The organism is Pseudomonas sp. Mn2068 (assembly GCF_049319725.1).
GTDB lineage: Bacteria > Pseudomonadota > Gammaproteobacteria > Pseudomonadales > Pseudomonadaceae > Aquipseudomonas > Aquipseudomonas gingeri.
The window spans coordinates 112486-168061 of sequence record NZ_JBMOUG010000015.1 but is presented as its reverse complement, the minus strand read 5'-3'; the positions used below and the strand labels follow the sequence as shown (position 1 = coordinate 168061).

52 protein-coding genes and 1 pseudogene (2 of these 53 running past the window's edge) are annotated in these 55576 nt (G+C 62.8%); 21 read left to right on the top strand and 32 right to left on the bottom strand.

Annotated elements, in window-relative coordinates; translation table 11 throughout:
- From ACL9RJ_RS27130 to aqpZ, 4 genes are all read left to right on the top strand, one after another.
- Window positions 1-474: the 3' portion of an alpha/beta fold hydrolase gene (locus ACL9RJ_RS27130; RefSeq protein ID WP_017124526.1), read on the top strand. The gene continues 330 nt to the left of window position 1, outside the view; the window shows 474 of its 804 coding nt (coding positions 331-804); its start codon lies beyond the left edge, outside the window; its stop codon occupies window positions 472-474.
- Window positions 475-477: 3 nt separating this feature from the next.
- Complete coding sequence (locus ACL9RJ_RS27125) at window positions 478-1044, top strand: peptidylprolyl isomerase (RefSeq protein WP_017124527.1); 567 nt, start codon at window positions 478-480, stop codon at window positions 1042-1044.
- An 85-nt stretch (window positions 1045-1129) separates the two neighbouring features.
- Complete coding sequence (locus tag ACL9RJ_RS27120; protein ID WP_017124528.1) at window positions 1130-2962, top strand: ABC transporter ATP-binding protein; 1833 nt, start codon at window positions 1130-1132, stop codon at window positions 2960-2962.
- A 192-nt stretch (window positions 2963-3154) separates the two neighbouring features.
- A complete protein-coding gene (gene aqpZ, locus ACL9RJ_RS27115) occupies window positions 3155-3853 on the top strand; it encodes an aquaporin Z (RefSeq protein WP_017124529.1) in 699 nt (232 codons plus the stop codon).
- Between the two features lie 17 nt (window positions 3854-3870).
- Here aqpZ and ACL9RJ_RS27110 read toward each other — a convergent pair whose 3' ends face one another.
- The 7 genes from ACL9RJ_RS27110 to aceK all read right to left on the bottom strand — a co-directional run bounded on the left by ACL9RJ_RS27110 (window position 3871) and on the right by aceK (window position 14966).
- Entirely contained in the window at window positions 3871-4995 is a 1125-nt protein-coding gene (locus ACL9RJ_RS27110) for a GNAT family N-acetyltransferase (RefSeq protein ID WP_422765849.1), read from the bottom strand.
- Between the two features lie 323 nt (window positions 4996-5318).
- Window positions 5319-6647, bottom strand: a complete 1329-nt coding sequence (locus tag ACL9RJ_RS27105; RefSeq protein WP_017124530.1) for an OprD family outer membrane porin — start codon at window positions 6645-6647, stop codon at window positions 5319-5321.
- A gap of 253 nt (window positions 6648-6900) precedes the next feature.
- Window positions 6901-7140, bottom strand: coding sequence for an anti-sigma factor family protein (locus ACL9RJ_RS27100; RefSeq protein WP_017124531.1), 240 nt, complete (start codon window positions 7138-7140; stop codon window positions 6901-6903).
- Window positions 7134-7745 (bottom strand): RNA polymerase sigma factor, encoded by a 612-nt coding sequence (locus ACL9RJ_RS27095; RefSeq protein ID WP_017124532.1) that lies wholly within the window; start codon window positions 7743-7745, stop codon window positions 7134-7136. The genes ACL9RJ_RS27100 and ACL9RJ_RS27095 overlap by 7 nt, the downstream gene beginning before the upstream one ends.
- A gap of 168 nt (window positions 7746-7913) precedes the next feature.
- Window positions 7914-9035, bottom strand: coding sequence for a beta-ketoacyl-ACP synthase III (locus ACL9RJ_RS27090; RefSeq protein ID WP_017124533.1), 1122 nt, complete (start codon window positions 9033-9035; stop codon window positions 7914-7916).
- A 191-nt stretch (window positions 9036-9226) separates the two neighbouring features.
- Window positions 9227-13138 carry an ATP-dependent RNA helicase HrpA gene (gene hrpA, locus ACL9RJ_RS27085; RefSeq protein ID WP_017124534.1) on the bottom strand — a complete coding sequence of 1304 codons (3912 nt, stop codon included), beginning with the start codon at window positions 13136-13138 and terminating at the stop codon, window positions 9227-9229.
- 106 nt (window positions 13139-13244) lie between these two features.
- Window positions 13245-14966 (bottom strand): bifunctional isocitrate dehydrogenase kinase/phosphatase, encoded by a 1722-nt coding sequence (aceK, locus tag ACL9RJ_RS27080; protein WP_017124535.1) that lies wholly within the window; start codon window positions 14964-14966, stop codon window positions 13245-13247.
- A 236-nt stretch (window positions 14967-15202) separates the two neighbouring features.
- Between aceK and ACL9RJ_RS27075 the strand changes: the two genes are divergently transcribed.
- A complete protein-coding gene (locus tag ACL9RJ_RS27075; protein WP_017124536.1) occupies window positions 15203-16114 on the top strand; it encodes a DMT family transporter in 912 nt (303 codons plus the stop codon).
- 162 nt (window positions 16115-16276) lie between these two features.
- On the opposite strand, the gene ACL9RJ_RS27070 is transcribed toward ACL9RJ_RS27075, so the two are convergent.
- From ACL9RJ_RS27070 to cysK, 3 genes are all read right to left on the bottom strand, one after another.
- A complete protein-coding gene (locus tag ACL9RJ_RS27070) occupies window positions 16277-17140 on the bottom strand; it encodes a DMT family transporter (protein WP_422765848.1) in 864 nt (287 codons plus the stop codon).
- A gap of 357 nt (window positions 17141-17497) precedes the next feature.
- On the bottom strand, window positions 17498-18436 hold the full coding sequence (locus ACL9RJ_RS27065; RefSeq protein WP_017124538.1) for an aspartyl/asparaginyl beta-hydroxylase domain-containing protein: 939 nt from the start codon (window positions 18434-18436) through the stop codon (window positions 17498-17500).
- A gap of 208 nt (window positions 18437-18644) precedes the next feature.
- On the bottom strand, window positions 18645-19619 hold the full coding sequence (cysK, locus tag ACL9RJ_RS27060; RefSeq protein WP_017124539.1) for a cysteine synthase A: 975 nt from the start codon (window positions 19617-19619) through the stop codon (window positions 18645-18647).
- Window positions 19620-19748: 129 nt separating this feature from the next.
- Here cysK and ACL9RJ_RS27055 point away from each other — a divergent pair, with 129 nt between their 5' ends.
- The 3 genes from ACL9RJ_RS27055 (at window position 19749) to ACL9RJ_RS27045 (ending at window position 23182) form a co-directional block, all read left to right on the top strand.
- A complete protein-coding gene (locus ACL9RJ_RS27055; RefSeq protein ID WP_017124540.1) occupies window positions 19749-20837 on the top strand; it encodes a DUF748 domain-containing protein in 1089 nt (362 codons plus the stop codon).
- A gap of 142 nt (window positions 20838-20979) precedes the next feature.
- Window positions 20980-21825: an AAA family ATPase gene (locus tag ACL9RJ_RS27050; RefSeq protein ID WP_017124541.1), complete on the top strand. Its 846-nt coding sequence runs from the start codon at window positions 20980-20982 to the stop codon at window positions 21823-21825.
- Window positions 21826-22003: 178 nt separating this feature from the next.
- Complete coding sequence (locus ACL9RJ_RS27045; RefSeq protein WP_017124542.1) at window positions 22004-23182, top strand: vWA domain-containing protein; 1179 nt, start codon at window positions 22004-22006, stop codon at window positions 23180-23182.
- A 158-nt stretch (window positions 23183-23340) separates the two neighbouring features.
- Here the strand turns inward: ACL9RJ_RS27045 and ACL9RJ_RS27040 are convergent, their stop codons facing one another.
- The 4 genes from ACL9RJ_RS27040 to ACL9RJ_RS27025 all read right to left on the bottom strand — a co-directional run bounded on the left by ACL9RJ_RS27040 (window position 23341) and on the right by ACL9RJ_RS27025 (window position 27058).
- Window positions 23341-24258, bottom strand: coding sequence for a biotin-dependent carboxyltransferase family protein (locus ACL9RJ_RS27040; RefSeq protein ID WP_017124543.1), 918 nt, complete (start codon window positions 24256-24258; stop codon window positions 23341-23343).
- On the bottom strand, window positions 24255-24959 hold the full coding sequence (locus tag ACL9RJ_RS27035) for a 5-oxoprolinase subunit B family protein (RefSeq protein ID WP_017124544.1): 705 nt from the start codon (window positions 24957-24959) through the stop codon (window positions 24255-24257). The genes ACL9RJ_RS27040 and ACL9RJ_RS27035 overlap by 4 nt, the downstream gene beginning before the upstream one ends.
- Window positions 24956-25708: a 5-oxoprolinase subunit PxpA gene (locus tag ACL9RJ_RS27030; RefSeq protein WP_017124545.1), complete on the bottom strand. Its 753-nt coding sequence runs from the start codon at window positions 25706-25708 to the stop codon at window positions 24956-24958. The genes ACL9RJ_RS27035 and ACL9RJ_RS27030 overlap by 4 nt, the downstream gene beginning before the upstream one ends.
- A gap of 63 nt (window positions 25709-25771) precedes the next feature.
- Window positions 25772-27058, bottom strand: a complete 1287-nt coding sequence (locus ACL9RJ_RS27025) for an MFS transporter (RefSeq protein WP_017124546.1) — start codon at window positions 27056-27058, stop codon at window positions 25772-25774.
- Window positions 27059-27210: 152 nt separating this feature from the next.
- Between ACL9RJ_RS27025 and ACL9RJ_RS27020 the strand changes: the two genes are divergently transcribed.
- Window positions 27211-28128: a LysR family transcriptional regulator gene (locus ACL9RJ_RS27020; protein ID WP_017124547.1), complete on the top strand. Its 918-nt coding sequence runs from the start codon at window positions 27211-27213 to the stop codon at window positions 28126-28128.
- 121 nt (window positions 28129-28249) lie between these two features.
- Here ACL9RJ_RS27020 and ACL9RJ_RS27015 read toward each other — a convergent pair whose 3' ends face one another.
- The 4 genes from ACL9RJ_RS27015 to ltrA form a co-directional block, all read right to left on the bottom strand.
- Window positions 28250-28783 (bottom strand): DUF2937 family protein, encoded by a 534-nt coding sequence (locus tag ACL9RJ_RS27015; protein WP_017124548.1) that lies wholly within the window; start codon window positions 28781-28783, stop codon window positions 28250-28252.
- Window positions 28784-28794: 11 nt separating this feature from the next.
- Window positions 28795-29571, bottom strand: coding sequence for a class II glutamine amidotransferase (locus ACL9RJ_RS27010; protein ID WP_042934646.1), 777 nt, complete (start codon window positions 29569-29571; stop codon window positions 28795-28797).
- A 32-nt stretch (window positions 29572-29603) separates the two neighbouring features.
- The gene (locus ACL9RJ_RS27005) at window positions 29604-30104 is read right to left on the bottom strand and encodes a hypothetical protein (RefSeq protein ID WP_042934647.1); all 501 of its coding nucleotides are present in this window, start codon (window positions 30102-30104) and stop codon (window positions 29604-29606) included.
- Window positions 30105-30212: 108 nt separating this feature from the next.
- Window positions 30213-31898, bottom strand: coding sequence for a group II intron reverse transcriptase/maturase (gene ltrA, locus ACL9RJ_RS27000; protein ID WP_042934648.1), 1686 nt, complete (start codon window positions 31896-31898; stop codon window positions 30213-30215).
- A gap of 1142 nt (window positions 31899-33040) precedes the next feature.
- Here ltrA and ACL9RJ_RS26995 point away from each other — a divergent pair.
- Window positions 33041-35092, top strand: coding sequence for a S9 family peptidase (locus ACL9RJ_RS26995; RefSeq protein WP_178992302.1), 2052 nt, complete (start codon window positions 33041-33043; stop codon window positions 35090-35092).
- A gap of 88 nt (window positions 35093-35180) precedes the next feature.
- Window positions 35181-35654, top strand: a complete 474-nt coding sequence (locus ACL9RJ_RS26990; protein WP_017124553.1) for a cyclic nucleotide-binding domain-containing protein — start codon at window positions 35181-35183, stop codon at window positions 35652-35654.
- Here the strand turns inward: ACL9RJ_RS26990 and ACL9RJ_RS26985 are convergent.
- The gene (locus ACL9RJ_RS26985; RefSeq protein WP_042934670.1) at window positions 35651-35923 is read right to left on the bottom strand and encodes a hypothetical protein; all 273 of its coding nucleotides are present in this window, start codon (window positions 35921-35923) and stop codon (window positions 35651-35653) included. The genes ACL9RJ_RS26990 and ACL9RJ_RS26985 overlap by 4 nt on opposite strands.
- A 162-nt stretch (window positions 35924-36085) precedes the next feature.
- Between ACL9RJ_RS26985 and ACL9RJ_RS26980 the strand changes: the two genes are divergently transcribed.
- Together ACL9RJ_RS26980 and ACL9RJ_RS26975 are read left to right on the top strand one after the other, a co-directional pair.
- Complete coding sequence (locus ACL9RJ_RS26980) at window positions 36086-36772, top strand: spermidine synthase (RefSeq protein WP_178992303.1); 687 nt, start codon at window positions 36086-36088, stop codon at window positions 36770-36772.
- 50 nt (window positions 36773-36822) lie between these two features.
- A complete protein-coding gene (locus ACL9RJ_RS26975; RefSeq protein WP_017124556.1) occupies window positions 36823-37197 on the top strand; it encodes a YajD family HNH nuclease in 375 nt (124 codons plus the stop codon).
- 12 nt (window positions 37198-37209) lie between these two features.
- Here the strand turns inward: ACL9RJ_RS26975 and ACL9RJ_RS26970 are convergent, their stop codons facing one another.
- Window positions 37210-37923 (bottom strand): methyl-accepting chemotaxis protein, encoded by a 714-nt coding sequence (locus ACL9RJ_RS26970; protein WP_422765850.1) that lies wholly within the window; start codon window positions 37921-37923, stop codon window positions 37210-37212.
- Between the two features lie 141 nt (window positions 37924-38064).
- Window positions 38065-39135: pseudogene (locus ACL9RJ_RS26965) on the bottom strand (methyl-accepting chemotaxis protein); the annotation flags it as partial.
- 216 nt (window positions 39136-39351) lie between these two features.
- Here ACL9RJ_RS26965 and ACL9RJ_RS26960 point away from each other — a divergent pair.
- The gene (locus tag ACL9RJ_RS26960; RefSeq protein WP_017124558.1) at window positions 39352-40254 is read left to right on the top strand and encodes an HD-GYP domain-containing protein; all 903 of its coding nucleotides are present in this window, start codon (window positions 39352-39354) and stop codon (window positions 40252-40254) included.
- A gap of 25 nt (window positions 40255-40279) precedes the next feature.
- Here the strand turns inward: ACL9RJ_RS26960 and ACL9RJ_RS26955 are convergent, their stop codons facing one another.
- Window positions 40280-40861: a TetR/AcrR family transcriptional regulator gene (locus ACL9RJ_RS26955; protein ID WP_017124559.1), complete on the bottom strand. Its 582-nt coding sequence runs from the start codon at window positions 40859-40861 to the stop codon at window positions 40280-40282.
- Window positions 40862-40966: 105 nt separating this feature from the next.
- Between ACL9RJ_RS26955 and ACL9RJ_RS26950 the strand changes: the two genes are divergently transcribed.
- The 3 genes from ACL9RJ_RS26950 to ACL9RJ_RS26940 all read left to right on the top strand — a co-directional run bounded on the left by ACL9RJ_RS26950 (window position 40967) and on the right by ACL9RJ_RS26940 (window position 42647).
- Entirely contained in the window at window positions 40967-41674 is a 708-nt protein-coding gene (locus ACL9RJ_RS26950; RefSeq protein WP_017124560.1) for a glutathione S-transferase family protein, read from the top strand.
- Between the two features lie 48 nt (window positions 41675-41722).
- On the top strand, window positions 41723-42190 hold the full coding sequence (locus tag ACL9RJ_RS26945) for an RNA methyltransferase (RefSeq protein ID WP_095107241.1): 468 nt from the start codon (window positions 41723-41725) through the stop codon (window positions 42188-42190).
- A gap of 82 nt (window positions 42191-42272) precedes the next feature.
- Complete coding sequence (locus tag ACL9RJ_RS26940) at window positions 42273-42647, top strand: YgaP family membrane protein (protein WP_017124562.1); 375 nt, start codon at window positions 42273-42275, stop codon at window positions 42645-42647.
- A gap of 21 nt (window positions 42648-42668) precedes the next feature.
- On the opposite strand, the gene ACL9RJ_RS26935 is transcribed toward ACL9RJ_RS26940, so the two are convergent.
- Together ACL9RJ_RS26935 and ACL9RJ_RS26930 are read right to left on the bottom strand one after the other, a co-directional pair.
- Window positions 42669-43907 (bottom strand): hypothetical protein, encoded by a 1239-nt coding sequence (locus tag ACL9RJ_RS26935; RefSeq protein WP_017124563.1) that lies wholly within the window; start codon window positions 43905-43907, stop codon window positions 42669-42671.
- A gap of 25 nt (window positions 43908-43932) precedes the next feature.
- Window positions 43933-44382 carry a YcgN family cysteine cluster protein gene (locus tag ACL9RJ_RS26930; RefSeq protein ID WP_017124564.1) on the bottom strand — a complete coding sequence of 150 codons (450 nt, stop codon included), beginning with the start codon at window positions 44380-44382 and terminating at the stop codon, window positions 43933-43935.
- Window positions 44383-44659: 277 nt separating this feature from the next.
- Here ACL9RJ_RS26930 and ACL9RJ_RS26925 point away from each other — a divergent pair, with 277 nt between their 5' ends.
- Window positions 44660-45253, top strand: a complete 594-nt coding sequence (locus tag ACL9RJ_RS26925; RefSeq protein ID WP_017124565.1) for a nitroreductase family protein — start codon at window positions 44660-44662, stop codon at window positions 45251-45253.
- 138 nt (window positions 45254-45391) lie between these two features.
- Here the strand turns inward: ACL9RJ_RS26925 and ACL9RJ_RS26920 are convergent, their stop codons facing one another.
- The 6 genes from ACL9RJ_RS26920 to cynR form a co-directional block, all read right to left on the bottom strand.
- Window positions 45392-46324, bottom strand: a complete 933-nt coding sequence (locus ACL9RJ_RS26920) for a D-2-hydroxyacid dehydrogenase (protein ID WP_017124566.1) — start codon at window positions 46322-46324, stop codon at window positions 45392-45394.
- 126 nt (window positions 46325-46450) lie between these two features.
- Window positions 46451-46744 carry a YcgL domain-containing protein gene (locus tag ACL9RJ_RS26915; protein WP_042934650.1) on the bottom strand — a complete coding sequence of 98 codons (294 nt, stop codon included), beginning with the start codon at window positions 46742-46744 and terminating at the stop codon, window positions 46451-46453.
- Window positions 46741-47874, bottom strand: a complete 1134-nt coding sequence (gene rnd, locus ACL9RJ_RS26910; protein WP_103033112.1) for a ribonuclease D — start codon at window positions 47872-47874, stop codon at window positions 46741-46743. The genes ACL9RJ_RS26915 and rnd overlap by 4 nt, the downstream gene beginning before the upstream one ends.
- A 143-nt stretch (window positions 47875-48017) precedes the next feature.
- Complete coding sequence (locus tag ACL9RJ_RS26905; RefSeq protein WP_017124568.1) at window positions 48018-48695, bottom strand: class I SAM-dependent methyltransferase; 678 nt, start codon at window positions 48693-48695, stop codon at window positions 48018-48020.
- Window positions 48696-48893: 198 nt separating this feature from the next.
- On the bottom strand, window positions 48894-50276 hold the full coding sequence (locus tag ACL9RJ_RS26900) for a glutamine synthetase family protein (protein WP_017124569.1): 1383 nt from the start codon (window positions 50274-50276) through the stop codon (window positions 48894-48896).
- A gap of 365 nt (window positions 50277-50641) precedes the next feature.
- On the bottom strand, window positions 50642-51523 hold the full coding sequence (gene cynR / locus ACL9RJ_RS26895) for a transcriptional regulator CynR (RefSeq protein WP_177118580.1): 882 nt from the start codon (window positions 51521-51523) through the stop codon (window positions 50642-50644).
- A gap of 109 nt (window positions 51524-51632) precedes the next feature.
- Here cynR and ACL9RJ_RS26890 point away from each other — a divergent pair, with 109 nt between their 5' ends.
- Entirely contained in the window at window positions 51633-52292 is a 660-nt protein-coding gene (locus ACL9RJ_RS26890) for a carbonic anhydrase (protein ID WP_017124571.1), read from the top strand.
- Window positions 52293-52326: 34 nt separating this feature from the next.
- Window positions 52327-52797: a cyanase gene (gene cynS / locus ACL9RJ_RS26885; RefSeq protein ID WP_017124572.1), complete on the top strand. Its 471-nt coding sequence runs from the start codon at window positions 52327-52329 to the stop codon at window positions 52795-52797.
- A gap of 52 nt (window positions 52798-52849) precedes the next feature.
- Here cynS and ACL9RJ_RS26880 read toward each other — a convergent pair whose 3' ends face one another.
- Both ACL9RJ_RS26880 and ACL9RJ_RS26875 read right to left on the bottom strand, forming a co-directional pair.
- Window positions 52850-53209, bottom strand: a complete 360-nt coding sequence (locus tag ACL9RJ_RS26880; protein ID WP_177088623.1) for a 5-carboxymethyl-2-hydroxymuconate Delta-isomerase — start codon at window positions 53207-53209, stop codon at window positions 52850-52852.
- Window positions 53210-53295: 86 nt separating this feature from the next.
- Window positions 53296-54219: a LysR family transcriptional regulator gene (locus tag ACL9RJ_RS26875; protein ID WP_017124574.1), complete on the bottom strand. Its 924-nt coding sequence runs from the start codon at window positions 54217-54219 to the stop codon at window positions 53296-53298.
- 263 nt (window positions 54220-54482) lie between these two features.
- On the opposite strand from ACL9RJ_RS26875, the gene ACL9RJ_RS26870 reads away from it, so the two are divergent.
- Window positions 54483-55576 carry the 5' portion of an MFS transporter gene (locus tag ACL9RJ_RS26870; RefSeq protein ID WP_017124575.1) on the top strand. It continues 133 nt past the right edge of the window, so the window shows 1094 of its 1227 coding nt (coding positions 1-1094); it begins with the start codon at window positions 54483-54485; the stop codon falls past the right edge of the window.

Genomic DNA, 55576 nt, shown 5'->3' with positions numbered 1-55576 from the left:
AGAAGCCTGTGCGTGATCAACAGTGCTCCCGAGGTCAAGGTGCGCACCCCCGGTGACTACTGGCAGTGGGCCAAGCGCTGGAGCCTGGCACGCCTGCTGAGCCTGAACAGTATCGGCAAGGCCCTCGGCTCGATGCTGTTTCCCAAGCCGGAACAGGAAGAATTGCGCCGCAAGATGACCGAGCGCTGGGCAAAAAACGACAAACGTGCTTATCTCGCCAGCTTCGACGCCATCGTCGGTTGGGGGGTGCAGGAACGACTTTCACGTATCACCTGTCCAACCCTGATCGTCAGCGCCGACCGCGACTACACCCCGGTCGCGCTGAAGGAAAGCTATGTCAAACTGATTCCCGACGCGCGACTGGTGGTCATCGCCGACTCCCGTCACGCGACACCACTGGACCAACCCAAGGTCTTCAACCGTACCCTGCTCGAGTTTCTAACCGCAGTCGAAACCACCACCCAGGATCACTGAACCATGCTGAAAAAAATCGCCCTCTTCACCGGCTCCGTCTTGTTCGCCGCCAACCTGATGGCCGCTACCGATGCCGCCAAGGCACCCCATGTGCAACTGGTGACCACCAACGGCACCATCGAAATCGAACTGGACCCGGTCAAGGCGCCGATCAGTACCAAGAACTTCCTCGAGTACGTGGACAGCGGCTTCTACACCAACACGATCTTCCACCGGGTGATTCCGGGCTTCATGGTCCAGGGTGGCGGCTTTACCCAGCAGATGCAGCAGAAAGACACCAAGGCCCCGATCAGGAACGAAGCCAGCAACGGCCTGCACAACGTGCGTGGCACCCTGTCGATGGCGCGGACCTCGGACCCGAACTCGGCCACCAGCCAGTTCTTCATCAACGTCGCGGACAATGCCTTTCTCGATCCGGGCCGCGACGCCGGTTATGCCGTATTCGCCAAGGTGGTGAAAGGCATGGATGTGGTCGACATCATCGTCAACTCGCAAACCACCACCAAGCAAGGCATGCAGAACGTGCCGGTCGATCCGGTGATCATCAAGTCGGCCAAGCGCATCGACTAAAGGCAGGCGCCAACCGTGGGCCGGGTGCCCGCGGCTGGCGCTGCTTCACTTTCAAGGAGAGCCCGCCCGACGGGCGTCAGACCCCATGCTCTATCGTCGTTTTGAACAACTGATCGATATCTTCCGCGACGCCCCCACCGCCGCCCCGCCCAACACCGTCCTGCCCTTCTACCTGTATTACCTGCGCCAGGTCTGGCCGAGTTTCGCCGCGCTGCTGGTGGTCGGCCTGTTCGCCGCGCTGATCGAGGTGGCACTGTTCAGCTACCTGAGTCGGATCATCGACCTGGCCCAGGGCACGCCCAATACCGATTTCTTCACGATCCATGGCGGCGAGCTGCTGTGGATGACGGTGGTCGCCCTGGTCCTGCGGCCGATCTTCTTCGGCCTGCACGACCTGCTGGTGCACCAGACCATCAGCCCGGGCATGACCAGCATGATCCGCTGGCAGAACCACAGCTATGTGCTCAAGCAGAGCCTGAACTTCTTCCAGAACGATTTTGCCGGACGCATCGCCCAGCGCATCATGCAGACCGGCAACTCCCTGCGCGACTCCGCCGTCCAGGCCGTCGACGCGCTCTGGCACGTGCTGATCTACGTGATCAGTTCCCTGGTGCTGTTCGTCGAGGCCGACTGGCGCCTGATGATCCCGCTGCTGGTCTGGCTCGCCGCCTACTGCGGTGCCCTCTACTACTTCGTGCCGAGGGTGAAGGAACGCTCGGTGATCTCCTCCGATGCGCGCTCCAAGCTCATGGGCCGGATCGTCGACGGCTACACCAATATCACCACCCTGAAGCTGTTCGCCCATACCCATTTCGAACAGCAGTACGCCCGCGAGGCGCTGGTGGAACAGACCGAGAAAACCCAGCTGGCCTCCCGCGTGGTGACCAGCATGGACGTCGCCATCACCAGCATGAACGGCCTGCTGATCGTCAGCACCACGGGCCTGGCCCTGTGGCTCTGGACCCAGTCGCTGATCTCGGTCGGCGCCATCGCCCTGGCCACCGGCCTGGTGATCCGCATCGTCAACATGTCCGGCTGGATCATGTGGGTGGTCAACGGCATCTTCGAAAATATCGGCATGGTCCAGGACGGCCTGCAGACCATCGCCCAGCCCGTCAGCGTGACCGATCGCGAGCAGGCCCCGCGCCTGGCGGTCAGTCAGGGCGAGGTGCGCTTCGAGCATGTGGACTTCCACTACGGCAAGCGCAGCGGGGTGATCGGCGATCTCAACCTGACCATTCGTCCTGGCGAGAAAATCGGCCTGATCGGCCCTTCCGGCGCCGGCAAGTCGACCCTGGTCAACCTGCTGCTGCGGCTCTATGACCTGCAGGGCGGACGCATCCTGGTGGATGGCCAGGACATCGCCGAAGTCGCCCAGGAAAGCCTGCGCGAGCGCATCGGCATGATCACCCAGGACACCTCGCTGCTGCACCGCTCGATCCGCGACAACCTGTTGTACGGCAAGCCCGATGCCAGCGATGCCGAGCTCTGGGAAGCGGTGCACAAGGCCAGGGCCGACGAGTTCATTCCCCTGCTCTCGGACGCCGAGGGCCGTACCGGCTTCGACGCCCATGTCGGCGAGCGCGGGGTGAAACTCTCCGGCGGCCAGCGCCAGCGCATCGCCATTGCCCGGGTGCTGCTCAAGGACGCGCCGATCCTGATCATGGACGAGGCGACCTCGGCACTGGATTCGGAAGTCGAGGCGGCGATCCAGGAAAGCCTGGAAACCCTGATGGAGGGCAAGACCGTGATCGCCATCGCCCACCGTCTCTCGACCATCGCCCGCATGGATCGCCTGGTGGTCCTGGAAAACGGCCGTATCGCCGAAACCGGCAGCCATGCCGAGCTGCTGGCCCATGGCGGCCTGTATGCGCGGCTGTGGCAACACCAGACCGGTGGGTTCGTCGGTATCGACTGATTCGCGCCAGCTCCCCCCCCGCTGATGCCACGGCCCTTTGAAAACAAGGGCCGTGGTCGTTTCCAGGCACTGGAATTGTCGGTAGATCCTGCTGTACTCATCCCAGGTTCCGGCATGGGACCTGTTGTCAGACTGCACGGATGCATCATCGCGTTATCGAAGCGATAGGCTGACCTATCAAGGACGGGACGCATGTCTCTGTTCAAACGTTCTATCACAGAAGGAATAGGTACTTTCTGGCTGGTTCTGGGAGGTTGCGGCAGCGCGGTACTGGCGGCGGCATTTCCCGCCGTGGGCATCGGCCTGCTTGGCGTCTCCCTGGCGTTCGGGCTGACGGTGCTGACCATGGCCTTCGCCATCGGCCATATCAGTGGCTGTCATCTGAATCCGGCGGTTTCCGTCGGGCTGGTGGTCGGCGGGCGCTTTCCGTTGCGGGAACTGCCGGCCTATGTGCTCGCCCAGGTGATCGGTGGCATCGTCGCAGCGGCGTTGCTGTTCTTCATCGCCAGCGGCAAGCCCGGCTTCGAACTGGCCGGGGGCCTGGCCGCCAACGGCTACGGCGCGCATTCTCCCGGGGGGTATTCGGTCGTCGCGGGGTTTGTCTGCGAACTGGTCATGACGGCGATGTTCCTGTTGATCATTCTCGGCGCCACCGACCCACGCGCTCCCGCCGGACTGGCGCCCATCGCCATCGGCCTGGCACTGACGCTGATCCACCTGATCTCGATCCCGGTGACCAATACGTCGGTCAACCCGGCCCGCAGCACCGGACCGGCCTTGATCGTCGGCGGTTGGGCGCTCCAGCAGTTGTGGCTGTTCTGGCTCGCACCGCTGCTCGGGGCGCTGTTCGGTGGCCTGGTCTATCGCTGGCTGGGCAAGGACGATGGCTGATACGGCAACGGCGAAGGTCAGGCCTGCCGGTAAGGCAGCGCCGCCCTCGCCTCTTCGGCATAGGCCAGGATGCAGACCCGCTCGCGTGCCAGGAAATCGCTCACCGCCGCCTTGAGGCCGGGATGGCGCAGGTAATGCCAGGAATGGGTGATCACCGGTTCGAAACCGCGAATCAGCTTGTGCTCGCCCTGGGCCCCGGCGTCGAAACGTTGCAGGCCGTGGGCGATGGCGTAGTCCATGCCCTGGTAGAAGCAGGTTTCGAAATGCAGGCGATCGAACTCGGCCAGGCAGCCCCAGTAACGGCCATAGAAACTGTCGCCACCGATCAGGCTGAAGGCCATGGCCACCTGGCGTGCATCCTGGCGGGCCAGGACCACCCGGATCGCCTCGGGCATGCGCTCGGCCAGCAGGCTGAAGAATTCCCGGGTCAGGTACGGCGTCTGGCGGCGTACCGCGTAGGTGTTGGCGTAGCAGGCGTAGACGAAGTCCCACTGCGCCTCGCTCAGCTCGCGACCTTCCAGCCATTCGAACTCGAAGCCCTGGGCCGCGACCTGCTCGCGCTCCTTGCGCATCTGCTTGCGCTTGCGCGAGCTCAGGGCGTCGAGGAAATCCTGGAAGTCGCGGTACTCGCGGTTCTGCCAATGGTATTGGCAACCGAAACGCTGCAGCCAGCCCGGCTGTTCCGCCAGGGCGGCATCGGCCAGGCTGTCGGTGAAGTTGATATGGGCGCTGGACAGCTCCTCGATCTCCAGGTACCCCGGCAGCGCCGCCAGCAGTTCGAAACCGTCCGCGGCACTGGCTGCCAGCAGGCGCGCGCCACTGACCGGACTGAACGGCACCGCCGTCAACAGTTTGGGATAGTAGGCGATCCCGGCTCGCTCGCAGGCGTCGGCCCAGCCGTGGTCGAACACGTACTCGCCGTAGGAGTGCCACTTGCGATAGCTGGGCAGCGCCGCGATCAGCCGTCCCTGCTCGACGTGCAGCAGGTGCTCGGGCTGCCAGCCGGAATGTTCACCCAGGCTGCCGCTGTCCTCCAGGGCGCTGAGGAAGGCGTGGCGCAGAAACGGTTGCCCTGCGGGCACCAGCGCATCCCAATCCGCGGGAACGATCTCGGACAGGCTTTGCAGACGTTGTAGCGGCATCGGTATCCCCAGGCAGGTGCATAACGCCGTGGGAGTATCGCGCAAGTGCCCGGCCATGAGAACCAGCAGTCCTGTGCCGGCCCGATGTTAAAAAGTTCTTCATTGGACTTGCGCGGGCGGCGGGGGCAATCTTGCTCCCATCTTGAAGGGCGCTGGCAACGGCCTGGAACGCTGCGGCGAGCGTACGATCGCCGGGGCAAAAAAAGACCCCGCCGAAGCAGGGTCAAGGAGCCGTGGAAGCTTTAACGGATGAAGAAAAAGCTTGGGATCACGAAGTCGCCCGGCCCTCGGGCCAGGCGACCATTACGCTGGAGCTTCCTGAATTACAGGAAGTTGTAGGTGTAGTTGAAGATCAGACGGGTCTGGTCTTGCGCCGCGACGTTGGTGTCGCCGCGATAGGTACCGGTACGCAGGGTAGTGCCGAAGCCCTTGAGCATGCCGCTCTGGATCACGTAGTCCACACGCAGGTCACGTTCCCATTCGGTCTGGTCCTTGCCGACACCGGTGGTGGCCTTGATGTCGGTACCGCGCAGGTAGGCGATCGATGCCTTCAGGCCAGGTACGCCGAGCTTGGCGAAGTCGTACGAGTACTGACCGAAGTTGGTCTGCTCGCCAGCACGGATGAAGCTGCCAACCACGCTGTCGGTGAACAGGTAGAAGCTGGAACCGCCGTTGCCTTCGGCACGACCGTTGCCATCGACCACGTTGCCTTCGTTGTTGAACACGAAGCCGCCGTCGTCGCTGACGCTCTGGTGACCGAGCATGATGGCATGGCCGCCCAGGGTATAGGTGAACATGGCGGTCCAGGTCTTGTTATCGACCTCGCCCTTGTTCTTGGCATAGCCACCGTTGTTGTTGAACTGGTAGCCGGCGTCGCCATTCTTGCCGTCGGAACGGCTGTCGAAGTAACGCAGGTCAGTCTTGAACGACTGGTCGTCACCGATCGGCAATACGTGTACCAGGCCGAGGAAGTCCTGTTTGTAGAAGTCCTGCATCTCAGCGTGGTAGTACTGCAGCATCAGGTCTTTGGTAACTTTCCAATCACCACCGGCGAAGCGGAACTGGTTGCTGTCACGAGTGGCACCGGCAACCGAAAAACCGGTGTCGTTGCTCGATGCACGGCCATAGACGTGCTCGAGTTGACCTGCGGTCAGGGTGACGTTGTCGATTTCCTTGGAGGTGACGATGCCACCGTCGAAGGTTTGCGGCAGCAGGCGGCTGTCGTTGGAAACCAGGATCGGCAGGTTTGGCGCCAGGGCGCTACCCACGTGGGCTTCGGTCTTGGAAATGAGGAACTTGGCGTTCGCGCCTACGCGACCCCAGGTTTGCGAGGCCCCACCATCGCTATCGCTGGGGAAGAAGGAGTTGCTGTCCGGGTGATGGCCACGGCCACCGTCCAGGTGAATACCCATCAGAGCCTGGGCGTCGAGACCAAAGCCAACGGTACCCTGGGTGAAGCCCGACTTGTAGTCAAGCTTGAAGCCTTGCGCGGTTTCATCCTGGTCGTTCGCAGTGCCTTCACGGGTGTCCGCGCGATAGTAGAAAGTACGCGAGCTGATAGAAGCCTTGCTGTCTTCGATAAAACCGGCGGCGCCAGCGTGCTGGGCCAAAACCCCTACGGCCACAGCCAGGGCCAAGGTGGATTTTTTCATTGTTTCGCTCCTCAAGGTTCAAACGCTTCTGTTCTGAGCGCCATCCATTGCCATCAAACGCCTGTGCGGTCGTTGCGTAGGGCCCGACCAGCTTTGTTGGGAGGGAATCTTGGCGTGGGGTTATTTCAGCGGAGTTGCTGGTACATTAAGGTTTTATGACAGCGGAACTTTTTGAAACACATTGGAAAAAGCGCAAAGCCCCGGTTGACGGGGCTTTGCACGGAAAATAGTGGCTTTTTGAGATTATCGCGGATCAGGGTTTTTCTGCGTTTTGCTGCTCGGCGGACAACTGCCGGGCCAAAGCGTCGAGATTCTCGACCGGCGGTTCGGGCATTTTCCTCAGCACACCCTGCATCAACCGCATCTGGCGAATGAAACGCCGGCAGTTGGGGCAGAACATCAGGTGGTGGCGCACCATCAGGCGCTCCCGAAAGCTCAGTTGGCCATCGAGGTAGTCGCTGGAGCGTGCCACTTGTTCCTTGCAGGTCAGCATTCGCCGGTTTCCTCAAAATGCTCCACGGTCGCGAAGACTTTCAGTCGGGCCCTGTGCAGCAGTACCCGGACATTAGAGAGCGAAATCTCGAGAAGATTACAGATCTCCTCCAGTTCCAGCCCCTGGCGCTCGCGCAACAGCAATACACTGCTCTGCAATTCGGAAAGACTCAACAGCGTATGCTCCAGGCATTCACGCAGTTCGTCTTCGCTGAGCAGGGCTTCCGGGGTGTCCTCATGCCAGGAGAACGGCGCCAGCGCCCAGTGCCCGTCACTGGCAAAACGCTCGTCGCCAATGGTGCCATGGGGCGAAGGCAGGTCGTCGAGCAGGACTTCCCGGCGATTCTGCTTGTAGCGATTCTTCGCCGCGTTCGCGGTGATGGTCAGCAACCAGGTCTTGAGGCTCGAACGGCCCTGGAATCCCGAGAGGTTGCGCACCACCGCCAGCCAGGCGTCCTGTACGGCTTCATCGGCCTGGCGACTGCCGACGATGGCATAGGCCACCGCGCGCATCGCACTCTGGTAGGTACTGACCAACTCCTTGTAAGCCCGCTGGTCGCCTGCCAGCAGTCGCTCAAGCAGTTGAGTATCGTCCATCGCCGCCATTCACAACCTCGAGTTCGGATTTCCGGGACATCATGGAGCATCAGTTTTTGCCGCTGCTCTATACCCATGTTCAACACGAGAATAGCGATCTCTCCCTGAAACGCATCGGAACAGGGACAGCGTCCCTCCCGTCTGGCGCGCACACGATGCCAGACGCGAAGGCGCCGATCAACGTTTGCGCAGGATCACGCTGCCGATCGAATAACCGGCGCCGAACGAGCTGAGTACGGCCAGGGAGCCGGACGCCAGATCGTCCTGGTTCTTGTGGAAAGCGATCACGGAACCGGCCGAACTGGTGTTGGCGTAGGTGTCGAGAATCACCGGCGCTTCCGTTTCCGAGGCTTCGCGCCCCAACAGCTTCCTGACGATCAGGTGGTTCATGCTGAGGTTGGCCTGGTGCAGCCAGAAACGCTTCACGTCGCCGACATTCAGCTGGTTCTCCTGCAGGTGGGTGCCGATCAGTTCGGCGACCATCGGACAGACATCGCGGAACACCTTGCGGCCTTCCTGGACGAACAGCTTGTCCGGGGCGTCGATGCCCTCTTCCGCGGTGCGATTGAGGAAACCGAAGTTGTTGCGGATATTGTTGGAGAACTTGGTCAGCAGCTTGGTGCTGACGATATCGAACTGGTAGGGCGAGGTCGCCAGGTCCGCACGCTCGATCACCACCGCCGTCGCGGCATCGCCGAAGATGAAGTGGCTGTCGCGGTCACGGAAGTTCAGGTGACCGGTGCAGATTTCCGGGTTGACCATCAGGATCGCCCGCGCCTGGCCCAACTGTATGCTGTTGCTCGCAGCCTGGATGCCGAAGGTCGCCGAGGAACAGGCCACGTTCATGTCGAAACCGAAGCCCTGGATGCCCAGCGCTTCCTGGACCTCGATCGCCACGGCCGGGTAGGCCCGTTGCAGGTTGGAACAGGCGACGATCACCCCGTCGATATCCGCGGCGGTCTTGCCGGCGCGCAGCAGGGCCTGCTCGGCGGCACCGATGGCCATCTGGCAGAGGATCGACCACTCGTCGTTGCTGCGCTCGGGCAGGCGCGGCTTCATGCGCCGGGGATCGAGAATGCCGTCCTTGTCCATGACAAAGCGGCTCTTGATACCGGACGCCTTTTCGATGAAGGCCGCACTGGACTCGGTCAAGGCCTGAACCTCACCGCGTTCGATAGCTGCCGCATTTTCGTCATTGAACAGCTGTACATAGGTATTGAAAGACTGCACCAGCTCTTCGTTGGAGATGCTGTTGGCCGGGGTGTACAGGCCGGTGCCGCTGATGACGACGTTATGCACGGTCGTTCCTCTATATTCTGTTCAGGCAGAAAGCATTGGCACCGTCGTACCAATACATAAAAGGGCCAACCCCTGACAGCAGGGATGACGCCTGGCGTGGCTTTTTTCCGGTCCAGCCGCTGAACCGGGCATTTATAACCGCGAATTGTGCCATAAACGCGGGGATTTCGCCGCAGCGCCGAGATTAACGGCTAGCCGTCAACCTGGCTCCATTGCTTGCCCAGGCGCTTGTCCGAGATCGGCACCCTGGTCCCCAGTTGCTGGCCGAACAACGACACCCGGTACTCTTCCAGCCACCAGCGGTACAGCTCCAGTTGCGGATCGCGCCTGCCTTCCTGGGCATGCTTGGCCGCACGGGTCTGGTACTGGTTCCACAACCCCGCCAGCTCCGTACTCCAGACCCGGTCCTTCTGTACCTGGCCGGGCAACTTCTCCAGGCGCAATTCGATGGCCTTGAGGTAGCGCGGCAGTTCCTTGAGCCAGGCTCCCGGGGTTTCCCGGACAAATCCCGGATAGACCAGCTGGCTCAGTTGCTGCTTGATGTCATTGAGCGCAACGGCCTGGGCCAGGTCGATCTTGCCCTTGAAGCGCTTCTGCAAACCGTGCCAGAGCTTGAGGATCTCCAGGGTCAGGCGTGCCAGGCGTTCGGCATGCTCGGTCCAGCCGCCACGCTTGCGCTCGGCCAGGGACGCCAGGCCGGCACCGTCGCGGGGCAGCGGGTCTTCCCCCTCGAGGACACAGCTGTCGAGGCTCGCCAGCAGGATGTCTTCCACCAGCGCCTCGATGCGCCCCAGTTCGCGATACAACAGGCCCAGTTCGGTCAGGCCCGGCAGCTTGCCGCGCAGGAACTTCGCCGACTCCGCCAGTTGCTGCATGAGCAACCGCTGCAAGGCGCGGCGATGCTGGTACTCGGCCTCAGCCGGCGTGGAGAACCGCCCTTCCTTGACGGTGCCGCCCTCCTCCACCAGCGCCGGGTAGACCGTCATCGACAGCCCGGCGATCTTCTGCTGGGTGGTCTCGGCAACGGCGGCGAAAACCTTGGCCTCCACCGGCTGCTGGCTCTTCGCGGTCTGCGGTACGGCCAACGCGGCCTGGCTGGCCTGGGCAAACCGCGCCGTCAGTTCCGCCAGGTCGCGGCCTTCGCCGAGGAACTTGCCCTGGGCATCGACCACTTCCAGGTTCATCTTCAGATGGCTTTCCACCTGCTGCGCCGCTTCGGCCCAGGCTTCGTCGCTGACCCGCGCCCCGGTCATGCGCAGCAATTCGCGTCCCAGCGCCTGGGGCAGCGAGCCCTGGGCGAACTCGATCCGTTGCAGCGCCGCCTTGACGAAGTCCGGCACCGGCACGAAGTTCTTGCGCAGGGCCTTGGGCAGGTTGCGTACCAGGGCGATGCACTTGGCCTCGATCACGCCGGGCACCAGCCATTCCAGGCGTTCGGCGGGCAAGACCGGCAACAGCGGCGCCGGCACGCGCAGGGTCACGCCGTCACGGGGATGGTTGGGCTCGAAGTGATAACTCAAGGCCAGGGCCAGGTCGCCCAGGTGCAGGGTGTCCGGGTAATGCGCGGCGGTGACTTCACTGGCTTCGCGGGCCAGCACGTCTTCCTCGCGCATGATCAGCAACTGCGGGTCTTTCTGGCTGTGGACCCGGTACCAGCTGTCGAAGGTCGCGGTCTGGTGGATCTCCGCCGGCAGGCGTGCATCGTAGAAGGCGAACAGGGTTTCCTCGTCGGCCAGGATATCCCGGCGCCGAGCCTTGGCCTCCAGCTCGTCGAGCTGTTCGAGCAGACGGGTATTGGCGCTCAGGCAACGGGCTTTCGACTGGATCTCGCCGCGCACCAGCGCCTCGCGGATAAACAGCTCGCGGGAGGCGGCCGGATCGACCGGGCCGAAATGCACCGGCCGCCGTCCGACCACGATCAGGCCGAACAGGGTGATCTGCTCGAAAGCCACCACCTGGCCGCGCTTCTTCTCCCAGTGGGGTTCGAAGTGATTCTTCTTGATCAGGTGCCCGGCCAGCGGTTCGATCCAGTCCGGCTCGATCTTGGCGACCATGCGCGCATAGAGCTTGGTGGTTTCCACCAGTTCGGCCGCCATCAGCCATTGCGGACGCTTGCGGCCCAGGCCCGAGGACGGGTGGACCCAGAACCGCCGCTGGCGCGCGCCCAGGTAATCGCCGTCCTCGGTCTTCTGGCCGATCTGGCTGAGCAGACCGGACAATACCGCCTTGTGCAGCTTGGGATAATCCGCCGGCTCCTTGTTGACGCTCAACTGCAGGTCGCGGCAGATCAGCCCCAACTGCCGGTGCGAATCACGCCACTCGCGCATGCGCAGGTAATTGAGGAAGTTCTTCCGGCACCAGTTGCGCAGGGCACTGGCACCAAGGGCCTGGCGCTGTTCCTCGAACCCGCGCCAGACATTGATCAGGCCGGCGAAATCCGAATCCACGTCCTTCCACTGCGCATGGGCCTGGTCGGCGGCCTGCTGGCGCTCGGGCGGCCGTTCGCGCGGGTCCTGCACCGACATGGCACTGGCGACGATCAGCACTTCCTGCAGGCTGCCGAGGGTGGCCGCCTCCAGCAACATGCGGCCCATGCGCGGGTCCACCGGCAGGCGCGCCAACTGCCGACCCAGCGGGGTCAGCTGGTTCTCGCGGGTCACCGCCGACAACTCTTGCAGCAGGTTGAAACCGTCGCTGATGGCCTTGCCATCCGGCGGCTCGATAAACGGGAACGCCGTGATCTCGCCCAGGCGCAGGTGAAGCATCTGCAGGATCACCGCCGCCAGGTTGGTGCGCAGGATCTCCGGGTCGGTGAACTCCGGCCGGCCGTTGAAATCCTCTTCGCTGTACAGGCGCACGCAGATCCCCGGCTCGACCCGTCCGCAACGACCCTTGCGCTGGTTGGCGCTGGCCTGGGAAACCGCCTCGATGGGCAGGCGCTGGACCTTGGCGCGGTAGCTGTAGCGGCTGATGCGAGCGGTGCCGCTGTCGATCACATAGCGGATGCCCGGCACGGTCAGAGAGGTTTCCGCGACGTTGGTCGCCAGCACGACGCGCCGCCCCGGATGGGACTGGAAAATCCGCTGCTGCTCGGCCGGTGACAGCCGTGCATATAAAGGAAGGATTTCGGTGTGCTTGAGCTGGGCCTTGCGCAGCATGTCCGCGGCGTCGCGAATCTCCCGCTCGCCGGGCAGGAACACCAGCACATCGCCCGGACTCTTGCGTTCGCTGCGCTCGAAGGCGGCGATCTCGTCGAGGGTGGCGAGAATCGCCTGGTCGACCGTCAGGTCGTCCTCGACGCTGTTGCCTTCCTCGTCCTGCTCGGACGTCAACGGGCGATACCAGGTTTCCACGGGGAAAGTCCGGCCGGAGACTTCGACGATCGGTGCGTCGTTGAAGTGCCGGGAAAAGCGTTCCAGGTCGATGGTCGCCGAGGTAATGATGACTTTCAGGTCCGGACGCCGCGGCAGCAGGGTCTTCAGGTAGCCGAGCAGGAAGTCGATGTTCAGGCTGCGCTCGTGGGCTTCGTCGACGATGATCGTGTCGTAGCGTTCGAGGTAGCGGTCATTCTGGGTTTCCGCCAGCAGGATACCGTCGGTCATCAGCTTGATCAGGGTGTTCGAATCGCTCTGGTCCTCGAAGCGCACCTGATAACCCACCAGCGCCCCCAGCGGGGTCGCCAGTTCGTCGGCCACCCGGCTCGCCACGCTGCGGGCAGCGATCCGGCGGGGCTGGGTGTGGCCGATCAGGCCATGCTGGCCGCGACCGATTTCCAGGCAGATCTTCGGCAACTGGGTGGTTTTGCCCGAGCCGGTTTCACCGGCGATGATCAGCACCTGGTGCTTGAGCAGCGCGTCCTTGATCTCGTCGCGCTTGGCGGCGATGGGCAGGCTGTCGTCATAACGAATCAGCGGCACGCTCTGGCGCCGCGCCGTGACCTGGGCACAGGACACCTGGACCTTCTCCGCCCACTGCGCCAGCTTCGCCTCATCGGGCTTCTTGCGCAGCTCGTGTAATTGCCGCCGCAACCGGTGGCGGTCGGCAATCATGGCGAGGTCGAGGTTTTTCAGCAGTTGCTCGATAGCAGGCGATTCGTCAGTCATCAGGTGCGCAAGGGTCGTCTATGTATGCAGGGGGCGGATTGTCGCAGATTTGCACAACAGAACACGACCTTGAAAAGCATTGTGGCCGGACCTGGCCCGGCCACGTTCATTCAGTGTCCAGGGTACGACGCCGATACGGGAACACATCGATGACCTTGCCGGCGCGAATCGCCTCCTGCAGCCCCTTCCAGTAATCGGCGTTGTACAACTCGCCGTGCAACTGATCGAACAACCGGCGCTGCGCCATGTCGGCAAAGAGGAACGGCGGAAACTCCTCGGGAAAGACGTCCAGCGGTCCGATGGAATACCAGGGCTCGGAGGCCATCTCGTCTTCCGGGGTGCGCGGCGCGGGGATATGACGAAAGTTGGCCTCGGTCAGGAAGCAAATCTCGTCGTAGTCATAGAACACCACACGCCCGTGACGGGTCACGCCGAAGTTCTTCAGCAGCATGTCGCCGGGGAAGATATTCGCCGCCGCCAGTTGCTTGATCGCCAGGCCATAGTCCTCCAGCGCCTCGCGCACCTGGGCTTCGTTGGCGTTCTCCAGGTAGAGGTTCAGCGGGGTCATGCGGCGCTCGGTCCAGCAATGGCGGATCAGCACCGTCTCGCCTTCGACCTGGACGGTGGAGGGCGCCACCTCCAGCAGTTCCTCCAGGCAGGCCGGATCGAACTTGCCCAGGGGAAAACGGAAGTCGGCGAACTCCTGGGTATCGGCCATGCGCCCCACGCGGTCGACACTCTTCACCAGACGATACTTCTCGATCACCGTCGCCCGGTCGACGTTCTTCGACGGCGAGAAACGGTCCTTGATGATCTTGAACACGGTGTTGAACCCCGGCAGGGTGAACACGCTCATGACCATCCCGCGCACGCCCGGCGCCATGATGAACTGGTCGTCGGTATTGGCCAGGTGATTGATCAGCGCCCGGTAGAACTCGGACTTGCCGTGCTTGTAGAAGCCGATCGAAGTGTACAGCTCAGCGACATGCTTGCCCGGCAGGATGCGCCGCAGAAAACCGACGAACTCCGCCGGCACCGGCACATCGACCATGAAGTAGGAACGCGTGAAGGAAAAGATGATGGAGACATCGGCTTCGTCGGTGATCAGCGCATCGATCTGGATCCCGCGCCCTTCACGGTGCAACAGCGGCACCACCAGCGGCCATTGTTCCTCATGGGTGTAGATGCGCCCCACCAGGTAGGCGCCCTTGTTGCGGTAGAGCACCGAGGAGAACAGTTCGACACTCAGCTCGGGATCCTTGCAGACCCAGTCCGGCAGGCTTTCGCGCAACTGCGCTTCGAGCCGCCGCAGATCGCCGGGCAGGTCGGCATAGGCCTCGCTGAAGCTGTAGTCGGCAAAGATCTGTTCGAGCATGCCCGAAAGCTCGCCGAGGGGTCGATAGGTCCGGGTCTGCGCCGCCCGCGCCCGCCGCAGGGACGGCCGGGTGGTGTGGATGAACATGCAGCCGTCGCTGATCAGGTCGTGGCTGAACAGACCGCAGAAGGTCGAGTTGTACCAGGTTTCCGCCAGTTCATCGTCGAAGCGCAGGTCGATCAGGCTGATGTAGGCGCTTTTCACCAGGGGCCAGAGGTTGACGTCGAGCAACGCCTCGGCGTCGAAACCGGCCCGCAGCCGCGCGTTGACCTCGCTGACTTTCTCTTCGTAGAGATTGATCCGCGCCGCCGATGCCGCCTGGGCTTCCTGCCAGCGGGCCGCTTCGAAACGGGCGCGGGCACCGTCGGTGATCTGGCGAAAGTGCTCGCGGTAATTGTCGAAGCCATCGAGGATCATGCGGGCGATATCGGCGGCCGGCCATTGCTGCGGCATAGTCAAACCTCTGCGGGATTGTTCGGACATTATTCTGATCGCGAGTCACTGGAGCTTAGGCTCCGTAAGAAAACTCGTCGAGCGGCGATCAGGCGCGCCTGTTTTCAACGCAACATGATCGTCGCGCAGGACGTTTTCGTACAGGGCCTGGAGATCAATTGCCGCGTTACGCAAACGTTGCCTTGCCCGTGACATCCGGGGACACTTGCCCGCCTACCCTGCCAAGGATGCTTCCCGTGAAACCCGTCGATATCGTGCGCATGTTTAGCCTGGCCGCCGTCTGGGGCGCCAGTTTCCTGTTCATGCGCATCATTGCCCCGGTGCTGGGGGCCTTTCCCACCGCCTTCTTTCGCGTCTCCATCGCCGCCGTCGGACTGCTGGTGATCCTGTCGCTGATGCGCATCAGCTGGGATTTCAAGGGCAAATTCAAGGTCTGCCTGATGCTCGGCGTGATCAACTCCGGGCTGCCGGCAACGCTCTACTCGGTCGCGGCCCAGGTGTTGCCGGCCGGCTACTCGTCGATCTTCAACGCCACCACGCCACTGATGGGCGTGCTGATCGGCGGCCTGTTCTTCCACGAAAAACTCAGCCTGAACAAGCTGCTGGGGATCTTCCTCGGCCTGTTCGGCGTCGCGGTGCTGACCCGGGCCGGGCCGGTGACCTTCAACCTGGAATTGCTGATGGGCGCGGCGGCGTGCCTGCTGGCCACCACCAGCTATGGCTTCGCCGGTTTTCTCACCCGTCGCTGGCTCGACCACCAGGGCGGCCTGGATCCACGGCTGTCGGCCATGGGCAGCATGTTCGGCGCGACCCTGGTGATCCTGCCGTTCTTCGCCTACAGCGCCATCGCCCACCCGCCGGCCAGCTGGGGTGGAATCAGTGTCTGGGGCTCGCTGCTGGGCCTGGGGCTGGTGTGCACGGCATTCGCCTACATCATGTATTTCAAGCTGATCAGCAGCATCGGCCCGGTCAAGTCGATGACCGTGACCTTCATGATCCCGGCGTTCGGGGTGTTGTGGGGCGCACTGTTTCTCGATGAGCCGCTGTCGATGGCCCATTTGTATGGCGGGGTGCTGATTGCGGTGGCGTTGTGGCTGGTGTTGAAGCCGGCGGCAGTGGTGAAGGCCGCCACGGTGGGCGACCGGTAGTTATCGGGTGGTTTAGGTCCCCTTCGCGGGCAAGCCCGCTCCCACAAGTTCTCGGTTCTACACAGATCATGCGTATGACTCGAACACTGTGGGAGCGGGCTTGCCCGCGAAGAAGCCGGCCCAGACGCAGCGGCCCCCCGCCACTGCGCCCATCGCCGCCATTCAGGCAGCTTTGCGGAACACGAATACCAACCCGACGATGATCAGCGCCATGCCCAGCATGCTCAGGGCCGCCAGGCGGTTACCGAAGATCAGGTAGTCCATCACCGCTGTCACCGCCGGCACCAGGTAGAACAGGCTGGTGACATTCACCAGGTTGCCCCGCGCGATCAAACGGTACAGCAGCAAGGTCGCCAGCACCGACACCACCAGGCCCATCCACAGTACCGGGACGACGAAGCCGACACCGGTTTCAAAGTGGAACGGCTGGAACGGCACGAAGATCCCGCACAACAGCAAGCCGGCCAGGTATTGCACCGGCAGCGTGCCCAGGGGATTGTCGGTGATGCGTTTCTGCATGATCGAGCCGAAGGTCATGCTCGCCAGCGCCAGCAGACCGAAGAGCATGCCGGCCAGGGACATGCCCGCCAGGCCGATGCCCTGGTACACCACCAGGATCAGCCCCGCCAGCCCGAGCCCGAGCCCGAACATCCGGCTCCAGGAGCGCCGCCGCTCCATCAGTACCGCGGTGAGAATCGGCTGCACGCCCATGATCGTCGCCATGACGCCGGGAGTGACCTTCAGGTCCAGCGCCAGCAGGTAGAAGATCTGGTAGGCGCCCAGCAACACCATGCCCGTCGCCGCGGCGTGCAGCATCGGCTTGCCGCCCCGGGGCAGCTTGAACTTGAGCAGCGGGATCAACAGCAACAGCCCCAGCAGGGCAATGGAAAAACGGATCAGCAGAAAGGCGAACGGCGAAGCATGGGCTAGGCCCCACTTGGAGAAGATCGCCCCGCTGCTCCAGAGCAGCACAAACAGACTCGTCGAAGCCGCCGCGGTCGCGGATTGTTTCGAAATGACCAACATGGATACCACCTGTGATTCAGGCAAATGCCAACTCAGCTGGAAAGCTGAAGATTCAGTAGGTTTTTTTCAGGCAGGCAGGGGGCGACAGCAACGGTTGCTGATCAGACCCGGATGCCAACGCCCGGCGGTGATACGACTACGTACACCGGCGTGCCACTGACAGGTGGTGGGTAATGACTGATCTGCACAGGCTGCTGGTTCCCGCACGGCACTACGCCAGCGTTGACCGCTGAATCGACTACCGCGTTGATGGGGGAAGCTGGCATGCGCAGGTCTTCTTCGAAAGGGAATAAACGGTGGATCAGGTGATGCACCGAGCGCTGACTATAACCAGCGCCCGACACAGATTGCAACAGGTCAGCCGAACAACCAGTAACCCAGCAATGTCAGGACCACCACCGCCAGTACCGGACGCATGATGCGGTAGGCCTTGGGATGCTTGCGCTTCCACTGCTTGACCACGCCACTGAAGCGATCACTGAAGTTCTTGCTCCAGGCGTAGGCCTGGTTGATGCCGCCGACACGCTCGTCATCGAGGTTCTGCGGCGCGGTGGCGCGTCCCAGCAAGCCGCTGACCCAGCGGTTGATGGAGGTCATCAGGCGGTTGCTCAACGGCCGCTCGATATCGCAGAACAGGATCACCCGGGTCTGCTCGGTTTCGTTCTTGACCCAGTGCACATAGGTCTCGTCGAACATCACGTCCTGGCCGTCGCGCCAGGCGTAGACCTGGCCGTCGACGAAAATCCGGCAGTCGTCGGAGTTCGGCGTCGACAGGCCCAGGTGGTAGCGCAGCGAGCCGGCGAACGGGTCGCGGTGCGGGTTCAGGTGGCTGCCACCGGGCAACAGGGCGAACATCGCCCCCTTGACGTTGGGGATGCTGCTGACCAGCGCCACGGTTTTCGGGCAGAGCAGCTCGGCCGAGGGCAGCGGCTTGTCGTACCACTTCAGGTAGAAACGCTTCCAGCCCTTCTTGAAGAACGAACCGAAACCGGCATCGTTGTTCTTCTCGGCGGCACGGATATAGCCCTCGTCGAACAGGTGCATGGCCTCTTCGCGAATCACTTCCCAGTTGTCCTTGAGCACATCCAGCTCGGGAAACTTGCTGCGGTCCAGGTACGGTTTGGACGGCACGGCGGAAAACAGGTACATCAGGGCGTTGTACGGGGCGAACAGCGCGGAATGGTTGACGAACTGGCGCAGCACCGGCAAACGCGCCTTGCCGCGCAGATGCACGTAAAGCGTACTGCCGAGGAACAGCAGCAACACGGCGGCCTTGGCGGCAAAGGAAAAGGTCATTCAGCACTCCTTGAAAATGGGCAACGTCCGGGCAAGGTGAAATTCACCCGACGTGGCAGCCGGCCATGATAAACATTACCGGCCTCGGGAAAAACCCATCGGCCCGCACATTCCGCATGACCGGTCGCGCAACACAGCCTTTATGTAGCACGTCCCGCCTGAACCGGGACTGATGCAGGTCAGTCCCGCGGGCGCCGCCCGTGGCGGTTTACTGCTGGATCTCCTGGTCGGTGAACAGATCGCTGAAGAGCATGCTCGACAGATAGCGCTCGCCGGAGTCCGGCAGCACCACGACAATGGTCTTGCCCTGCATTTCCGGGGTTTCCGCCAGGCGTACGGCCACAGCCATGGCCGCGCCACAGGAAATGCCGCAAAGGATCCCCTCCTCCTGCATCAGCCGCAGGGCCATGGCCTTGGACTCGTCGTCCGTGACCAGCTCGACCCGGTCGACCAGCGACAGGTCGAGGTTCTTCGGCACGAAACCGGCGCCGATGCCCTGGATCTTGTGGGGCGACGGCTTGACCTCCTGTCCGGCCAGGGTCTGGGTGATCACCGGCGACGATACCGGTTCCACCGCCACCGACAGGATCGGCTTGCCCTGGGTCAGCTTGATATAGCGCGACACACCGCTGATGGTGCCGCCGGTGCCCACGCCCGCCACCAGCACGTCGACCGCGCCATCGGTGTCATTCCAGATTTCCGGGCCGGTGGTTTTCTCGTGGATCGCCGGGTTCGCCGGGTTGTCGAACTGCGCCGGCATGAAGTACCGGGCCGGATCGCCGTTGACGATCTCGGTGGCCTTCTCGATCGCGCCCTTCATGCCCTTGGCCGGCTCGGTCAGCACCAGTTCGGCCCCCAGGGCCTTGAGCACCTTGCGCCGCTCGATGCTCATGGACGAGGGCATGGTCAGCAGCAGCTTGTAGCCGCGGGCGGCGGCGACAAAGGCCAGGCCGATCCCGGTATTGCCCGAGGTCGGCTCGACGATGGTCATGCCCGGCTTGAGCCGGCCGCTGCTTTCGGCGTCCCAGATCATGTTCGCGCCGATCCGGCACTTCACCGAATACCCCGGGTTGCGCCCTTCGATCTTGGCCAGGATGGTCACACCGCGAGGGGCGATGCGGTTGATCTGAACCAGGGGCGTATTACCGATGGAATGGGCGTTGTCGGCGAAAATACGGCTCATGACGGGGTCCTTTGGGCAACGGTGAGTTGGCTTTCAAGGGTATGCCCCGGGATGTCGGGCGTCCAGTCATGGCGAACGTATAGCGCTGCCGGGGGTCCATCGCCTATAGACAGCCTTCGGGGCACGCCGATGAAACGTCGTTACAGCTGGCCGTTGTGGAGCCTGGCAGGCCTGGTCCTGCTGCTGGTGGTGCTGGACCTGGCCCTGCCTTACCTGGTGCGCCACTACCTGAATGAAAAACTCGCGGACATGGGCGATTACCGTGGCCAGGTGACCGATGTCGACCTGGCCTTGTGGCGCGGCGCCTACCGGATCAACGGGCTGCAGATCGTCAAGGTCAGCGGCAAAGTGCCCGTGCCCTTCGTCAAGGCGCCGCTGATCGATCTGTCGGTCAGCTGGAAATCCCTGTGGGACAACCACGCGGTGGTGGCCGAGGTGCAGTTCGTCAAGCCGGAGCTGAACTTCGTCGACGGTGGCGCCAATAACCGCCAGGCGTCCCAGACCGGCCAGGGCACCGACTGGCGGGCACAACTGGGCAAGCTGCTGCCCATCACCCTCAACGAGGTGCGGATCGACGACGGGCGCATCACCTTCCGCAACTTCAACTCGCAGCCGGCGGTCAACCTGCAGGCCACGCAGGTCAATGCCAGCCTCTACAACCTGACCAATGTGGTCGACCTCGAAGGGCGCCGCGATGCCCGTTTCGAAGGCAAGGCCCAATTGTTCGGCCAGGCGCCCCTGCAGACCAGCGCCACCTTCGACCCGCTGAGCAACTTCGAGGACTTCGAGTTCCGCCTGCGGGCCACCGGCATCGAGTTACGGCGTGTCAACGATTTCGCCTCGGCCTACGGCAAGTTCGATTTCAACGGCGGCAGCGGTGATGTCGTGATCGAGGCCCAGGCCCGCAAGGGCCAGCTCACCGGCTATATCAAGCCGCTGTTGCACGATGTCGAGGTGTTCGACTGGCAACAGGACGTCGAGAACCAGAACAAGAGCATCCTGCGTTCGGTATGGGAAGCCATTGTCGGGGCCGGCGAAACCGTGCTGAAAAACCAGAAGAAAAACCAGTTCGCCACCCGGGTTGAACTCAGCGGCAACGTTCACCAGCAAGATATCAGCGCGTTCCAGGCGTTTTTGCAGATATTGCGCAACGGTTTCATCCAGGCCTTCAATGCCCGCTATGAACAGCCCAAACCGTCCAGCGATCCGAAGAGCTGACCGGGTCAGGATGTGACGCTCCATTCAGAGACTGAATAAGCCGTCTGCGTTCACACTCGACCGGGCACCGCGTTATAGTCGGGCATGGGATTTTCCCGCCGCCCTGTCCGCCAGGCCGGCGTTACCGTTCGAGGAATGACAGATGAAGTTCGAAGGCACCCAGGCCTACGTCGCCACCGATGATCTGAAGCTGGCCGTCAACGCCGCAATTACCCTGGAGCGTCCGCTGCTGGTCAAGGGCGAGCCCGGGACCGGCAAGACCATGCTCGCCGAGCAATTGGCCGAGTCCTTCGGCGCCAAGCTGATCACCTGGCACATCAAGTCCACCACCAAGGCCCACCAGGGCCTCTACGAGTACGACGCGGTCAGCCGCCTGCGCGACTCGCAGCTGGGCGTGGACAAGGTCCACGACGTGCGCAACTACCTGAAGAAGGGCAAGCTCTGGGAAGCCTTCGAATCCGATGAACGGGTGATCCTGCTGATCGACGAGATCGACAAGGCCGACATCGAGTTCCCCAACGACCTGCTGCAAGAACTCGACAAGATGGAGTTCTACGTCTACGAGATCGATGAAACCATCAAGGCCAGGAAGCGCCCGATCATCATCATTACTTCCAACAATGAAAAGGAACTGCCGGACGCCTTCCTGCGCCGCTGCTTCTTCCATTACATCGCGTTCCCGGATCGCAACACGCTGCAGAAGATCGTCGACGTGCATTACCCGGACATCAAGAAAGACCTGGTCAGCGAAGCCCTCGATGTATTCTTCGACGTGCGCAAGGTGCCGGGCCTGAAGAAGAAGCCTTCGACCTCGGAACTGGTGGACTGGTTGAAACTGCTGATGGCCGACAACATCGGCGAAGCGGTCCTGCGCGAGCGCGATCCGACCAAGGCCATCCCGCCACTGGCCGGTGCCCTGGTGAAGAACGAGCAGGACGTGCAACTGCTCGAACGCCTGGCGTTCATGAGCCGTCGTGGCACCCGCTAGGCTCTGTCCGAAAGCTGCCTGCGCGTCGATCAGGCTGCGTTAAAAACAGGCTCGGAATGCTCATTTAGTGGGCTAAAGTCGAGCGCGACCCCGGCCGTTCCTCGCCTGTTTTTGCCTTGCCTGATCGTCGCTCGGCGAGCTTTCAAACAGACCCTCCAGTTTATCCGAGGCGATTGCCATGCTGCTCAACCTGTTCAATGAAATGCGCGCGGCCAAGGTTCCGGTTTCGGTGCGTGAATTGCTCGACCTGATCAACGCGCTGAAACAGCGCGTGACCTTCGCCGACATGGACGAGTTCTACTATCTGGCCCGGGCGATCCTGGTCAAGGACGAACGCCATTTCGACAAGTTCGACCGGGCATTCGGCGCCTATTTCAACGGCCTGGAAAAACTCGACGATCACCTTCAGGCGCTGATTCCCGAAGACTGGTTGCGCAAGGAATTCGAACGTTCGCTGAGCGACGAAGAACGCGCGCAGATCCAGTCCCTCGGCGGCCTCGACAAGCTGATCGAGGAGTTCAAGAAGCGCCTGGAAGAACAGAAGGAACGTCACGCCGGTGGCAACAAGTGGATCGGCACCGGCGGCACCAGCCCGTTCGGCTCCGGCGGCTTCAATCCGGAAGGCATCCGCGTCGGCGATGCCGGCAAGCGCCAGGGCAAGGCGGTCAAGGTCTGGGACCAGCGCGAGTACAAGAACCTCGACGACCAGGTCGAACTGGGCACGCGCAATATCAAGGTGGCCCTGCGCCGCCTGCGCAAGTTCGCCCGCCAGGGCGCGGCGGAAGAGCTGGATATCGATGGCACCATCGACCACACCGCCCGCGACGCCGGCCTGCTGAACATCCAGATGCGCCCGGAGCGGCGCAACACCATCAAGCTGTTGTTGCTGTTCGATATCGGCGGCTCGATGGATGCCCATGTGAAGATCTGCGAGGAGCTGTTCTCGGCCTGCAAGACCGAGTTCAAGCACCTGGAGTACTTCTACTTCCACAATTTCGTTTATGAATCGGTGTGGAAGAACAACCTGCGCCGGGGTTCGGAGCGGACCTCGACCCAGGACCTGCTGCACAAGTACGGTGCCGACTACAAGGTGATCTTTGTCGGTGACGCGGCGATGGCCCCGTATGAAATCACCCAGGCCGGCGGCAGCGTCGAGCACTGGAACGAAGAACCGGGTTATGTGTGGATGCAGCGGTTCATGGAGAAGTACAAGAAGCTTATCTGGATCAACCCGTATCCGAAGGATACCTGGGGTTATACGGCATCGACCAATATCGTCCGGGACCTGATCGAGGACCAGATGTACCCGCTGACCCTGCGCGGGCTGGAAGAAGGGATGCGGTTTCTTTCCAAATGATGTGGGCCTTCGCGGGCCCCTTCGCGATTGTATTGATCGTTCCCACGCTCCGCGTGGGAATGCAGCCCGTGACGCTCCGCGTCACAAAAGCGGACGCAGAGCGTCCAGAGGGGCATTCCCACGCGGAGCATGGGAACGATCAGCGGCTCCTTTGGGCCCTACGCAAACCTGCGCATGAACTCGACCTGCTGCCGATGGGCGCTTTCCTGCACCGTCGGCGCCAGTCTTACCTGTGTCCCCGGCAGGCATTGCGCCAACCGCGCCAACGACAGCGGCGTCAACGCGCCCAGGCGTGGATAACCGCCGATGGTCTGCCGATCATTGAGCAGGACGATTGGCTGTCCGTCCGGCGGCACCTGGATCGCCCCCAGGGGTATGCCCTCGGAAATCATCGGCTCGCCCTGGTACTTCAACTCCGGCCCCAGCAGCCGAATGCCCATGCGATCGGCACGGCTGTCGAGGGTCCAGGCGCTGTTGAACGCATCGAACAGGCTTTGCCCGCTGAACTCGCCAATCTGCGCACCCAGTACCACCTGCAACGGCGCCCTGGCGTGGAAGTCGGGAATCTGCGCCGTCGGCAGTACTCGCGGTGCCACCGCCGCGCCCGGATAACTCAGGCTGCCGCCCTTCTGCAAGGGCCGGCCCAGTCCGTCAAGGCCCCCCAGTTCCTCGCGCACCACGCAGGCGCTGCTGCCCAGCACCCTGGGCGCATCGAAACCACCCGGGGCCGCCAGATAGGCACGGGCACCGAGCAAGGGCTGGGTGAACTGCAACCGTTGTCCCTTGTTCAGGACAAAGCTGCGCCAGGGCGCCAGGGCCTGGCCATCCACTTGCGCGCCCAGGTCGGCGCCGGCCAGGGCCAGGCAGCAGGTTTCCATGGCCAGCAGCGTGACGCCGCCGAGGGTGACTTCCACTACCGGCGCATCCACCGGGTTACCCAGCAGGCGATTGGCCCAGGACATCGATACCCAGTCCAGGGCACCGCCCTGGGTGACCCCGAGATGGCGCACGCCGAACCGTCCGCGGTCCTGCAGCAGGCACAGCGGCGTGCTGGCCTCGATCAACAGATGGCTCATGCCAGGGCCTCCAGCGGCGTGTCGTCGCCACCCAACTTGATGAACTCGGCGTGGTCGACCGCGGCAAACCGCACAGTATCGCCCGGCTGCATCAGGCTGTAACCGTCGCGCTCGCGGTCGAACAGTTTACTCGGGGTGCGCCCGATCAGGTTCCAGCCGCCCGGTGACACCACCGGGTAGGCGGCGGTCTGCCGCTCGGCGATACCGACGCTGCCCGCCGCGACTTTCTTGCGCGGCGTATTCAGGCGCGGGGCCGCCAGGGGCTCCTCCACCAGCCCCATGAAGGCGAACCCCGGGGCAAAGCCCAGGGCGAACACCTGGTACTCGCGCTCGCTGTGACGGCGGATCACGTCACTGATCGACCAACCGCTGCGTTCGGCCAGCAGGCTCAACTCCGGACCGACACTCGGGTCGTACCAGACCGGCAGCACATGGCACTGGCCGGCAGCACGGGCATTCGGCGCCAGACCGTTCAGGGCCTCGGCGATCAGTTCCCGGGCCTGGCCCGGACTCAGGGTCATCAGGTCGTAGTGCACCATCAAGGTCGTGTAGGACGGCACCAGGTCGATCAGGTGCCCGGCAAACGCGTGACGCAGACGCTCGCTGGCGGCAAGCATCCACGGCATGTTTTCTTCGGCGATCGCATCGAACAGGCGCACCATCAGGCAGTCGATCGCCACCACTTCAATCCGTGGCTTCATGGAATCGACTGCCGGTCCAGGGCCTCGCGAATGCGCTGCACGGCCTCCACCGAACTGGCGTTGTCGCCATGCACGCAGAGGGTGTTGGCCTGCAGGCGCAGGGCGCTGCCATCGCTGGCGACCAGGGCGTCGCCACGGGCGATGGTCAGGGCCTGCTCGACGATACGTTCCGGTTCGTGATGCACCGCTCCCGGCAGTTGCCGGGAAACCAGGCGCCCGGCGCTGTCATAGGCGCGGTCGGCGAAAGCTTCGAACCACAGGGTCACGCCGTACTCGTCGCCCAGCGCCTGGGCCACGCTGTTGTCGCGCATCGCCAGCAGCATCAGCGGCAATTCGCGGTCATAGGCGGCAATCGCCTGGATCACCGAACGCAGCTGTTCGGGGTTGGCCATCATGTCGTTGTACATCGCCCCATGGGGTTTGACATAGCTGACCCGCGCGCCCTGGGCCCGGCAGATACCGTCCAGCGCGCCGATCTGGTAGTGCAGCAGGTCCTTGATTTCCTGGGGGGTGCAGGCCATGGAACGACGACCGAAGCCGACCAGGTCCGGATACGCCGGATGGGCGCCGATCCGCACATCGTTGGCCAGGGCCAGGGTGACGGTCTTGCGCATGATGCTCGGATCCCCCGCGTGATAACCGCAGGCGACGTTGGCGCAATCGATGAACGGCATGACTTGCGCATCCAGACCCATGGTCCAGTTGCCATAGCTTTCACCGATATCGCAATTCAGTAACAGGCGGCTCACGGTAGGTGCTCCTGTGGGCTTTTTATCGACTTGATTCAGGGCGCAGTACCCGCGCCCCACAGATTACTGCGCTTCGAGTTGCTTGCCACGGGTTTCCGGCAGGCTCAGGGCCGCGAGAATCACCACGCCGTAGGACACGGCGGCAAAGGCGCCGATCCCCACGCTCAACGGCACCGTCTGGCTGAGCAGGCCGATCAGCAGGGGAAACAGCGCGGCCAGCGCGCGGCCGATGTTGTAGCAGAAGCCCTGGCCCGAACCGCGGATACGGGTTGGAAACAGTTCGGTGAGAAACGAGCCCATGCCGCTGAAGATCCCCGAGGCGAAGAAACCCAGCGGGAAGCCCAGCCACAACATCACTTCGTTGCTGACCTGCAACTGGGTATAGAGCAGGACGATGGTGAAGGAGCCGACGGCAAACAGGATGAAGTTCTTCTTGCGCCCCAGCAGGTCGGTCAGATAGGCGCTGATCACGTAGCCGACATAGGAGCCGATGATCACCATCGCCAGATAGCCGCCCGTGCCCAGCACGCTCAAGCCGCGCTCGTTCTTCAGGAAGGTCGGCAGCCAGGAGGTGATGGCGTAGTAACCGCCCAGGGCACCGGTGGTCAGCAAGGACGCACGGACAGTGATGCTGAGCATCCCCGGGGCGAAGATCTCGTAGAAACGCGCCGGGTTGCTCGGTACTTCCCTGGCCTTGGCCTGGCGATAGATTTCCGGGTCCTTGACCAGCCGGCGGACGAAGATCACGAAGATCGCCGGCACGATGCCCAGCAGGAACAGCGCCCGCCAGGCGTCTTCCGGCGGCAGCCAGGAAAACAGCAGGGCATACAGGATCGCTGTCAGCCCCCAGCCCAGGGCCCAGCCGGATTGCACCATGCCCACCGCCTTGCCGCGATCCTGGGCGCGGATCACCTCGCCCATCAGCACCGCGCCGGCGGTCCACTCGCCGCCGAAGCCGAAGCCCATGAGGGTCCGCGCCACCAGCAACTGGTTGTAGTTCTGCGCGAAACCGCAGAGAAAGGTAAAAAAGGCGAACCAGAGTACCGTCAACTGCAGGGTGCGCACCCGGCCGATGCGGTCGGAGAGGATCCCGGCGATCCAGCCTCCGAGGGCCGAGGCGATCAGGGTGCTGGTGGAGATCAGCCCGGCCTGGCCGGTGGTGATACCCCACAGGGCGATCAGCGTCGGGATGACAAAGCTGAGCATCTGGGTGTCCATGCCGTCGAGGCCATAGCCGATCTTGCAACTCCAGAACGTCCGACGTTCCTGCTGATTGATATGGCGATACCAGGCGAACGGACCGGGTGGTCCCTCGGGCTTGGCAACATCCAGCGAGTCGGGCGTACTCATGGGGGAAATTCTCCACAGCAAACTTATTGGTATTGTTCTGGCGGCCGGCGACGCTTATCGTGATTCACCGGTCGAGGGCCATTTTTGGTTGCACCCGCCCTCTGCGTCCAACTAATAAAAGCCGTCCCCAGGCATAAGAAAAAGTTGATTGCATGAATCTCAAGTTTCTCGAAACCTTCGTCTGGGTCGCCCGGCTCAAGAGCTTTCGCCTGACCGCGGACAAGCTGTTCACCACCCAGGCCTCCATCTCCAGCCGGATCGCGGTGCTCGAAAGCGAGCTCGGGGTCAAACTGTTCCTGCGCGATTCACGGGGTGTCAGCCTGACTCCCGAAGGGCTCAAGGTGCTCGATTATGCCGAGCAGATGATCGACACCATGCAGGCCCTCAAGCACTCCATCGAGATCAGTTCGACCAAGGTCGGGCGTATGCGCATCGGGGTCATGGACTCGGTGATCCACACCTGGCTCAGTCCCCTGGTGGCGGAAATGATGGACCGTTTTCCCCTGGTGGAAATCGAGCTGGTGGCCGATACCGCGCTGAACCTCTGCGATCAGCTGCAAAAAGGCTTTCTCGACCTGATCCTGCAGACCGACCTGCTGCGTCAGGAGTCCATCCGCAGCCTGGAACTGGCGAGTTACCCGATGGGCTGGGTGGTGGCCAGCAACTCGATCTACAACCGCGAGTACGCGAGCCTGGCGCAGATCGCCCGGGAACGCATCGTGACCTTCTCCAAGAACTCCCGGCCGCACCAGGAAATCCTCGGCCTGATGCAGACCCACGGGGTCCCGGCGCCACGCCTGAACTGCGTGAACTCGGTGTCGGCGATTACCCGGCTGATTCGCGATGGCTTCGGTATCGGCGCTTTCCCGCCGGCACTGGTCAGCGAGGAACTGGCGCGGGGCGAGTTGACCCTGCTGGCGCTGGAAGTGCGCCCGCCGAACCTGGAAGTGGTGGTGTCCTGGCGGGTCGGCGTGGAGTTGGTGGAGGAGATTGTCGCGCTGTGCCGCAAGGTCCTGCACAGCTATGCCAGCAAGGTCGGGGAACAGTACGTGGTGCTGAGCAAGGCCTAGCTCTTGTGGGAGCGGGCTTGCCCGCGAAGAAGCCCTTGGATCTTGTGTCGATCTTGCGGACGCCATCGCCGGCAAGCCGGCTCCCACAGATGGATCAGGTCCATCCCCAGCGACCGGGCGGTTACCAGCCCCGCTCCCGCCGCGCCAGGCGCTCACGCTGGCGCTTGCCGCCGAGCACGACCCAATCCACCAGCCGGAAGAAACCTTCGATGACGAAGGAGAACAGCAGCGCCGCGCCCATGGCCCAGCCGATCGCTTCCGGCGACAGCAGCACCTGGTAGGTGTAGCCCTGCAGGGTTTCCTGGCGAATCGCCGGGTCCGCCGCATACGCCACCTGCAACGCGCGCTTGTACCAGGGGCCCTGCATCGCCTGGAACTGGTCATCGAGCAGGCGCTGGCGGTTGAGCAAGGTGCCGAGGCTGTCGGCATCGCTGCGGAAGACCGGGTCGTCACTGGCGCGATAGTGCGCCACCAGCGCCTGCAGGTCGCCCTTGAAGAACTGCTCGGCAGTCTTCTGGAAGCCCTGCAGCCCGGTCTGCGCCTCGATCAGATGCGCCTCGACGCGCTTGGCGTAGTCGTTGATGAAGCCCGGCACCTGGACGCCGATCAGCAGCCCCAGGGTAAACAGTATCAACCGCAGGTAACTCAACCACATAACGGACGTCCTTATTCAGTCTGGCCCTGGCTGACGCATTCGCCGCGCCGCCACAGGCTCCATTGGCCCGGTTCGTAACGGGTCCAGGTTTCGTTTTCGGTCAGGGGTTCGGTGGCGATCACCGTGACCACGTCGTTGGGGGTGGTTTCGGCCTGGAAGTCGACGATCACATCGACATCCTTCAGCCGTGCCGGGCCAAAGGGCGCGCGGCGGGTGATCTGCGCCAGCTTGGTCGAGCAATAGCAGAACAGCCAGTCGCCGTCGCTGAGCAGGCAGTTGAACACACCCTTGCCGCGATACTCGGCACAGGCCTGGACCAGCGACGGCAGCAGCTCTTCCACCTCCACCGGCTCGGGAAAGGCCTGGCGCACGCGGTTGAGCAGGTCGCAGAAGGCCGCTTCGCTGTCGGTATCGCCGACCGGACGATAAAAACTGCCCGGCGGCTGGAAATCCGCCAGCTGGCCGTTATGGGCGAAACACCAGTTGCGCCCCCACAGTTCACGGACAAAAGGATGGGTGTTGGACAGGCAGACCTTGCCGACATTGGCCTGGCGGATATGGCCGATCACCACTTCGCTCTTGATCGGGTAACGCTGCACCAGTTGCGCCACTTCCGACTCGCAGCTCGCGGCCGGGTCCTGGAACAGGCGCAGCCCGCGACCTTCGTAGAAACCGATGCCCCAGCCGTCGCGGTGGGGACCGGTACGTCCGCCGCGCTGCATCAGCCCGGTAAAGCTGAAAACGATATCGGTCGGCACATTGGCGCTCATGCCCAACAATTCACACATGCTCGGACTCTCGCTTCAATGCAGGAACACGCTTACAAACGCGGCTCGACCCGTGGACGACCGGCAGCGGCGGGAGGCGGCGGACGACGCGGGCGCTCCTGGCGATCCGGCGTGGCGAAAGGCTGGTCATCCGCCTCGACTTCAGCACGAGCCGCGGCGGCGGCGGCTTCCGACTGCAGCTTGCGGGCCTTGCTGGAGCGTTCGATCGGCCAGCGGATCAGCACGAAGACCGCATACACGCCAAGGGCGATGATCAGGTACATGAACAGATCGGAGACCGCGCGCCAGGCGTTGTTGCCGACCTTGAACAACAGGTCGAGGGCAGTGATCGCGACCGCCGGGGCGAAACGTTCTTTCACCGGATCGAGGATGGTCGGGCTGAACAGCAGCACCGCCCCCACCAGGCGCAGCGGTTCGCGCAACCAGCGCCAGGTCCAGCGGGTCAGGCGAAACCACACCAACAGGCAGCCCAAGGCGGCAAAGGCGTAACAACCCCAGGCGATCAGATAGTCGTTCTCGGTCATGGTGTCCATGGCATGGCTGGCAAGTCGGGTAGGGACGGGCCATTACTGGCCCATCCCCCCCTAAGAACCGTGCGTGCGCCTTTCAACGCACACGGCTCAAGTCTTTAGAAAGCTTCATTACGAAGCCGGCTCTTTCACATTAGCCCCACGACTGTGGAGTTGGTGATGACAAACTGGATGCAATAGTACCCGGTTATCCAAGGTGTCTCCACCGCCTTGGGAGCGGTAGATTACGTGATGATCGTGCCATCCCGTTTCCTTGGTGATCGCCTGTCGACATATCTGACACAGCCCTTTCTGTCGTTTATAGAGGGTAAGAATCTGACGGCGGTACTTCAGCTTCTTGAGCATTCGTCCCATCCGTAGTTTCTCGCCTTCCTCCTCCATCGAGGGGTCAAAAGGATTGTATTCCCCTTTGATTTTCCTGTGTCGCTCAATGGCCGTTCCAGCGACCTGGTACAGAGCTGCCTCCCGTTTCTCTCCCTTCTCATCTGTCAGTAAGGTGGCAAACACCCAGTTTCTGTTTCCGATTTTCCGGAAGTACTTCTCCCGAATCCAGATTAGAGACTTATTCGGGTGTCGCCGCTTAGCCCATCGCCAGAGAGCATGGAACAGCAGGTTATCCATACGTGTGTACGTCTGCTTAGCTACAACTGGCTGGTGATACAGCGCCCAGCCTCGCAAGATTGGGTTAAGCAGTCGAATCAGATTTTCCTGCTTTGCCATCTTGTTAGCATCGATAACCTCCTTCACCTTGCGATAGAACGCTGCGACATTCTTCTTGCTCGGTTTGATCAGTAACTTCCCGTCATACTTGCGGAAGTTCCATCCCAGGAAGTCAAAGCCTTTTTCGATGTGGACGATGCGCGTTTTCTCGGCTGAAAGCTGTAACCCGCGAACCGCCAGGAACTGCTCCACCCAAGGTCTGATCTCGGATTCCAGTACTTCTTTCGAAACCCCTGTGATCACAAAGTCATCCGCATATCGCACCACATTGATTTTCAGTTTTCGTGCTCTAGTTACGCCCAGATGCCGCTTGAGCTGTGTTTCTAGACCATCGAGAACCAAATTCGCCAGTGTGGGAGAAATGATACCTCCCTGTGGCGTTCCGGCATTCGTTGCTTGTAGCTGCCCCTTGTGTACTACACCAGCCTTCAACCACTTCCTTAGGATCATCCTGTCCATAGGGACATTCCTGATCATCCAGTCGTGGTTGATATGGTCAAAGCAACCAAGTATGTCCGCCTCCAAAATCCATTGGGCCGAGACCCTCTTGGACAAGGTTACAAACAACTGACTCATTGCATCCGCCGTCGAGCGCTCCATCCTGAAGCCGTAGCTATTTGGATCACCCGTGGTTTCCGCAACTGGTGCCAAGGCAAGCAGGTGTAGTGCCTGCATTGCTCGGTCAGTCATAGTGGGAATGCCCAAAGGGCGCTCCTTACCATTGGCTTTAGGGATAAACACCCGCTTTAACGGTAATGGTTTATACCCATGGCGCTTCAGCTCCTTTGCTGCTCTCCATTTAGCGTCAGGTTTACTCCAGAGTACACGGTCGACTCCCGCCGTTCGTTTACCCTGATTCTCGGTCACTCGCCTTACTGCGAGACATCTGGCCGAGTGTGAACGGGTCAGCATCCGTTGCAGGGCTTTCACCCTTCGCCATCTACCTTCCCTACAAGCCTTCGCAATCCGTACCTGCATCGCCCGAACATACCGCTGAACAAGACACCAATTGATTTCATGCCATTGTTGCGGAGCGCCGGAAGGCGCAGGCACTAGCTTATCGCTGTACTCTTTCATGCTGCCTTCCTCTCGATTGACCCGAATGGAAGACGTGCACACCCCCTGACGGGGTGTGCACCCCGCCAGGGTCGATTTTTGGATCCCCAGTATCTGGATCCCAAGGGTTATTGAGACGGACTCACTCAGTGTTCATGCGATAAAAGACCACGCAGAAGTCTGCCCGGTTTCCCGTGGGGTAATGTCCCAACCCCTATCTGAGCTATTACAGCCCAGCTTTCGCTTTTTCTGCGATCCCATACCCGCACAGCCAATAGATCCCCTCACGGTTCACCTGCCCGAAGGCAGCTATACGGGTTTACCACGTTCCCTGCCTGTCACACGACTGGGTTAGGGCCCGCCTTTTCACCGGTGGTCTGATGACGACGTACCCCCTGTCTCAACGGAAGTATCCGACCACATGCCTTTTGGCTCGAGCCTCTCATCAGCTTTGGCTCGTTCATAATTACGGCGTTTATCAGCGGTTCACTTACATTACCCATACCAGCCAGCCTAGCGTCTCAACCCAGTGCTGCTCCGGATTGTCTGCGCGCTACCTCGCGATAACACGCTCCCTTACGGGGACCACGTTGTCGGAAGAGCTTCACACCCCACCGTTACCAGTGACGCATGTCTTCCTAGGCTATCGTTGGTCGTACAACGAGTCCGCTACGAGCTTGCGAGCAAGATCGTTGGACCATGACAGACGGAGCTTTTGCCCATGTCTTCGGTTCAGATGAGAGTCAGGACTGCTTCCGCAGCTAACTCATTGAAGTGTTTCCTCCTGTTGCATTGGCAGGAGAAAACCCCAGCGGGGATTTTCTCCCGCGCGGGTTAAGCCCAGATAGGGCTGATGTTTAACATGCGCTTACTGGCCAAAAATACCGGCACAGGAATCGAGCTGCGAAGCGCTTATCGACCTAGGGTTTTTGTCACCGCCGCTGCGGCAAGTCCTTGAAGACAATGGACTTCTATATGGTTTTGTTTTCCACGAGGATGGTTACTCGGGTGTCGGGTTCGTGTATCGGAACCCCCTCAAGATGACCTTACACCATGAGGCTTCGAAGACACGTTACGCGTGTCGCACTGAGAGGCTTATGATAACGGCTTTTCGCCGGCCCGGCTGCACCGCCGTCAGCGATCCTCAAGATAGAGAGTTGCCCATGTCCCGCAAAGCCACCGTCAGCACTGCCCCGATTGCCCGTACAGGCCCGGGCCCGGATCCCTATGCCTGGTTGCAGGAGCGCGACAGCGAGGCGGTGCTCGACTACCTCAAGGCCGAAAACAGCTACCAGGAAGCGCAGTTGGCCGACCAGGCCGGGCTGCGTGAAAGCCTGTTCCAGGAGATCAAGGGGCGGATTCTCGAGACCGACCTGTCGCTGCCCTCGCCCTGGGGTCCGTTTCTCTACTACACCCGCACCACCGCCGGTGACGAGTACGCCCGCCACTATCGCTGCCCGCGCCCGGCCGATGACAGCCTGACGGTGGACGAAAGCGCCGAGGAGCTGTTGCTCGATCCCAACGTGCTGGCCAATGGCGGCTTCTTTTCCCTCGGCACCTTCAGCATCAGCCCGGACCACCAGCGCCTGGCCTACAGCCTCGACACCACCGGCGAGGAGGTCTACCAGCTGTACGTCAAGGAACTGGCCAGCGGCAACCTGATCGAATTGCCGTTCGAGGACTGCGACGGCAGCATGACCTGGGCCAACGACAGCCGCACGCTGTTCTTCGGCGAACTGGACGACACCCACCGCCCGCACAAGCTGTATCGCCATCGACTCGGTGAACAGGGTGCCGAAGCCGTGCTGCACGAGCCTGACGGACGGTTTTTCCTGCATTGCTATCGCACCAGCTCCGAACGGCAACTGGTGGTGCTGCTCAACAGCAAGACCACCAGCGAAGCCTGGGTGCTCGACGCCAATACGCCGGACCGGGCCTTCACCTGCCTGGCGCCCAGGGTCGAAGGCCATGAGTATTTCGTCGACCACGGCCAGTACCAGGATCAGTGGCGCTGGTTTATCCGCAGCAACCAGGACGGCATCAACTTCGCCCTGTTCCAGGCCGCGGACGACGGCGTTCCCCGTCGCGAAGACTGGCAACGGCTGATCCCGCACAATGACAAGGTGATGCTCGAAGGCCTGACCCTGAATGCCCAGGCCCTGTGCCTGAGCCTGCGTGAAGGCGGCCTGCCGATCATCGAGGTGCACCCCAAGGGGCTGCCGGCCTACCGCGTGCAATTGCCGGATGCCGCCTACAGCCTCTACGTGCAGGACAGCCTGGAGTTCAACAGCGACAGGATCCGCCTGCGCTACGAAGCCCTCAATCGCCCGGCCCAGGTCCGCCAGTTGAACCTCGCCAGCGGCGAGCAGCAGGTGCTGAAGCAAACCCCGGTGCTCGGCCCGTTCGATGCCGACGCCTACGTCAGCCAGCGCCTGTGGGCGACCGCGCCGGACGGCACGCAGGTGCCGATCAGCCTGGTGGTCAAGCGCGAATTGCTCGGCCAGGCCACCCCGCTCTACCTCTATGGCTATGGTGCCTATGGCGAAAGCCTCGACCCGTGGTTCTCCCATGCCCGCCTGAGCCTGCTGGAGCGCGGCGTGGCCTTTGCCATCGCCCATGTGCGCGGCGGCGGCGAACTGGGCGAGGCCTGGTATCGCGCCGGCAAGCAGGAACACAAGCAGAACACCTTCAGCGACTTTATCGCCTGCGCCGAACACCTGATCGCCGAGGGCCTGACCACCTCCCGGCAACTGGTGATCAGCGGTGGCAGCGCCGGCGGCCTGTTGATCGGCGCCGTGCTCAACCAGCGTCCGGAGCTGTTCCAGGCGGCGATTGCCGAAGTGCCGTTCGTCGATGTGCTGAACACCATGCTCGACCCCGACCTGCCGTTGACCGTCACCGAATACGATGAGTGGGGCAATCCGCAGGAGCCCGAGGTGTACGCACGGATCAAGGCCTATGCGCCCTACGAGAACGTCAGCGCCCAGGCCTATCCGGCGACACTGGTGATTGCCGGCTACAACGACAGCCGCGTGCAGTACTGGGAAGCGGCCAAGTGGGTGGCAAGATTACGGGCCACCCGCACCGATGAGCATCTACTCTTGCTCAAGACCGAACTGGGCGCCGGCCATGGCGGCATGAGCGGGCGTTACCAGGGATTACGTGACGTAGCGCTCGAATATGGCTTTGTCTTCAAGGTTCTCGGCATTGCCTGAGGAACTCTGCCCGACGGCCTTGTCTTAACTCTGGGCCGCCGGGCCTCGAACCCCGGAAAGAACAAGCAACAAGAACAGATCGTGGACCATGCCAGAACCGACCTTACTGAATAACGAAATTCGCGACATGCTGATGGATTGCGGCCTGTTCAACCAACTGCTGCCGGCGGACTGCCAGGCGGCGGCCGGCTATTTCAGCATCAGCACCATTGGCAAGGGCGAGGCCATCTTCCACGAGGGCGATGCCGGCACGTTCATGTGCATCATCCATTACGGCAGCGTCAATGTGCAGAAGAACAATGACGCCGGCCAGCCCGTGGTGATTGCCACCCTGCGTGCCGGCCGGGCCTTCGGCGAGATGGCGGTGCTTGACGGCGAGCGGCGCTCGGCCAGTTGCGTCGCCGCCAGCGACTGCCAGTTGTTGAACCTGGGCAAGGACTCCCTGGAAAAAATGCTCAACGACGCGCCGAAGATCGCCGCCAAGATCATTCGCGCCATCGCCATCGCGCTGTCGAAACGCCTGCGCATGGCCGATGGGCAGTTGCTCTCGCAGCAGATCTAGCTGGAGATCGGCTTGGCCTTGTCGTTCTTGTCGTTCTGCTCCAGGCCCGGCAGCGTCTGGTCCCTGGGGGGTGACGGCAATTCGATGCTCGGCAGCGGCTCGCCGGGCTTGGGTGGCGTACGCGGCGTGACTTGCGGGTAAGGCGTGGGGGTCGCCGTGCCGGGGGAGCCCGGGGTCGGGGTCACCGGTACCGGCGACAGCTCTTCGGCCTGCACCGCGGTAAAGGTCAGCGCGGACAGGACAATGGCCGTTAGAATGGTGCCCTTGATCATAAAATAATGCTCTTGATCATGAAAATAGTGCCTTTGATCATAAAATAATGCCTTTCAATAGAATCGCGCCTTTTATCCAATAGCGGCGCCGTCACACCGATCCGTCTGTTATCAGGCTACTCGCAACGCGACCATTTTGCCCTCCTCAATGAGATTTCCATGAAACGTTTCGTTCTGCTCGACACCACACCGATTCCCGAAAACGGCGGTGCCCTGTGCCTGTTCGAGTATGGCGAGGACTTCGTGATCAAGATCCAGGGCGGCGACGGTGGGCAGTTGATGAACACCCGCATGCACGGCTCCGAGGATGCCCTGGCCGAGATCCCCTGCCGCAAGGTCGCCGGCCGGCCGCAGTCGCGGGTGCTGATCGGCGGCCTGGGCATGGGCTTTACCCTGGCCTCGGCGCTCAAGCACCTGGGCAAGACGGCCGAGGTTGTGGTCGCCGAACTGGTACCGGGTGTGATCGAGTGGAACCGCGGCCCGCTCGGTGAAAAAGCCGGCAGGCCGCTGGCCGATCCACGCACGGTGATCCGCCTGGAAGACGTGGCCAAGGTGCTGCAGGCCGAGCCCAATGGCTTCGACGCGATCATGCTCGATGTCGACAACGGCCCCGAAGGCCTGACCCAGAAAGCCAACAGCTGGCTCTACTCGGCAGGTGGCCTGAGCGCCTGCGCCAAGGCCCTGCGGCCCAAGGGCGTGCTGGCCGTGTGGTCGGCCAGTGCCGACAGCCATTTCTCCGACAAACTGCGCAAGGCCGGCTTCAAGGCCGAAGAAGTCCAGGTCTATGCCCACGGCAACAAGGGCACGCGCCACACCATCTGGATCGCCGAGAAGCTCAAGAACTGAGCTAAACTTTGCCGCATAACCGTCATTAACCCATTCGACAAGGTGAACCCATGAGTTCGGCCAACCCACCCTCCCATACCGCCAAGCTGGACCGCATTCTTGCCGATGCGAAACGCGATAAAGAGATGGGCTATCGCGACAAGGCGCTGAAAATGTACCCGCACGTCTGCGGCCGTTGCGCCCGCGAATTTTCCGGCAAGCGCCTGAGCGAGCTGACCGTGCATCACCGCGACCACAACCATGACAACAACCCGCAGGACGGTTCCAACTGGGAACTGCTCTGCCTGTTCTGCCATGACAACGAACACTCGCGCTACACCGACCAGCAGTACTTCGGCGACAGCTCCCTAAGCAGCCCGAAGATCGCCAAGGCCACCCACAACCCGTTCGCCGCCCTGGCCGGGTTGATGAAGAAAGACGAGTAAGCCGTTATCGGGCTACACCGTAAAGCGCTGCACCAGCACGCTCAGGTCGCCCCCCAGGCGCGACAGCTCGAGACTTGCCGCCGCCGTGCGTGCAGTCGACTGTGCCGACTCGTCGGCGATATCGCGTACGCGGGCCAGGTTGCCGCTGATCTGCTCGCAGGCGCGAGTCTGCTGCTCGGCGGCCGTGGCAATCTGCGAGTTCATCGACTGGATCAGTGAAGCGGACTGGCGAATTTCACTGAGCACACCACCGGCCTCGCGCGCCAGGGTCACACTGGACTGGCTCATATGCTGGCTCTGGCGCATGATCGCCGTGGCCTGCTCGGTACCGCCGTGCAGGGCCGCGATCAGCTCCTCGATCTCCTCGGTGGAACGCTGGGTGCGCTGGGCCAATGCCCGCACCTCATCGGCAACCACCGCAAACCCTCGCCCCGCCTCGCCGGCACGCGCCGCTTCGATGGCCGCGTTGAGCGCCAGCAGATTGGTCTGCTCGGCTACCTCGCGAATCACCCCGAAAACGCCACCGATACGCTCGCCGTCAGCACGCAGGCGCTCCATGGCCTCGGCGGAGCGGTCGACATTGAGCACCAAGGCTTCAAAATGCTCGATCGCCTGGCTGACCACGCGATTGCCTTCGACACTGCGATGCTCGGCTGCCTGCGCCGCCTCCGAGGCCTGCTGGGCATTGCGGGCCACCTGCTGGGCGCTGGCAACCATGGAGATCATCGCGCCAGCCACCTCTTCGGTCTGCTCACGCTGCTGGGCAACACCCGCGCTGCTGCGGGCGGTGACAGTCGAAAGGCCTTCGGCGGCCCCGGTCAGCTGTCGCGTGCCGTCCCCGATACGTCCGATCAACTGACGCAGATGCCCGGCCATTTCGCGCATGGCGCCCATCATCTGCCCGATCTCGTCGCGCAGGTGGCTTTCCAGGTTACCGGTCAAATCACCCGCGGCGATCTGCCGGGCCAGGGCCAGTGTGCGTTTGAGCGGCGGCACGATCTGCCGGGTCATCACCCAGGCCGACAACATCCCCAGCAACAATGCCAGCAACCCCGCCACCAGCAGCTCACCGAGGGCCATCCGGACATCGTGGCCACGACCTTCCAGTTGCCGCTGATAGACCGCCGCGCTCAAGCGCTGCAAATCCACGGCCTGAGCCAGCATCGCCTGCTTGGCCTGCTGGCTCTTGAGCACGCTGTCGTGAAAGTCCACGACCCGGTCCTGGTAGATCACCGCCGCTTGCAAGGCGCCCAGCAACGCGGTTTGCAGATCATCACCGGGCAGTTGTCCATACAGATCGTTGCCCTGTACCCGGATCCGGTCGGCAATCTGCGCAACGCGCAACTGCGCCTCGGGCTGGGGATCGGCGATATACAAGCGCACCTGGTCACGCAATTGCGCCATCAGCCATTGCAGTTCGGCTACCGATTGGGCCTGATCGACGGTGACCCCCGGGTCGCGGCGCATCTGCTCGAACAGTTGGGTGCGCAGACTCGTCAAATGGTCGGAGATATTCTCCATCACCGGCACCATGGCACTTTCCGCCGTGCGCGCCTGGCTTCGCGCCGCGACGAACTCGGCAAAACTCTGCTGGTAGGCCCGGGCCACCTCGCGGATTTGCCCCAGGACCGGTTGCGCATCGCTTTCCAGGCTCAGTTGCAGTTTGTCGACCCCGCCATACAACGCCTGCATCTGCCCGGCATACGCGTCGACGGCCGTGCCCTGCCCGGTGCGGTCGAATTCGTTTTCCTGCAAGCGCACAGCGGCGATCTGGGTATCCAGCGACACGCTGTCCACCAACGCTTCGCTACGCATCGTCAATTGCCCGATGCTGTACCAGGCGATCCCCGTCAGCAATGCCGTGAGCAGCAGCACAATGCCGAATCCCAGCGTCAACTTGCGACGCACCGAAGCCTCCAGCAACCAGCCGGTGATCATCACGCACTCTCCTGTGAGGCCACTACCCGGCCGAGGCAACGCGCCAGAGACCTCGGGACGCCTTGAGATGGCCGGCATTTTAAATCGATCGATCTAAAATACAAGGTGAAGATTTTTTCCATGGGTTGTAATTTAAAGCGCCATCCAGACTCGACTAGGCAAAGTGCCATTATTGATGGCCACCCGTCTCTTGTTCCTGCACCGAGATCTCGTTCGATGAAGCTGAACCAATGGATTCAAAACCTGCTGGGCCCACGCAACCCGACACATGAATCGAGTGCCGACCAGGAGCTGTTGTCCAGCCTGCTGGTGATGGCCTGGGTGGTGGAGGCGCGCGATCCCTATACCGGTGGGCATCTGTGGCGGGTGGCGCAGTTCTGCGAACTGCTGGCGCAAAAGGCCGGCTTTGCAGCCGGGGAAGTGGCGCGGATTGCCCTCGGCGGTTTTGTCCATGACCTGGGCAAGGTCGGCATTCCCGACGCGGTGCTGCGCAAGGCCGGGCCCTTGAGCGACGAAGAGTACGCGGTGATCAAGACCCACCCCGACATCGGCTATCGGCTGCTGCATGCCCATCCGCTGGCGACGCTGGTCGAGGACGCCGTGCGCCTGCACCACGAGATGCCCGACGGCCGGGGTTATCCGCTGGGACTCAAGGCCGGCGAGATTCCGCACCTGGCAAGCATCGTCGGCATCTGCGACGCCTTCGATGCCATGACCAGTACCCGCCCCTATCGCGCCGGCATGCCGCAGGAGCAGGCGCTGCAGATCATCGGCAAGCACCTGGGAACGCAGTTCGACGCGCACTTCGGGGCATTGTTCATCCAGCTCGGGGAATCAGGGGCGCTGAGCCCGATCATCGGGCATACCGACCAGGGCATTCCCCTGCGCCATTGCGGCATGTGCGGGCCGACCGTGGTGCTCAGGCGCGCGCACCGCGCGGGCGATCATGTGTTCTGCGGCAATTGCGGCGCCGACTACCTGCTGCAACAGCAGGAACCGGGAAGCGCGCTGGCATTGCAGGCCACCGGTGGCGCCGGCAGCGCGCAGGACCTCAGTCCCCAGGCCGACATCGAGTTGATCGGACAGCTGGTCCGGCAGCAATTCGCCCAGGCGCTGTAAGCCCCATGCCTGCAACCAGGACGGGCTATTTCAACAAGGCGAAGAGCGGGCGCACCAGCCCCTCCAGCAGTGCCCGTTCGGGTCTGGAGCGGGCCAGCACCCGCAGCCCCATCAGCACGCCCAGGCACAGGCGCGCCAGATCGTCCGCCGACTGCGCCGCATCGATGCTGCCCTGGGCCTGGCCGGCACGGATACAGCGCAGGAAAAAGTCCTCCATCCCCTCCTGGACCTTGGCCAGCAGCGCCTTGAACTCCGGATCGTGGGGCGCCACCTCCAGGGCCGCGTTGACGATAAAACAGCCCTTGTGCTCAGGGTCGCTCAGCGAGCGCTCGATGATTTCGTCGAAGAACGCCAGCACCGCTTCGCGGGGCGGCAACTGTTGCTCCAGACGCGCGGAACGCTCGCAGAAACCGTTCTGGATGTAATGATCGAGCGCCCGGCCGAACAGCGCACGCTTGTCGCCGTAGGCGTTGTACAGGCTGGCCCCGGTGATGCCCATGGCCTGCGCCAGGTCCCGCACCGAGGTCGCCTCGTAGCCACGGATCCAGAAGCAGCGGATCGCCGCCTCCAGTGCACGGGCCTCGTCAAATTCTCTTGGTCGCGCCATAACTCACACATTGATTCAAATTGAAGTCGAACGGCGATTGTCACACACCCGGGTTTCGATCTATTTTATAACACTCGATCTAAAACTTCAGCCTGGACCTTCGCCATGATCCGTTTCTTTTTCCACCCGACCCCCAATCCGGCCAAAGTCGCCCTGTTTCTTGAAGAAACGGCGCTGCCCTACGAAGTGGTCCCCGTCGATACCAGCAAGGGCGAGCAGCACAGCCCGGAGTTCCTGGCGATCAACCCCAATGGCAAGGTACCGGCCATCGTCGATACCGAAGGTGCGGACGGTCGCGAAGTACGGGTGTTCGACTCGAACGCGATCCTGCTGTACCTGAGTGAAAAGACCGGGCTGCTCGGTGGCGATCCCGCTGATCGCGGCGAACTGCTGTCGTGGATGATGTTTATCGGCACCGGCCTCGGGCCGTTTTCCGGCCAGGCGGTGCACTTCCAGCATTCGGCCCCGGAGAGTCTTCCGTACGCCATCAACCGCTATCGCCGCGAAGCCGAGCGGCACTACCGGGTGCTGGACCGGCATCTGGCCGGGCGCAGCCATATCGTCGGGGACAGCTACTCGATTGCCGATATCTCGGCCTGGGGCTGGATCGACCGGGCGTCGCGCGTGCTGAAGGGCGAAGAGTCGCCACTGGCGGCCTACCCCCATCTGTCCGCCTGGTTCCAGCGTATCGATGCCCGCCCGGCCGTGGCCCGTGCCCGCCAGGTCGGCAAGAGCCATGCCTTCAAGCAGGTCAACGACGAACAAACCCGACGGGCGCTGTTCCCTTCGAACTATCCCGACACCACGGCCTGACGGAGATGCCGGTATAATCGCGTCTTTTTCCTGGAAGGCACCCGGCTCGTGGCAAACAAAAGGTACAGCTGCATTGGTTTGTATAACCCCAAGTCACCGGAAAACGTCGGTTCGGTGATGCGTGCAGCTGGCTGCTACGGCGTGGCCTCGGTGTTCTATACCGGCAAGCGCTATGAGCGGGCCCGGGACTTCGTCACCGACACCAAGAAGGTCCACCAGGACATTCCGCTGATCGGCATCGACGACCTGAAGAAGATCCTGCCCCTGGGCTGCATCCCGGTGGCCGTCGAGCTGGTGGAAGGCGCCCGCTCGCTGCCGGAGTACACCCACCCGGACCGCGCGCTGTACATCTTCGGCCCGGAAGACGGCTCGCTGGACAAGGAAATCCGCGACTGGTGCGAGGATGTGGTGTACATCCCCACCACCGGTTGCATGAACCTCGCCGCCACCGTCAACGTGGTGCTCTACGACCGCCTGGCCAAGGGCAACAACACCCGCTCGGGCCCCAAGTTCTGAGATTGTCGGAACCCGCACGGCCGCCCGCAGTCTGCAGTCTATCCATCAGCCGTCTATCGATTGACCGTCCAGGAGACAGACCATGAGCGACAGCAAAATCGTACAGCGCATCGAATCCACCCCGTTCCAGTCCCCGGATCCGCGCCAGAACGTCCAGGGCTGGGAGCGTATCGGCTCGCTGGCCGGCGGCGTGGTGATGATGGGCAAGGGCCTGCGCCGTGGCGGCGTGTTCGGCCTGATCCAGGTGGCCATCGGCGGCGTGGCGCTGGCCCGCGGCATCACCGGCCACAGCTCGGCCAAGAGCCTGCTGGAAAAAGGTCGCCAGGACCTGCACGGCGTGCGCACGAAGATTGAGCGGGCCGCGGATGAGTTGAAGCAGATGAAGGCCAATGCCGACGCGGCCACCCGCACCGCGACCGTGACCGGCAATGACTCGCTGAAGACGCCCAAAGCCTGAGCCTGAGGCGGGAACCCGAGCCTACTTCAGCAGATCACTGGCCAGAACCTTCGACGACCCACCCATCACGCTCTCGCTGAGCTGGATGAATTCGTGGGTCGTCACCGTGTCCAGGCGCATCGCCGCCCGGCTCACATCATCCAGCGAGTGCTGGTTGCCGGTGCGCTGGCGAATTTCCCGATCCAGTTCCTGCAACAACAACACCGCACGGGCCACCGTCGGCCCGCTGACCTGGTCGCCACGCAGACCGGTGACCTTGTGGCTGACGCGGGCCAGCTTCGCCTGCAGGGCCTGATAGCGTTCCTCGCTCATGCCCCCCGCCCGGCGCACCAGCTCGATGGCGTAATACTCCGCCAGGCCTTCACCGATCCAGTCGCTGCGATGGCTGTCGTTGATCCGCCCGAAGACGTGCACCAGCTCGCGCACCAGCGGACTGGCCCCCGACTCACCGATCAGCGGCCCGGTGGTGTGCAGGTAAATCGAGTCATGGGCCGCCTGGCTGCCGCGCATCATCGACTCGCCCGCCCCGACCACCAGCAGTTTCGGCGGATTGCGCGGGAAGACTTCCTGCACCTTGGGCCAGACAAACGTCAGCAGCGTCAGGACATCCATGCGCCGCATACCTTCGCCCCGCGGACCGGCGACCGTCACTTCGGTTTCCCCCAGGCGCGTGCGCCGGCTGCCGAGATTGCCAGCCAGCATCCAGCCGGTCGGGCGATCGAACAGGCGCGAGACGTTATCGATGCGAAAGCGGTTCTTGCCGATCCGGGGCCAGGCGGTCTCGACGCTTTTCCAGCCGGTGGGCAGCTCGAACTCCAGGCGCGCCACCAGTTCCGTGCCGTCCTGCTGGTCCAGGTGCGCCGGCGGGACCAGTTCCTCGCCGCGCAACAGGGCCCAGTTGGCGGTCATGCGGGTATCGAAGGTGCCGTTCTTGCGCGGATGGCTGATGCTCACCCGATAGCTGAGACTGGCCTTGCCGGGAGCCGGCCGCCAGATCCCGCGGCTGGCGCTGCCGGCCTGGTCGGGTGCCTGCAACCACTGGCCGTCGGCCTTGAAGTCGGTGTAGTAACCCTGGCTGCCCAGGTCGAAGTCGAGGCTGCGCACCGCCGAGCCCTGGGCCAGGGTCAGGCGCACTTCGGCCTGATCGCTCTGGGGCAGCAGGCGCACATGATAATCCAGGTCGACTTTTTTCCCGGCCCAACCGGGACCGGCCAGCATCAGCAGCAGCAACCCCAGCAACAGTCGGCAATGCACCGGCATACACACTCCCTCGGGCCCGCCTGACTCAACCGGCGCGGAAAATCAGGTGATCTTCCCAATCGTCCTCGGGCACGCTGCCTTCGGCCAGCATGCGTCCGGACTGGGAAATCCGCTCATGGTGCACCGCATCGCGATCGCCACAGACCAGATGGTGCCAGAGTGGCAGGTCCTTGCCCTCGCTGACCAGGCGATAACCGCAGGTCGGTGGCAACCATTTGAACTGGTCGGCCTTGCCCGGCGTGAGCTGGATGCAGTCGGGCACCGAATCGCGACGATTGCCGTAGTCGGTGCACTGGCAGGTCTTCAGGTCGAGGAGCTTGCAGGCGATCCGCGTGTAATAGACGCTGTTGTCCTCCTCATCCTCGAGCTTTTGCAGGCAGCACAAGCCACAACCGTCGCACAGCGACTCCCATTCCTCCTGATCGAGTTGATCGAGGGTCTTGCGTATCCAGAAGGGTTCGACTCTTGCGGCCATGGCTCAAACATCTGCATCGGGTAGTGAAAAGGCCGCCAGTCTAGTGCCCGCGCCGCAAAGGGCCAAGCATTGGCGACTGTCGGTTGAAGAAGGCTTGTCAGCCGGCACGCCGCGCAGTAGCTTTGATCGTCGCGAAAGCCCCTAGCCAACTGCCATTAGCGCTCCACCGCGCCGCACGAAGCAGACGTACACGGGCCAGGCATCACGACCGGACACCGCGGCAACGGCCCGGCTCGACTCACACCCTTCATCCCAGACTCTAGTTCAGGAATTTCCCATGAGCGCCAATCCACGTGTCGCCGATTACCCGATCGATGCCCAGTTCACCCAACGCTGGTCGCCTCGCGCCTTCACTGGCGAAGCCATTCCGGAAGAAACCCTGCTGAGCTTTTTCGAAGCGGCCCGCTGGGCGCCGTCGGCCTACAACTCGCAACCGTGGCGTTTCCTCTACGCGCGCCGTGACACGCCGAACTGGCAACGTTTCCTCGGCCTGCTCAACGAGTTCAACCGTGGCTGGGCGCAACACGCTTCGGCGCTGATCATCGTGATCTCGAAAACCACCTTCAAGGTCCCCGGCGCCGCCGAGGAAACCCCGGCCCTGTGGCACACCTTCGACACCGGTTCGGCCTGGGGCTACCTGGCCCTGCAGGCCAGCAAGAGTGGTTGGCACACCCACGGCATGGCCGGCTTCGACCAGGAACTGACCCGCCAGGAACTGAAGATTCCAGAAGGTTATGCCCTGCACGCGGCGGTGGCGGTGGGCAAGCTGGGCGACAAGGCGACCCTGGCCGACTACCTGCAGGCCCGCGAAGTACCGAGCCCACGCGAGCCGTTGAGCGCGCTGGCGGCCGAAGGTGATTTCAGCCTGTAATCGCCCGGTACCGCAGCACTGCGCACACCTTGTAGGCGCGTGGCTGGCCCGCGAAGCCTTTAGCGATCTCGAAGGCCTCTTCGCGGGCCAGCCACTCTCCCCCACAGGGATTGTGGCCAGCCCTGCCAACCAGGATCGTCAGTACCCGCGATCGAAGTCCACTTCCCCGCGCAACGCGGTCTCGGCCTGATAGGCCCGCAGGTTATCGACGAACAACTGCACCATCATGGTCGGTGAAGTCGGCGCCGAACTGTGGCCGGTCAGCAACAATCCCCACGCCGTCCAGAACGGATGGCGCTGCGGCAACGGCTCCTGGCGGCAGACATCGATCACCGCCCCCGCCAGATGCCCCTCCTTCAAGGCCTCCACCAGGTCCGCATCGACCACCGCCACGCCGCGTCCGGCATTGATGAACAGGCCGGTCGGCTTGAAGCGCTTGAACAGCGCCGCGTCGTACAGGTCATGGGTATTGGGTGTGTTGGGCAACAGGTTGATCACGTAATCCACCTCGCCGACCCGCTCGCCCAGCGCCTCGAGGGCATCCACGCGGATAAACGGCGGTTGCTCCCGGGCCTCGCTGGCGATCCCGTACAGCTCGACCCCGAACGGTTGCAGAAACTGCGCCACGCTATGGCCGATATCGCCCGCGCCGACGATCAGTACCTTGCGCCCCGCCAGGCTCTGCCCCATGCGATTGTCCCACTTGCGTTCGACCTGGCTGACCAGCCGCGCCAGCACTTCGCGCTCGTGACCGAGCATGTAGGTCAGCACATACTCGGCCATCACCTGGCCAAAGATCCCCACGGCGCGGGTCAGCCGGTAGTGGCGCGGCAGCCCTTCGGCCAGCAGCGGCGTGACGCCGGCCCAGGTCGATTGCAACCATTGCGGCTGGTGGCCCTGGCGCAACAGGGTCGCCAACAGGTCCGGCTGGCCCAGCCAGATCGGGCAATCGGCCGCCAGGTTCGACAACGTGGCCGAATCGCCGCTGGTCATCACTTCAAGTTCGGGTGCCGCCTGGCGCAGCAGGCGGGCATACAGGGCGTGGTCGTGTTCGGCAATCAGAACGCGCATGGTTCAAACCTTTCAAAAACGGTGCAGGCGGCCGCCGACGAAGCGCTCTCCATCGTGCTCGGCCACCGCCAGAAAATACATTCCATTCGAGTCGAATGCCCTGGACAGGGCATTCAGAGATATCCGTCAGACCGGATCATTGCGCCGCAACAGCTCTTCGGGCAAGTGTTCGATGTACTCGTCTTCCGCCGGCGGCATCTGCAGGTGATAGCCCTGGGTCTCGAGGTTTTCGAGCACCTTGTGGATATCTTCGCGTGACAGCTTGCGCTCCGGGGTCAGCACCAGGTCGAAGGCATGCTGCGGTTTGCCGAACGCCAGCAGCAGGTTTTCCGGCACGCGCTCCAGAGCGTCACTCTTGAGGACATAGAGGTACATCTCGTTCTTGCGCGGGCTTCGGTAGATGGAGCAAATACGTTTCAAGGCTGTTCTCCGGCAGTCGCCAGGCTATCGAGCAAGGCCTGGCCCATCAATTCGCGGCGCCAGCCACGCAGCGAATCGGGCAATTGATAAGGTCCGTCAGGAAAGCCGCTCTTGATCAGCGCTTCCAGGGTTTTCTTGCGCAGCATCAGTTCCGGCGCGATGTTCAGACGCTCGGCTTCGGCCTGGCCGACCGCCCGCAGGCGCTTGACCAGCGCCCCGGCTTCGATCGGCAGCGGCTCGGGCACCGCCGGCGGCCACTGGTCCATCGGCACGTTGCCGGCCTGCTTGATCAGTTCGAGAAGGAATTCGCCGTCCTGGCGCACGGTACGCGGATGCATGTCTTCGATGCGGGCGAGGGTCACCAGGTTATCCGGCTGGCTCTTGGCCAATGGCCACAGGGAATGCTCGCGGACAATCCGGTTGCGCGGCAGGTCACGGGCCCGGGCCTCGCGCTCGCGCCAGGCGCAGAGTTCACGCAGCACCGCCAGTTGTGCCCTGGACAGCTTCCAGGCCAGCTTGGCCTCGCGATAGACCTCGTAGGGGTCGACCTCGCGGCGCAGGTTGGCAACCAGTTCGGCGCCGTCCTCCAGGACCCAGGCGTACTTGTCGTCCGACAGTTGCGGGCGCAGGCGGGTGTAGACCTCGGCCAGGTGCAGCGCATCCTCGGCGGCATAGCTGACCTGGGTTTCCGACAGCGGGCGTTGCAGCCAGTCCGAGCGGGTCTCGCCCTTGGGCAGTTCGATACCGAGCACTTCCTGGACCAGGCGCGAATAACCCATGGAGAACCCCAGGTTCAGGTACGCGGCGGCCAGTTGGGTGTCGAACAGCGGCGCAGGCAGGCTGCCGGTCAGGCGCAACAGGACTTCGAGGTCTTCACTGCAGGCATGCACCACCTTGACCACCGCCGGGTTCTCCAGCAAGGCGGCCAGGGGTTGCCAGTTGTCGATGGTCAAGGGGTCGATCAGGTAGGCGCGCACGCCGTCACCGATCTGGATCAGCCCCGCGATGGGATAGAAGGTGTCGACCCGCATGAATTCGGTGTCGAGGGCAACGAAGGGTAATTGTTGCCATTCAGTGCAATGCTGACCGAGGCTATCGTTGTCGCGAATCCAGTGAATATCGATGGCCACACGGCTCTCCCTTGAAGAATGGCGCGCAGTATATATCGCCACAGGCGATTTCCGAGCATTCACTCTGCAACAGCATGAGTGAAAAGGCTCGCTGCGAAAAAAGAATAGTCCTACTCATAAGGTTCAGCCCGGCCAAGGAGATATCAACTGTCCTTGCGCAGGACATAGACCCGACGCATGGCATAGCCCGGCAGGAAATCCCGATGACCGACGATCTCGAAGCCGGCCTCCTGGAATTCGGCTTCGATCAGCGCCTTGCCCAGCACCACGCGCTGACTGTCCAGGCCCGAGCGAACCGCCAGGCGCCGGCGCCGCCAGGCCATGACATTGCCATCCACCCACAGCGAGACAATGACCGTGTCGCGGCTGACCCGGTGAAATTCCCGGAGCATCGCCAGGCGCTGCGCCTTATCGGCGACATAGGCGAACAACTGCACGCAGAAGATGCAATCCACCGCGTTTTCCGGCAAGCCGATGGCGAACGCCGAGCTCTGGAAGGTCCGGACCCGCTTGAGCAATTCGAGAGAATGATGGACCGCGCAATGATCGAGCATGTCCTGGGACGAATCGGCCGCCAGCACCACACGATTGCCCCGCTCCGCCAGGACCGGCCAGAACCGCCCCACGCCACAGGGCAGATCCAGGACCAGGCCAGGTTCGCCGGCGACCTTCAGCGCATGGCGCATCAGTTGCTTCTCGCGCCAGTGCCCCAGGCGGCGCAGCAGGCCACCGGGAGCCACCTCGCGGCACACCCGTGCATGTTCGCGCGCATGCTGGCGGGCGAATTCAAGCTCGACGAGTGAGGGTGGCTGCGCTGACATGTCTGACGAACTCTGGTGCATTGGCCGGTGCCGGTTCCACCTGGAACACCAGGCTGACCGGGGGAGCAGCCGGGAAACACGATGCATCTCCCGACTGCACTCGAACCTTAGTCAGGCGTGCATCAATATTTCGTGAAAAAAATGCCGCTGCCGCTCAAGAAGGCACTTCCGGCCCCCAATTGCCTTGTTACCGGGGACTCACGCCTGATGCAGGTACCAGCGCCAGTCCTGCTCGCCGACCTCGCCCATGAACTGCCGGTACTCGGCGCGCTTGACCGCCAGATAGACACCGAGGAACTCGCCGCCGAACGTTTCGCGGGCCCAGCTGGAGCTTTCCAGCGCGAGCAGGGTGGTCAGCCAGTCGGTGGGCAGACGCTCGCCGGCCTGTGCATAACCGTTGCCTTCGATGGGCGCTCCCGGGTCCAGTTGCTGGCGGATACCGTGATGAATTCCCGCCAGGATCGCGGCGGCGGCCAGGTAGGGATTGGCATCGGCACCGCAGATCCGGTGCTCGATGTGCCGCGAATCAGCCGGTCCGCCGGGCACCCGCAGGCTCACCGTGCGATTGTCGACACCCCAGGTCGCCGCCAGCGGTGCATAACTGTTGCTCTGGAAACGCCGATAGGAATTGGCATTGGGGCAGAACAGCAGCAACGAATCGAGCAGCGTCGCGAGCATGCCACCCACCGCCTGCCGCAACAGCGGCGTACCGTCGACGGCTTCGCTGGCGAACAGGTTGTGGCCATCCTTGTCGGCCAGGCTCACATGCATATGCATGCCGGTGCCGGCCAGGTCATCGAAAGGCTTGGCCATGAAGCAGGCGATCATTCCATGCTTGTGCGCCACGCCCTTGACCAACCGCTTGTAGCGCACGGCTTCGTCCATGGCCTGCAAGGCATCGCCACGATGCTCCAGGGTGATTTCCACCTGGCCGGGGGCGTATTCGGAAATGGCCGTGCGGGCGGGAATGCCCTGCAGCTTGCAGGCGTTGTAGAGGTCGGCGAGAAACGGTTCGATCTGCTCCAGCTCGCGCAGGCCGTAGACCTGGGTGGAACGCGGACGTCCGCCATCGGCATCGCGGGCAGGCTGCGGGCGACCATTGCTGTCGCGTTGCTGGTCCAGCAGGTAGAACTCCAGCTCCGCCGCCATCACCGGATAATAACCGTCGGCCTGCAACTGCCCGATCACCCGCGCCAGCAACTGCCGGGGATCGGCCACGGTGGCCGGCAAGCCCTCGGTGGGGTGCATGCTGACCTGCACCGCCGCCGTCGGGATCAGGCGCCAGGGCATGCGTTGCAGGCTGCCGCTGATCGGGTAGGCACGACAATCGATATCGCCCACCTCCCAGACCAGCCCGGAGTTTTCCACATCGTCGCCATTGAGGGTCAGGCCGAGAATGGTGCTCGGCAGCGGGCGACCACTGGCGTACACCGCCAGCAATTCATCGCGGTGCAACAACTTGCCACGGGGCACACCGTTGTTATCGACGATGAACAGCTCGAACATCTCGATATCGGGGTTCTGTTCAAGGAACGACCGGGCTTCTTCCGGGGCAGCAAAGGACTGGCAGGCGACACTCATGGGCTTCTCGTATTCCGCGTCAGGCGGGCGCTCGGGCGCCCACCGGTTCGAACCAGGCGACCGGCACGGGCCGCCTGCGATCAGTGAAATGACTCAACGGGAATGACGCGGATCCGGCGGGCGCGCATGACGACAATGCCACAACGCCCAGAAGGCCAGTTCGGAAGGGAGGGCGACCAGACTGGGAACGGTGATCGACGGGCGAGACGAAACGACGCCCGGCGCCTGGGCGCCCGTCGAAGCTTCATGCTTGTTGCCGTTGATCCAACCGTCCATAGAGCTGCCGCAATAGACAAAGACCCGCAGATTCACACGATGCAATAAGTCGTTAAATCCAGCTTTTACAAAGCTTGGTTGCACGGCGACTAAACATTCCCCCACGCCAGCATGGTCTGCACAAACGCCTGGGAGGCGGCGCTGCGATAGGCGCCCTGGCGCCTCAGCAAGGCCACGCTGCGGGTGGGCAACGACGGTTGCAGGGGCAAGGCCGCCAGGCCCGGCTGCTCGCGGGCAATCGCACTCGGCAGGATCGTCGCCAGTTGCCCGCGCCGGACGATCTCGACGATCGCACTGATGGAGTTGGCCTCGATCGCGACCTGGGCACCGATGCCTTGCTGGCGGCAATACAGATCGATGTGCTGGCGGGTGGCGAAATCCCTGCTGAGCAGGATCAGGGGCTGGCGCTCAAGGTCCTGGAGACTGAAGGGAGCAGTGCGTCCGACCTGCGGGTGAGCCGCGCCGACCACCAGGCTCAGGGTTTCGGTGAAGAGCACCTGGCTGTCGATATCCGCCAGGTGCGTGCCGGCAAAGGCAATGCCGATGTCCAGCAGATCCTCGGCCAGGGCAGCTTCGAGACGATCCTGGGTCAGTTCCTCGACGCTGAGGGTGATACCCGGATAGCAGCGGTTGAACTGTTCGAGCAGCGGTCCGACGAGGTAGGCGGTGAAGGTCGGGGTCATCGCCAGGCGCAGGGTTCCCCGGCTGAGGTCCTGGACATCATGCATCGCCCGCTTGCCCGCCTCCAGGTCCTGCAAGGCCAGTCGCGCAAATCGCACATAGGCCGCACCGGCATCCGTCAGGCGCACGGTGCGTCCGGAGCGGTCGAACAACGGCGCGCCCAGGGACTCTTCCAGCTGTTTGATCTGTTGCGAAAGCGTCGGCTGGGAAACATGCAGCGCCTCGGCGGCGCGGGTGAAATTAGCGTGTTCGGCAACCGCCAGCAGATAACGCACATGACGTAGGAGCATCGGACATCCAACTATAGGTCTGACTTATGGAAACCATAATAAGCCGGTCTTGGACGCTATGACTGAAAACTTCCATCCTTGCCCCATCAGCCACGCAAGGAGAAAGCCCATGCAAGCCATTATCGACGGCGTCCTGAAGTTCCAGCGCGAAGCCTTTCCGGGGCGCAGCGCACTGTTCAAGCAACTGGCCACGACCCAGAACCCCGATGTGCTGTTCGTCACCTGCTCGGACAGCCGGGTGGTCCCGGAACTGCTGACCCAGCAAGAGCCCGGCGACCTGTTCGTGATTCGCAATGCCGGCAATATCGTGCCGTCCTACGGGCCGGAACCCGGTGGCGTATCGGCCACCGTCGAGTATGCAGTCGCCGTGCTGGGGGTGCGCGATATCGTTATCTGCGGCCATTCCGACTGCGGCGCGATGACCGCCATCTCCACCTGCAAATGCCTTGACCACCTGCCGGCCGTCGCCAACTGGCTGCGCCATGCCGAGTCGGCCAAGGTCATCAATGCCGCCCGCGTCCATGCCTCGCCCGAAGCACGCCTCGACGCTCTGGTCAGGGAAAACGTGGTCGCCCAACTCGCCAACCTGAAGACCCATCCTTCGGTCGCCCTGGCGCTGGAACAAGGCCGACTGAACCTGCATGGCTGGGTCTACGACATCGAAAGCGGCTCGATTGCCACCCTCGACGGCCGCACCGGGCGCTTTGTCTCCCTTGCCGAACACCCGCAAGCCTGCGCGCTGTCGACTCAACCACAACACGTTGCCTGACTCGCCAACTCATCCCGTAAAAGAGGAAATCACCATGCTGCAGTCCCAATTCGCACAGACCCCACGCCTGGCCCTGGCCGACACCATCATCGACGCCAAGCAGCGCCTGAACCTGTCCTGGCAGGACCTGACCGACGGCACCGGCCTGAGCCTGGCCTTTGTCACCGCCGCCCTGCTCGGTCAGCATCCGCTGCCGGCCGAGGCCGCCGAGGTGGTCTGCGCCAAGCTCGGCCTCGACCAGGATGCCAGCCGGCTGCTGCAAAGCGTGCCGTTGCGTGGCAGCATCCCGGCCGGTATCCCAACCGACCCGACGATCTACCGTTTCTACGAAATGATCCAGGTCTACGGCACCACCCTGAAAGCCCTGGTGCATGAACAGTTCGGCGACGGCATCATCAGCGCCATCAACTTCAAGCTGGATATCAAGAAGGTCGAGGACCCGGAAGGCGGCTCCCGCGCGGTGATCACCCTCGACGGCAAATACCTGCCGACCAAACCGTTCTGAAAAAACGCCAACGCCCTCCCGGACGACCCGGGAGGGCGTTGTCATATGCGCTTCAGAGAATCGTCTGGAGGTAGGTCTCGCGCACCATGTCGACCACATCCACCGACAGGTGCACTTCCACCGTCGACGGCCAGCCATCCAGGTCCTTCAGGCTGCTCAGGATGCTCTCCGACAGTTGCTTCTTCACCTCTACCGAACGCCCGCCGAACAGCTCCAGCTTCACATGCACGAAGCCCCGCTCGCCCAGGCCGGTGCCCACGCGAAAGGTGGTCAACCGTGTGGCCCGACTCTTGATATCGGATTCGGCGGCGAACTGCCCGGACGCCACCAGGGCATGGTTGATGCGCAACAACGCCTTGTCGGCGTCGAAGTCGCTCAGGTTCGGTGTGTACTCCAGAAAAACGTGAGGCATGGACGGGCTCCGAAACGTCGGGGGAAAGATGCCACTAGGTATAACACGCAGCTTTCGACAAAGACCATGAAACTCTGGCGCCACGCTCAGGGAGCCTGGAGAGGCAGCCGGTCACTCATGAATTTCTCCAGCCGCGAACGCAGCCAGCGCTCGGCCGGATCGGTGTCGACGATGCCGAGCCAGACCATCGACAGGTCCAGGGTCGGCGCCTTGAAGGGCAACGGCTCGGCGAACAAGGCACCCGACGCCGCCATCGCCAGGGCGGTGTAGTCCGGCAGGCCGGCGATCAGATCGGTTCCCGCCAGCAGGGCCGGCAAGGCGCTGTATTGCGGCACCGACAACACCACATGACGCTTGCGCCCGATCTCCGCCAGCCACTCGTCGGCCAGGCTGCTGACATTGGCGGTATGGGAAACCAGCACATGCGGGCGGGCACAGTATTCATCCAGGGTCATCGGGCTCGACGAGGCGTCGGCACGCAGGATCATCGGCTGGATATGCCGTAGCAGCTTGCGCTTGGCATTGGCCGGCAGGCCGCGGGTCTGGCTGATACCGACGGTGATATCGCCCGAGGCGAGCAGGTCCGGGATACGCCAGTAGTCGACGTGCTGGACCACGATCATCACGTTCGGCGCCTCCTGGCGCAGGGCCCGCAGCAGGTTCGGCAACAGGCCGAACTCGACATCGTCCGACAGCCCGATGCGAAAGGTCATGGTGCTGCTGGTCGGATCGAAATCGTGGGTCAGGCTCAGGGCGTTGGACAGCGAGTCCAGTGCCGGGGACAGGTGCTGGATGATTTCCTCGGCCCGCGCGGTCGGTTCCATGCGGTGCCCGACCCGGATAAACAGCGGGTCGTTGAACATCGCCCGCAGGCGATTGAGCGCCGAGCTGATGGTCGGCTGGCCGAGAAACAGCTTCTCCGCCACCCGCGTCACATTGCGTTCGAGCATCAGTGTTTCGAAGACCACCATCAGGTTGATGTCGGCCTTGCGCAATTCGTTACGATTCATCCGTTGCCCCCGCTCCCCAAAAACGCTATCAGTGTAGAAAGGCGTCGCCATCGACGTCTACACGATCAGTCAACTCAAGACCTTTTGGCCGAAGCACCCGGACTCGGAGCAACCCCTTGCGGCCTGAAGCGTTGCATTGATTGCGCTGATGATGACTATCGAAACGACCGCCTGCCTGATTGTCGAAACCCATTCATATAATCGCCGCCAAACTCTCCCCCTTCGCCTGGCTTCAGGCGACATGCACCCTGGAACACCACACCATGCCAAGCGTCAGCCAGGCCCCTCGCGGCCTACCCGAACATAATCAGCAAAGCGTCAAACAGCAGTGGCTGGCGATTCTTTCGGTCGCCGTGGGGGCCTTCGCCCTGGTTACCAGTGAGTTTCTCCCGGTGGGCGTGCTCAACGACGTCGCCACCGACCTCGGTATCAGTGCCGGCCACGCCGGCCTGATGGTCACCCTGCCCGGCATCATGGCCGCCCTGGCCGCCCCCCTGCTGTCCATCGGCATTGGCGCCATGGACCGTCGCTACCTGCTGATCGGCCTGACGCTGATCATGATCGTCGCCAACTCGGTCGTGGCCTTCGCCAGCGATTTCAGCCTGCTGCTGTTCGGTCGCGTATTGCTGGGCATCAGTATCGGCGGCTTCTGGGCCACCGCCATCGCCCTCAGCGGCCGACTGGCCCCCAGGGGAGTGGGCGTGGCCCAGGCCACCTCGATCATCATGGTCGGCGTGACCCTGGCCACCGTGCTGGGCGTGCCCGCGGGCACCTGGCTCAGTGGCCTGATGGGCTGGCGCATGACCTTCCTGATCACCGCGCTGATGGGTGTACCGGTGCTCCTGGCACAGGTCTTCCTGCTACCGCGGCTCAACCCGGAAAAGGCCATTCTGGTCAGAGACCTGCCCGCCTTGTTTATCAATCCACGCGCCCGGATCGGCTTGATCGCGGTATTGCTCATCGGTCTGGCTCACTTTGCCGCCTACACCTATGTCGCACCGTTTTTCAAAAATAGTTCCGGCTTCGACGGACCGACCATTGGCTCACTGCTGCTGCTCTTTGGCGTGGCCGGGGTATTGGGGAATATTTTTGCCGGTTTCGCCGCCAACCGCAGCGTACGCTACACCTTGTTGCTGGTCGCGCTGATGATCGGCACCAGCACCGCCCTGTTCCCCTACTTCGCCACCGGCATGACCGGCGCGGTGATGCTGATTGCGCTCTGGGGCTTCGCCTTCGGCGCATTCCCGGCCTGCGCCAGCATCTGGATGTTTGTCGTGGCACCCAAGGATGTCGAACGTGGCATGCCGCTGTTCGTCGCTCTGTTCCAGGTGATTATCGCGCTGGGCTCGTTCTTCGG

What these genes read in the sequence shown, in the direction of transcription:
- ACL9RJ_RS27125 (WP_017124527.1), top strand. Translation starts at nt 478, where the DNA reads ATGCTGAAAAAAATCGCCCTCTTCACCGGCTCCGTCTTGTTCGCCGCC.
- ACL9RJ_RS27120 (WP_017124528.1), top strand. Translation starts at nt 1,130, where the DNA reads ATGCTCTATCGTCGTTTTGAACAACTGATCGATATCTTCCGCGACGCC.
- aqpZ (WP_017124529.1), top strand. Translation starts at nt 3,155, where the DNA reads ATGTCTCTGTTCAAACGTTCTATCACAGAAGGAATAGGTACTTTCTGG.
- ACL9RJ_RS27110 (WP_422765849.1), bottom strand. Translation starts at nt 4,995, where the DNA reads ATGCCGCTACAACGTCTGCAAAGCCTGTCCGAGATCGTTCCCGCGGAT.
- ACL9RJ_RS27105 (WP_017124530.1), bottom strand. Translation starts at nt 6,647, where the DNA reads ATGAAAAAATCCACCTTGGCCCTGGCTGTGGCCGTAGGGGTTTTGGCC.
- ACL9RJ_RS27100 (WP_017124531.1), bottom strand. Translation starts at nt 7,140, where the DNA reads ATGCTGACCTGCAAGGAACAAGTGGCACGCTCCAGCGACTACCTCGAT.
- ACL9RJ_RS27095 (WP_017124532.1), bottom strand. Translation starts at nt 7,745, where the DNA reads ATGGCGGCGATGGACGATACTCAACTGCTTGAGCGACTGCTGGCAGGC.
- hrpA (WP_017124534.1), bottom strand. Translation starts at nt 13,138, where the DNA reads ATGACTGACGAATCGCCTGCTATCGAGCAACTGCTGAAAAACCTCGAC.
- aceK (WP_017124535.1), bottom strand. Translation starts at nt 14,966, where the DNA reads ATGCCGCAGCAATGGCCGGCCGCCGATATCGCCCGCATGATCCTCGAT.
- ACL9RJ_RS27070 (WP_422765848.1), bottom strand. Translation starts at nt 17,140, where the DNA reads ATGTTGGTCATTTCGAAACAATCCGCGACCGCGGCGGCTTCGACGAGT.
- ACL9RJ_RS27065 (WP_017124538.1), bottom strand. Translation starts at nt 18,436, where the DNA reads ATGACCTTTTCCTTTGCCGCCAAGGCCGCCGTGTTGCTGCTGTTCCTC.
- cysK (WP_017124539.1), bottom strand. Translation starts at nt 19,619, where the DNA reads ATGAGCCGTATTTTCGCCGACAACGCCCATTCCATCGGTAATACGCCC.
- ACL9RJ_RS27055 (WP_017124540.1), top strand. Translation starts at nt 19,749, where the DNA reads ATGAAACGTCGTTACAGCTGGCCGTTGTGGAGCCTGGCAGGCCTGGTC.
- ACL9RJ_RS27050 (WP_017124541.1), top strand. Translation starts at nt 20,980, where the DNA reads ATGAAGTTCGAAGGCACCCAGGCCTACGTCGCCACCGATGATCTGAAG.
- ACL9RJ_RS27045 (WP_017124542.1), top strand. Translation starts at nt 22,004, where the DNA reads ATGCTGCTCAACCTGTTCAATGAAATGCGCGCGGCCAAGGTTCCGGTT.
- ACL9RJ_RS27040 (WP_017124543.1), bottom strand. Translation starts at nt 24,258, where the DNA reads ATGAGCCATCTGTTGATCGAGGCCAGCACGCCGCTGTGCCTGCTGCAG.
- ACL9RJ_RS27035 (WP_017124544.1), bottom strand. Translation starts at nt 24,959, where the DNA reads ATGAAGCCACGGATTGAAGTGGTGGCGATCGACTGCCTGATGGTGCGC.
- ACL9RJ_RS27025 (WP_017124546.1), bottom strand. Translation starts at nt 27,058, where the DNA reads ATGAGTACGCCCGACTCGCTGGATGTTGCCAAGCCCGAGGGACCACCC.
- ACL9RJ_RS27020 (WP_017124547.1), top strand. Translation starts at nt 27,211, where the DNA reads ATGAATCTCAAGTTTCTCGAAACCTTCGTCTGGGTCGCCCGGCTCAAG.
- ACL9RJ_RS27015 (WP_017124548.1), bottom strand. Translation starts at nt 28,783, where the DNA reads ATGTGGTTGAGTTACCTGCGGTTGATACTGTTTACCCTGGGGCTGCTG.
- ACL9RJ_RS27010 (WP_042934646.1), bottom strand. Translation starts at nt 29,571, where the DNA reads ATGTGTGAATTGTTGGGCATGAGCGCCAATGTGCCGACCGATATCGTT.
- ACL9RJ_RS27005 (WP_042934647.1), bottom strand. Translation starts at nt 30,104, where the DNA reads ATGGACACCATGACCGAGAACGACTATCTGATCGCCTGGGGTTGTTAC.
- ltrA (WP_042934648.1), bottom strand. Translation starts at nt 31,898, where the DNA reads ATGAAAGAGTACAGCGATAAGCTAGTGCCTGCGCCTTCCGGCGCTCCG.
- ACL9RJ_RS26995 (WP_178992302.1), top strand. Translation starts at nt 33,041, where the DNA reads ATGTCCCGCAAAGCCACCGTCAGCACTGCCCCGATTGCCCGTACAGGC.
- ACL9RJ_RS26990 (WP_017124553.1), top strand. Translation starts at nt 35,181, where the DNA reads ATGCCAGAACCGACCTTACTGAATAACGAAATTCGCGACATGCTGATG.
- ACL9RJ_RS26980 (WP_178992303.1), top strand. Translation starts at nt 36,086, where the DNA reads ATGAAACGTTTCGTTCTGCTCGACACCACACCGATTCCCGAAAACGGC.
- ACL9RJ_RS26975 (WP_017124556.1), top strand. Translation starts at nt 36,823, where the DNA reads ATGAGTTCGGCCAACCCACCCTCCCATACCGCCAAGCTGGACCGCATT.
- ACL9RJ_RS26970 (WP_422765850.1), bottom strand. Translation starts at nt 37,923, where the DNA reads ATGATCTCCATGGTTGCCAGCGCCCAGCAGGTGGCCCGCAATGCCCAG.
- ACL9RJ_RS26960 (WP_017124558.1), top strand. Translation starts at nt 39,352, where the DNA reads ATGAAGCTGAACCAATGGATTCAAAACCTGCTGGGCCCACGCAACCCG.
- ACL9RJ_RS26955 (WP_017124559.1), bottom strand. Translation starts at nt 40,861, where the DNA reads ATGGCGCGACCAAGAGAATTTGACGAGGCCCGTGCACTGGAGGCGGCG.
- ACL9RJ_RS26950 (WP_017124560.1), top strand. Translation starts at nt 40,967, where the DNA reads ATGATCCGTTTCTTTTTCCACCCGACCCCCAATCCGGCCAAAGTCGCC.
- ACL9RJ_RS26940 (WP_017124562.1), top strand. Translation starts at nt 42,273, where the DNA reads ATGAGCGACAGCAAAATCGTACAGCGCATCGAATCCACCCCGTTCCAG.
- ACL9RJ_RS26935 (WP_017124563.1), bottom strand. Translation starts at nt 43,907, where the DNA reads ATGCCGGTGCATTGCCGACTGTTGCTGGGGTTGCTGCTGCTGATGCTG.
- ACL9RJ_RS26930 (WP_017124564.1), bottom strand. Translation starts at nt 44,382, where the DNA reads ATGGCCGCAAGAGTCGAACCCTTCTGGATACGCAAGACCCTCGATCAA.
- ACL9RJ_RS26925 (WP_017124565.1), top strand. Translation starts at nt 44,660, where the DNA reads ATGAGCGCCAATCCACGTGTCGCCGATTACCCGATCGATGCCCAGTTC.
- ACL9RJ_RS26920 (WP_017124566.1), bottom strand. Translation starts at nt 46,324, where the DNA reads ATGCGCGTTCTGATTGCCGAACACGACCACGCCCTGTATGCCCGCCTG.
- ACL9RJ_RS26905 (WP_017124568.1), bottom strand. Translation starts at nt 48,695, where the DNA reads ATGTCAGCGCAGCCACCCTCACTCGTCGAGCTTGAATTCGCCCGCCAG.
- ACL9RJ_RS26900 (WP_017124569.1), bottom strand. Translation starts at nt 50,276, where the DNA reads ATGAGTGTCGCCTGCCAGTCCTTTGCTGCCCCGGAAGAAGCCCGGTCG.
- cynR (WP_177118580.1), bottom strand. Translation starts at nt 51,523, where the DNA reads ATGCTCCTACGTCATGTGCGTTATCTGCTGGCGGTTGCCGAACACGCT.
- ACL9RJ_RS26890 (WP_017124571.1), top strand. Translation starts at nt 51,633, where the DNA reads ATGCAAGCCATTATCGACGGCGTCCTGAAGTTCCAGCGCGAAGCCTTT.
- cynS (WP_017124572.1), top strand. Translation starts at nt 52,327, where the DNA reads ATGCTGCAGTCCCAATTCGCACAGACCCCACGCCTGGCCCTGGCCGAC.
- ACL9RJ_RS26880 (WP_177088623.1), bottom strand. Translation starts at nt 53,209, where the DNA reads ATGCCTCACGTTTTTCTGGAGTACACACCGAACCTGAGCGACTTCGAC.
- ACL9RJ_RS26875 (WP_017124574.1), bottom strand. Translation starts at nt 54,219, where the DNA reads ATGAATCGTAACGAATTGCGCAAGGCCGACATCAACCTGATGGTGGTC.